At 66.9% G+C, this 56655-nt stretch carries 55 protein-coding genes (1 of these 55 only partly in view); 24 read left to right on the forward strand and 31 right to left on the reverse strand.

Annotated elements, in window-relative coordinates; translation table 11 throughout:
* Window positions 1-4 precede the first annotated feature (4 nt).
* The 4 genes from VGP60_RS40340 to VGP60_RS40355 all read right to left on the reverse strand — a co-directional run bounded on the left by VGP60_RS40340 (window position 5) and on the right by VGP60_RS40355 (window position 3613).
* Entirely contained in the window at window positions 5-820 is an 816-nt protein-coding gene (locus VGP60_RS40340; protein ID WP_327553508.1) for a very short patch repair endonuclease, read from the reverse strand.
* Window positions 821-823: 3 nt separating this feature from the next.
* Complete coding sequence (locus VGP60_RS40345) at window positions 824-2125, reverse strand: DNA cytosine methyltransferase (RefSeq protein WP_327553509.1); 1302 nt, start codon at window positions 2123-2125, stop codon at window positions 824-826.
* Between the two features lie 188 nt (window positions 2126-2313).
* Window positions 2314-2865, reverse strand: a complete 552-nt coding sequence (locus VGP60_RS40350; protein ID WP_327553645.1) for an SCP2 sterol-binding domain-containing protein — start codon at window positions 2863-2865, stop codon at window positions 2314-2316.
* A gap of 100 nt (window positions 2866-2965) precedes the next feature.
* A complete protein-coding gene (locus VGP60_RS40355; protein ID WP_327553510.1) occupies window positions 2966-3613 on the reverse strand; it encodes an SCP2 sterol-binding domain-containing protein in 648 nt (215 codons plus the stop codon).
* Between the two features lie 115 nt (window positions 3614-3728).
* On the opposite strand from VGP60_RS40355, the gene VGP60_RS40360 reads away from it, so the two are divergent.
* Window positions 3729-4403: a TetR/AcrR family transcriptional regulator gene (locus tag VGP60_RS40360; protein ID WP_327553511.1), complete on the forward strand. Its 675-nt coding sequence runs from the start codon at window positions 3729-3731 to the stop codon at window positions 4401-4403.
* Here the strand turns inward: VGP60_RS40360 and VGP60_RS40365 are convergent.
* Entirely contained in the window at window positions 4390-5241 is an 852-nt protein-coding gene (locus VGP60_RS40365; RefSeq protein WP_327553512.1) for a MaoC/PaaZ C-terminal domain-containing protein, read from the reverse strand. The two genes, VGP60_RS40360 and VGP60_RS40365, sit on opposite strands and share 14 nt — an antisense overlap.
* A gap of 5 nt (window positions 5242-5246) precedes the next feature.
* Entirely contained in the window at window positions 5247-6587 is a 1341-nt protein-coding gene (locus VGP60_RS40370; RefSeq protein WP_327553513.1) for a 3-oxoacyl-ACP reductase, read from the reverse strand.
* 120 nt (window positions 6588-6707) lie between these two features.
* On the opposite strand from VGP60_RS40370, the gene VGP60_RS40375 reads away from it, so the two are divergent.
* Genes VGP60_RS40375 through VGP60_RS40385 form a run of 3 tightly spaced genes read left to right on the forward strand, consistent with a single transcriptional unit; the run spans window position 6708 to window position 9817 of the window.
* Complete coding sequence (locus tag VGP60_RS40375; protein WP_327553514.1) at window positions 6708-7997, forward strand: acetyl-CoA C-acetyltransferase; 1290 nt, start codon at window positions 6708-6710, stop codon at window positions 7995-7997.
* Between the two features lie 57 nt (window positions 7998-8054).
* Complete coding sequence (locus VGP60_RS40380; RefSeq protein WP_327553515.1) at window positions 8055-9017, forward strand: ATP-binding cassette domain-containing protein; 963 nt, start codon at window positions 8055-8057, stop codon at window positions 9015-9017.
* On the forward strand, window positions 9014-9817 hold the full coding sequence (locus VGP60_RS40385) for an ABC transporter permease (RefSeq protein WP_327553516.1): 804 nt from the start codon (window positions 9014-9016) through the stop codon (window positions 9815-9817). Before VGP60_RS40380 ends, VGP60_RS40385 begins: the two co-directional genes overlap by 4 nt.
* 10 nt (window positions 9818-9827) lie before the next feature.
* Here VGP60_RS40385 and VGP60_RS40390 read toward each other — a convergent pair whose 3' ends face one another.
* Window positions 9828-10313, reverse strand: a complete 486-nt coding sequence (locus VGP60_RS40390) for a DoxX family protein (RefSeq protein WP_327553517.1) — start codon at window positions 10311-10313, stop codon at window positions 9828-9830.
* Between the two features lie 122 nt (window positions 10314-10435).
* Window positions 10436-11473, reverse strand: a complete 1038-nt coding sequence (locus VGP60_RS40395) for a glycerophosphodiester phosphodiesterase family protein (RefSeq protein ID WP_327553518.1) — start codon at window positions 11471-11473, stop codon at window positions 10436-10438.
* Between the two features lie 109 nt (window positions 11474-11582).
* Between VGP60_RS40395 and VGP60_RS40400 the strand changes: the two genes are divergently transcribed.
* The 4 genes from VGP60_RS40400 to VGP60_RS40415 all read left to right on the forward strand — a co-directional run bounded on the left by VGP60_RS40400 (window position 11583) and on the right by VGP60_RS40415 (window position 15188).
* Window positions 11583-12329: a MerR family transcriptional regulator gene (locus tag VGP60_RS40400; RefSeq protein WP_327553519.1), complete on the forward strand. Its 747-nt coding sequence runs from the start codon at window positions 11583-11585 to the stop codon at window positions 12327-12329.
* A 94-nt stretch (window positions 12330-12423) separates the two neighbouring features.
* The gene (locus VGP60_RS40405; protein ID WP_327553520.1) at window positions 12424-13620 is read left to right on the forward strand and encodes an ATP-binding protein; all 1197 of its coding nucleotides are present in this window, start codon (window positions 12424-12426) and stop codon (window positions 13618-13620) included.
* Between the two features lie 209 nt (window positions 13621-13829).
* Complete coding sequence (locus VGP60_RS40410) at window positions 13830-14024, forward strand: hypothetical protein (protein WP_327553654.1); 195 nt, start codon at window positions 13830-13832, stop codon at window positions 14022-14024.
* A 219-nt stretch (window positions 14025-14243) separates the two neighbouring features.
* Window positions 14244-15188, forward strand: coding sequence for a helix-turn-helix domain-containing GNAT family N-acetyltransferase (locus VGP60_RS40415; RefSeq protein ID WP_327553521.1), 945 nt, complete (start codon window positions 14244-14246; stop codon window positions 15186-15188).
* 3 nt (window positions 15189-15191) lie between these two features.
* Here the strand turns inward: VGP60_RS40415 and VGP60_RS40420 are convergent, their stop codons facing one another.
* From VGP60_RS40420 to VGP60_RS40430, 3 genes are all read right to left on the reverse strand, one after another.
* Entirely contained in the window at window positions 15192-15767 is a 576-nt protein-coding gene (locus VGP60_RS40420) for a peroxidase-related enzyme (protein WP_327553522.1), read from the reverse strand.
* 280 nt (window positions 15768-16047) lie between these two features.
* Window positions 16048-17694: a monocarboxylate uptake permease MctP gene (gene mctP, locus VGP60_RS40425; RefSeq protein ID WP_327553523.1), complete on the reverse strand. Its 1647-nt coding sequence runs from the start codon at window positions 17692-17694 to the stop codon at window positions 16048-16050.
* Window positions 17691-17972 carry a DUF3311 domain-containing protein gene (locus VGP60_RS40430; protein ID WP_327553524.1) on the reverse strand — a complete coding sequence of 94 codons (282 nt, stop codon included), beginning with the start codon at window positions 17970-17972 and terminating at the stop codon, window positions 17691-17693. The genes mctP and VGP60_RS40430 overlap by 4 nt, the downstream gene beginning before the upstream one ends.
* A 226-nt stretch (window positions 17973-18198) precedes the next feature.
* Between VGP60_RS40430 and VGP60_RS40435 the strand changes: the two genes are divergently transcribed.
* Both VGP60_RS40435 and VGP60_RS40440 read left to right on the forward strand, forming a co-directional pair.
* A complete protein-coding gene (locus VGP60_RS40435) occupies window positions 18199-19806 on the forward strand; it encodes an alpha/beta hydrolase (RefSeq protein ID WP_327553525.1) in 1608 nt (535 codons plus the stop codon).
* Between the two features lie 362 nt (window positions 19807-20168).
* Window positions 20169-20432, forward strand: coding sequence for a helix-turn-helix transcriptional regulator (locus tag VGP60_RS40440; RefSeq protein WP_327553526.1), 264 nt, complete (start codon window positions 20169-20171; stop codon window positions 20430-20432).
* On the opposite strand, the gene VGP60_RS40445 is transcribed toward VGP60_RS40440, so the two are convergent.
* Complete coding sequence (locus tag VGP60_RS40445; RefSeq protein WP_327553527.1) at window positions 20429-21004, reverse strand: EndoU domain-containing protein; 576 nt, start codon at window positions 21002-21004, stop codon at window positions 20429-20431. The two genes, VGP60_RS40440 and VGP60_RS40445, sit on opposite strands and share 4 nt — an antisense overlap.
* Before the next feature lie 91 nt (window positions 21005-21095).
* On the opposite strand from VGP60_RS40445, the gene VGP60_RS40450 reads away from it, so the two are divergent.
* Together VGP60_RS40450 and VGP60_RS40455 are read left to right on the forward strand one after the other, a co-directional pair.
* Window positions 21096-21788 carry an HAD family hydrolase gene (locus tag VGP60_RS40450; RefSeq protein ID WP_327553528.1) on the forward strand — a complete coding sequence of 231 codons (693 nt, stop codon included), beginning with the start codon at window positions 21096-21098 and terminating at the stop codon, window positions 21786-21788.
* 13 nt (window positions 21789-21801) lie between these two features.
* Window positions 21802-22320, forward strand: coding sequence for an NUDIX domain-containing protein (locus VGP60_RS40455; RefSeq protein WP_327553529.1), 519 nt, complete (start codon window positions 21802-21804; stop codon window positions 22318-22320).
* Here VGP60_RS40455 and VGP60_RS40460 read toward each other — a convergent pair.
* The 9 genes from VGP60_RS40460 to VGP60_RS40500 form a co-directional block, all read right to left on the reverse strand.
* The gene (locus tag VGP60_RS40460; protein WP_327553530.1) at window positions 22229-23569 is read right to left on the reverse strand and encodes a DUF6297 family protein; all 1341 of its coding nucleotides are present in this window, start codon (window positions 23567-23569) and stop codon (window positions 22229-22231) included. The genes VGP60_RS40455 and VGP60_RS40460 overlap by 92 nt on opposite strands.
* Window positions 23566-24174, reverse strand: a complete 609-nt coding sequence (locus VGP60_RS40465; RefSeq protein ID WP_327553531.1) for an ABC transporter ATP-binding protein — start codon at window positions 24172-24174, stop codon at window positions 23566-23568. The genes VGP60_RS40460 and VGP60_RS40465 overlap by 4 nt, the downstream gene beginning before the upstream one ends.
* Window positions 24171-25061, reverse strand: coding sequence for an LLM class F420-dependent oxidoreductase (locus VGP60_RS40470; protein WP_327553532.1), 891 nt, complete (start codon window positions 25059-25061; stop codon window positions 24171-24173). Before VGP60_RS40470 ends, VGP60_RS40465 begins: the two co-directional genes overlap by 4 nt.
* Before the next feature lie 113 nt (window positions 25062-25174).
* Window positions 25175-26998 (reverse strand): phosphoenolpyruvate carboxykinase (GTP), encoded by a 1824-nt coding sequence (locus tag VGP60_RS40475; protein ID WP_327553533.1) that lies wholly within the window; start codon window positions 26996-26998, stop codon window positions 25175-25177.
* A 416-nt stretch (window positions 26999-27414) separates the two neighbouring features.
* A complete protein-coding gene (locus tag VGP60_RS40480) occupies window positions 27415-28098 on the reverse strand; it encodes a DUF6802 family protein (RefSeq protein ID WP_327553534.1) in 684 nt (227 codons plus the stop codon).
* Window positions 28099-28184: 86 nt separating this feature from the next.
* Window positions 28185-28760 (reverse strand): hypothetical protein, encoded by a 576-nt coding sequence (locus tag VGP60_RS40485; RefSeq protein ID WP_327553535.1) that lies wholly within the window; start codon window positions 28758-28760, stop codon window positions 28185-28187.
* 4 nt (window positions 28761-28764) lie between these two features.
* The gene (locus VGP60_RS40490) at window positions 28765-30603 is read right to left on the reverse strand and encodes a dynamin family protein (RefSeq protein WP_327553536.1); all 1839 of its coding nucleotides are present in this window, start codon (window positions 30601-30603) and stop codon (window positions 28765-28767) included.
* Window positions 30600-31094 carry a nucleotide exchange factor GrpE gene (gene grpE / locus VGP60_RS40495; protein ID WP_327553537.1) on the reverse strand — a complete coding sequence of 165 codons (495 nt, stop codon included), beginning with the start codon at window positions 31092-31094 and terminating at the stop codon, window positions 30600-30602. The genes VGP60_RS40490 and grpE overlap by 4 nt, the downstream gene beginning before the upstream one ends.
* Before the next feature lie 140 nt (window positions 31095-31234).
* Window positions 31235-32791, reverse strand: a complete 1557-nt coding sequence (locus tag VGP60_RS40500) for a dynamin family protein (protein WP_327553538.1) — start codon at window positions 32789-32791, stop codon at window positions 31235-31237.
* 145 nt (window positions 32792-32936) lie between these two features.
* Here VGP60_RS40500 and VGP60_RS40505 point away from each other — a divergent pair, with 145 nt between their 5' ends.
* Window positions 32937-34199, forward strand: coding sequence for a sensor histidine kinase (locus VGP60_RS40505; protein WP_422653007.1), 1263 nt, complete (start codon window positions 32937-32939; stop codon window positions 34197-34199).
* Entirely contained in the window at window positions 34196-34852 is a 657-nt protein-coding gene (locus VGP60_RS40510) for a response regulator transcription factor (protein ID WP_327553539.1), read from the forward strand. The genes VGP60_RS40505 and VGP60_RS40510 overlap by 4 nt, the downstream gene beginning before the upstream one ends.
* Before the next feature lie 35 nt (window positions 34853-34887).
* Here the strand turns inward: VGP60_RS40510 and VGP60_RS40515 are convergent, their stop codons facing one another.
* From VGP60_RS40515 to VGP60_RS40525, 3 genes are all read right to left on the reverse strand, one after another.
* Window positions 34888-35790, reverse strand: coding sequence for a DUF559 domain-containing protein (locus VGP60_RS40515; RefSeq protein ID WP_327553540.1), 903 nt, complete (start codon window positions 35788-35790; stop codon window positions 34888-34890).
* A 165-nt stretch (window positions 35791-35955) separates the two neighbouring features.
* A complete protein-coding gene (locus VGP60_RS40520; protein ID WP_327553541.1) occupies window positions 35956-36834 on the reverse strand; it encodes an SDR family oxidoreductase in 879 nt (292 codons plus the stop codon).
* Between the two features lie 2 nt (window positions 36835-36836).
* Complete coding sequence (locus tag VGP60_RS40525; RefSeq protein ID WP_327553542.1) at window positions 36837-37421, reverse strand: TetR family transcriptional regulator; 585 nt, start codon at window positions 37419-37421, stop codon at window positions 36837-36839.
* Window positions 37422-37700: 279 nt separating this feature from the next.
* Between VGP60_RS40525 and VGP60_RS40530 the strand changes: the two genes are divergently transcribed.
* The 6 genes from VGP60_RS40530 to trmB all read left to right on the forward strand — a co-directional run bounded on the left by VGP60_RS40530 (window position 37701) and on the right by trmB (window position 42790).
* Complete coding sequence (locus VGP60_RS40530) at window positions 37701-38642, forward strand: ABC transporter ATP-binding protein (RefSeq protein WP_327553543.1); 942 nt, start codon at window positions 37701-37703, stop codon at window positions 38640-38642.
* A gap of 37 nt (window positions 38643-38679) precedes the next feature.
* Window positions 38680-39447: a hypothetical protein gene (locus VGP60_RS40535; protein ID WP_327553544.1), complete on the forward strand. Its 768-nt coding sequence runs from the start codon at window positions 38680-38682 to the stop codon at window positions 39445-39447.
* Between the two features lie 191 nt (window positions 39448-39638).
* Window positions 39639-40547: an ATP-binding cassette domain-containing protein gene (locus VGP60_RS40540; RefSeq protein WP_327553545.1), complete on the forward strand. Its 909-nt coding sequence runs from the start codon at window positions 39639-39641 to the stop codon at window positions 40545-40547.
* Window positions 40544-41290, forward strand: a complete 747-nt coding sequence (locus VGP60_RS40545) for a hypothetical protein (protein WP_327553546.1) — start codon at window positions 40544-40546, stop codon at window positions 41288-41290. Before VGP60_RS40540 ends, VGP60_RS40545 begins: the two co-directional genes overlap by 4 nt.
* A gap of 244 nt (window positions 41291-41534) precedes the next feature.
* Complete coding sequence (locus VGP60_RS40550) at window positions 41535-42029, forward strand: hypothetical protein (RefSeq protein WP_327553647.1); 495 nt, start codon at window positions 41535-41537, stop codon at window positions 42027-42029.
* 53 nt (window positions 42030-42082) lie between these two features.
* Window positions 42083-42790 carry a tRNA (guanosine(46)-N7)-methyltransferase TrmB gene (trmB, locus tag VGP60_RS40555; RefSeq protein ID WP_327553648.1) on the forward strand — a complete coding sequence of 236 codons (708 nt, stop codon included), beginning with the start codon at window positions 42083-42085 and terminating at the stop codon, window positions 42788-42790.
* Window positions 42791-42868: 78 nt separating this feature from the next.
* Here the strand turns inward: trmB and VGP60_RS40560 are convergent, their stop codons facing one another.
* Window positions 42869-45136, reverse strand: coding sequence for an ABC transporter permease (locus VGP60_RS40560; protein WP_327553547.1), 2268 nt, complete (start codon window positions 45134-45136; stop codon window positions 42869-42871).
* Entirely contained in the window at window positions 45133-45831 is a 699-nt protein-coding gene (locus VGP60_RS40565) for an ABC transporter ATP-binding protein (protein ID WP_327553548.1), read from the reverse strand. Before VGP60_RS40565 ends, VGP60_RS40560 begins: the two co-directional genes overlap by 4 nt.
* Window positions 45832-46032: 201 nt before the next feature.
* Here VGP60_RS40565 and VGP60_RS40570 point away from each other — a divergent pair, with 201 nt between their 5' ends.
* The 3 genes from VGP60_RS40570 to VGP60_RS40580 are packed head-to-tail and all read left to right on the forward strand — an operon-like array spanning window position 46033 to window position 49746.
* Window positions 46033-47772, forward strand: a complete 1740-nt coding sequence (locus VGP60_RS40570) for a sensor histidine kinase (RefSeq protein WP_327553549.1) — start codon at window positions 46033-46035, stop codon at window positions 47770-47772.
* Window positions 47769-48425: a response regulator transcription factor gene (locus tag VGP60_RS40575; protein WP_327553550.1), complete on the forward strand. Its 657-nt coding sequence runs from the start codon at window positions 47769-47771 to the stop codon at window positions 48423-48425. Before VGP60_RS40570 ends, VGP60_RS40575 begins: the two co-directional genes overlap by 4 nt.
* Window positions 48426-48435: 10 nt before the next feature.
* Window positions 48436-49746: an amidohydrolase gene (locus VGP60_RS40580; RefSeq protein WP_327553551.1), complete on the forward strand. Its 1311-nt coding sequence runs from the start codon at window positions 48436-48438 to the stop codon at window positions 49744-49746.
* Between the two features lie 109 nt (window positions 49747-49855).
* Here the strand turns inward: VGP60_RS40580 and VGP60_RS40585 are convergent, their stop codons facing one another.
* On the reverse strand, window positions 49856-50401 hold the full coding sequence (locus VGP60_RS40585; protein ID WP_327553552.1) for a hypothetical protein: 546 nt from the start codon (window positions 50399-50401) through the stop codon (window positions 49856-49858).
* A gap of 110 nt (window positions 50402-50511) precedes the next feature.
* Here VGP60_RS40585 and VGP60_RS40590 point away from each other — a divergent pair, with 110 nt between their 5' ends.
* Window positions 50512-51147, forward strand: a complete 636-nt coding sequence (locus VGP60_RS40590) for a TetR/AcrR family transcriptional regulator (protein ID WP_327553553.1) — start codon at window positions 50512-50514, stop codon at window positions 51145-51147.
* A 2-nt stretch (window positions 51148-51149) separates the two neighbouring features.
* On the opposite strand, the gene VGP60_RS40595 is transcribed toward VGP60_RS40590, so the two are convergent.
* From VGP60_RS40595 to VGP60_RS40610, 4 genes are all read right to left on the reverse strand, one after another.
* Window positions 51150-51824: an SDR family oxidoreductase gene (locus VGP60_RS40595; RefSeq protein ID WP_327553554.1), complete on the reverse strand. Its 675-nt coding sequence runs from the start codon at window positions 51822-51824 to the stop codon at window positions 51150-51152.
* 13 nt (window positions 51825-51837) lie between these two features.
* Window positions 51838-53550, reverse strand: coding sequence for a hypothetical protein (locus VGP60_RS40600; RefSeq protein ID WP_327553555.1), 1713 nt, complete (start codon window positions 53548-53550; stop codon window positions 51838-51840).
* 71 nt (window positions 53551-53621) lie between these two features.
* Window positions 53622-55295: an SdrD B-like domain-containing protein gene (locus VGP60_RS40605; RefSeq protein ID WP_327553556.1), complete on the reverse strand. Its 1674-nt coding sequence runs from the start codon at window positions 55293-55295 to the stop codon at window positions 53622-53624.
* A gap of 266 nt (window positions 55296-55561) precedes the next feature.
* A protein-coding gene (locus VGP60_RS40610) for a PhoX family phosphatase (RefSeq protein WP_327553557.1) crosses the window boundary here: on the reverse strand, window positions 55562-56655 show its 3' portion. Its footprint extends 1009 nt past the window's final position; only the last 1094 of its 2103 coding nucleotides appear in the window; the start codon falls outside the window, past its right edge; its stop codon occupies window positions 55562-55564.

Raw genomic sequence — 56655 nt, forward strand, 5'->3', positions numbered from 1 at the left:
AAAACTACTCTACGGCCATGCCCCCAGAAGACAACGATCTCGGGGCAAGCGTCCGACTACGGACTAAATCTACAATTCGACCTGCCGCCAAATCGAGATCTTCATGTTCCCATAGACGGATAACTGTCCAGCCAGCTTCAATAAGTAGGCTATTTGTTTCCATGTCGCGTCGCTGGTTGTTCTCAATTTTTTTCCGCCAAAAATCACTATTCTTCTTGGAGGGTCGATAGTGCTCTGGGCATCCATGCCAATAGCAACCGTCGATAAATATCGCAAGGCGTGCCCTCCGAAAGACGATATCCGCAGTCCTTCTTAAATTCGACAAAGGCTTGAATGAGACTCGATACCGCAACCCCTCCCTATGTAGAAGTGATCGCAAATACTTCTCTGGCTTGGTGTCTCGTCCCTTATTGCCCCGCATCGACGCTCGAACCGCGGGAGAAGAGGCCCAAGAGTGCTCAGGGAGGGCCACGTCGCACAGTAACCCCTTCTCCCATGCACACTTCCACCCTTCGGCTAAATTCGCGGCACGAGTGGCCTTATCAACCTCACCGAGGTAGCGAGCAGGAGAACGTCCACCATCCGACCACCGAAGATAGGCGCGAATTCGTCGCGTGTTCGGCAAGACCTTCAACTCGACTGACGCACACGCCAACCGTCCATCACCAAGATCGACTGAGCGCCGATAGCGGCCTCGGGCAGCGCGATCTTGTTCCGCGGTACGCGCTTCACGACTTAATCCTGCCCGCCCTTTCCACGCGCGATCCGCCGGCGAGTCACCCTTCCAGGTATTTTGTTTCGCTCGCACCAAATCAGCCATACGCTACTTTCCAGCCTTTTCCAGAAGCTCAGCAACAGCATTGGCGAAAACCTCACCGAGAACCACTGGAACAGCGTTGCCTAGTTGTCGCATCTTTTCGCCTCGCGGGCCCTCCAGCTTCCAATCATCGGGAAATGTCATCACACGCGCCGTTTCTCGAACAGTCATGTAGCGATGCAGATACCTCCAACCATCCGGATTCCCCGAGTCGCGCACCCTCTCATCGGTGAGCATCACGGACTCCCCGCCGGGGACGCCGTGCACACCGGCCTTAACCGTCTTCGCCGGGCGGTCGAGCTCGTTAGGGGTATGCCCATCGTATATCCGCGCGTCAGGCCATCCGATGTGATCCGTGAAACCACCAAGATAGTGCTCTTTGCGATCCAGCTTGTCCCACGGAACCGCCGGCAAAGAACCGACCTCTTCACCAATTCCCTTTATAGCGTCTCGCAGCGTTCTCCATGGCAATTTGGAGTCATCTGCCGGAATCTGCCTAGGAAGGCGGGCTAGCACTAATTTACGCACATGATCCGGAACATCGCTATGACGATCCCAATAATCACCATTAATCATAGACCGAATCAACGCTGTTTCCGAGTAACGAGGAGTAACGGACCTCTTAAACTCATCCAAGTCTATGCCAAGATCGGCCCTGAAGCCAACGATGATGATACGGTTTCTGATCTGCGGAACGCCGTAGTCCGCAGCATTGACCTTCGTGACAACAACATCATAGCGCTTTTCCGGTCGACCGGATTTTTTTTCCAGCTTTAATCGAATAATTTCATCGTGTTCCTGCCAAGTGGAATCGGGGTCACGCTCTTCGAACGGTAGGCGAAGTTCACGCTCAATATACTCGAAGTATGACTTAAACGAAGGCCTCAGCAACCCGCGTACGTTCTCACAGATTACCGCTTTCGGCTGAATCTGGCGCACAGCCCTGAACATCTGCGGAAACATATTACGCTTGTCTTCGTCGCCCTTGGCCACACCACCGAGAGAGAACGGTTGGCAGGGAGGGCCGCCAGCGAGGATGTCGACCTCACCATGCAGGTAACCCATGTCCAAGTCCTGGACGTCACCGGCGACGAGTGGCCACTGATCGCCCGGCTCGGGGATGCGCGGCTCCGCGTCCTGCGGCTTGGCGCCGTTGGCCTCCAAGGTGCGGCAGGCGTGCTTGGCGAACTCGTTGAACAGGAGTGGCCTGAAACCAGCGCGATGAACCGCCATGGCCAATCCGCCCGCCCCCGCGAACAGTTCCACGGCGGTGCGATCCATCTTTCGTGCTTCAGGCAGCTCAGGCATGCTGAAAGCATACCGCGGAGTTGTTGATCATGGACACTTGGCGGCACAGTTCCATGTGCGTGTTGCACACATCTGCCGCGTACCACCAATGCCGCAGCAACGACCCACCTGGAGTCGAAGCTCCTGGCGACACAGTTGGTCTTCGCAGGTTGGACGGCTCGCGATCCTGATCCCGGCACGCCGCGACCTCAGGTCTGGGTTGCTTTGGGGATGTCGAAGTAGCTGCTGAACCGGACCGCAGGGGCGTACTCGCCCTTCACCTTGACCTTGCCGGTCACGAACATCGCGGCGACGGCGGCGTTGCCGGTCGCCATGCGGATGAAGTCGTCGACGGACAGGGTGATGGTCGTGTCCGGGGAGCGGCCGAGGTCGGTGCTGGATACGCAGACGCCGTCTTCGATTACTGTCTGGAAACGGTCGAAACCATCGTCGCCGTCGCCTTCGGAAAAGCGCCACGAGACGACGAAATTGACGTGTCGTGCTTTGTCTTCCAGGAAATGGTCGGACATTCTCTGGAATATCTCGTCGAGGAACACCGAGCGTAACTCCGGATGGTCCGCGATGGCTTTGACCTGTTCCTTCGACGCGCGTTGCACGATGTCGACGAGTACCTCGGTGGACAGTGAGCTCAGTTCCACGCCGGCGCCGGCGCTTCCCAGCATGTGCAGGGTTTCCAGGAGCTGGATGAACTGGTCGACGCTGAGTTTGCGCAGGTCGATCTTGTCCGCGAACGCGTTGATGGCGTGGTCGCCACGGCTTGCCGACGACTCCTTGAGCGCGCGGGAAAAGCGGAATCGTCGACTTTTCGGTTCCGGGGACACGAGCTAGGAGTGTACTCAGTCAGCTCGGTTTCGGTAGGTCGAAGAAACCGATCAGACCGGCGGCAAATGCGAGATCGCCTTTTACCTTGATCTTTCCCGTGACGAATAGCACAGCCGGCGTGGACTGGTGGGTGATGAGTTTGAAGAAATCGGTCGGGCCGATGGTGATGGTGACTTTCGCCTTCTCGCGCATGTCCCGGTTGACCGCGCAGGAGCCGTGCGAGATGACGGTCTCGTATCGGTCGTAGCCACCGTCGCCGACGCCGCCGGAGAGGCGCCAGCGCACGACGGCGTGGAGGTTCTTCGCGCGGTCGGGGCGGATGTGGGAGCCCATGCGGCCGAAGATCTCGTCGAGGAGCCGTTCGCGCAGGGGGCGTTCGGCGACAACGTTGTCGAGTTGCGTTTTGGACGCCCGGGAGACGAGGTTCGCGAAGTGTGCGGGGGCGACTTTGCCGAGGTCGAGCGACGGGACGCGGGACAGGGCCGCGAGGAGGCGGCGGAAGTCGTCCTTGCCGATTTCCTTGGGATCGATGACGGCCACGACGTCGTTGACGTCGAGCGCGCCGGCGGCCAGTCCGGCCGGATCCAGGCGTTCCAGTGCCTCGATCAGCGCGGTGCCGCGCAGCCCGGTGATGCCATCGGTGCTGGTCACCTCGATGTTGTCCATTGGAACCCCTCCCCTTGTCCTTGCTCGAAAGTAAGGCTACTTGCCAGTAGGTACGTGGGCAAGCACGGCTAAACCTCAGGTCCAGGTAGCGTTTGCCCCGAATTAGGAGGTCTGCGTGTCCGAGGAAGTACAGCGTCCACCCGAGCGGGCGAGGCGGCTGCCGCGAGCGGTGCGTGAGCGGCAGATTCTCGACGCCGCCGTGCAGGTGTTCTCGCGCTACGGCTACCACTCGGCGTCGATGGACGAGATCTCCGAGGTCGCCGGGGTCTCCAAGCCGATGATCTACACCTATCTCGGCTCGAAGGAGGACCTGTTCGGCCAATGCATTCGCCGCGAGGCGACTCGGCTGCTCGAAGCGGTACAGGCGGGCGTGCAGCCTGACCTGCCACCGGACATGCAGCTGTGGCACGGCCTTCGCTCGTTCTACCGCTTCGTCGCCGAGTACCGCGAGTCGTGGGTGGTGCTGCATCGGCAGGCGCTGACGGTCGGGGGCGCGTTCGCCGCCGAGGTCACCGACATGCGCCTGCGCGCGATCGAGCTGGTCGCGGCGCTGGTCGTCTCCGCCGGAACCCGCAAGGGACTCGGCGAGCAGGCGGAGTTCTCCGGCGAAGGACTGTCCGCCGCGCTGGTCGGCGCGGCGGAGTCGCTCGCGGACTGGGCGCTCGAGCACCCCGAGGTTTCCGACGGGGTGCTCGCGTCCTGGCTGATGAACCTGGTGTGGCTGGGTTTCAACGACCTCATCGAAGGCCAGGTCTGGAAGCCGTCCGAGGGGACGACTACAACGCTGTGATGGTGCCGTCGAGATGCGGCTTGGGCTTGCGGGCGTTCCACAGCTCGAACGCCCAGCCGTCATCCGTCTTCCACGTGGTGAAAGCGGCTTTCGCCGGGAGCAGCACGGGCTGCTTGAACCGGACGTCGACGGTGTAGGCGTCCGGCAGCCTGCCTTCGAAAGCCGCAAGACTGTGCGCCTTGGTCCACATGCCGTGCGCGATCGCCGACGGGAAACCGAACAGCTTCGCGGTCAGCGGGTGCAGGTGGATCGGGTTGCGGTCGCCGGAAACCTCGGCGTACCGGCGGCCGATGTCGCCCGGCACGTGCCAGATCGCGTTCGGGGTCGGCGGGACGAGCTGGTCGCGTGGGCTGCTCGAACCCGTGCCGCCGCCGCGGTGCAGGTAGGTGCTCACGTCTGTCCACACTGGACTTTCGCCGGTGACGAGCTCGCTGACGACGTCGAACTGGGTGCCTTTTTCGTGCGGGCGAAGGTTTTCCGCGCGCACGCGCACAGTGAACGTCTCGCCCAGGAGGATCGGGCGGTGCTGGGTGATCCGGTTGCGGACGTGCACCATGCCGAGCAGCGGGAACGGGAAGTTCCCCTCGGTCATCAACGCCATCTGCAACGGGAACGCCAGCATGTGCGGGTAGGTCGCGGGCAGCGCGTCGGTGAGCCGGAAGCCGCAGACATGGTTGTACGCGGCCAAATGCGCGGGATCCACGGTGACGTCGGAACGCACAAATTCGGTGTCCGGCAGGTCTTTCCCGCCCTTGCCGCCGGGCAGCAGCCCGCCGAGCAGGGCTTTCGGGTACAGCGTCCCGAGACTCGGCGCGCTGTGCACTTCCTTCACGACCATGGCCGTCACGCTCCCAGCAGCGCTTGCCCGCACACGCGGACGACGTTGCCGTTGACCGCGGCCGACGCGGGGTTGGCGTACCAGGCGATCGTCTCGGCGACGTCGACCGGCAGCCCGCCCTGGCCGAGACTGGACAGGCGACGACCGCCCTCGCGGATGAACAGCGGCACCGCGGCGGTCATCTTGGTCTCGATGAACCCCGGCGCGACGGCGTTGATCGTGCCGCCGAGCTCGGCGAGCACCGGCGCGCCGACGTCGATCATGCCGATGACGCCTGCCTTGCTGGTGGCGTAGTTCGTCTGGCCGAGGTTGCCGGCGATCCCGGCGATCGACGAGACGCCGATGATCCGGCCGTTCTCGTTGAGCACCTTGTCGGCGATCAGCTTGTCGTTGACCGCGAGCTGCGACGCGAGGTTGACCGAGATGACCGAGTCCCAGCCACCTTCGGTCATGTTGCCGAGCGTCTTGTCGCGGGTGATGCCCGCGTTGTGCACGACGACGTCGACGCCGCCGTGGCGCGTGCTGAGGTACTCGGCGAGCTTCCGCGGCGCGTCCGCGGCGGTGATGTCGAGCTGCAATGCCGAGCCGCCGACCTTGTTCGCCAACTTGGACAGGTCCGCGCCCTGCGCGGGGATGTCCAGCGCGACGACGTGGGCGCCGTCGCGGGCGAGCACTTCGGCGATCGCGGCGCCGATGCCCCGGGACGCGCCGGTGACCAGCGCGATCTTGCCATCGAGCGGCTTCGCCCAGTTCGCGGGCGCTTCGGCCGTCTTCGTGTACGTGCCGACCCGGATGACCTGCGCGTCGACGAACGCGGACTTCGCCGACAGCAGGAACCGCAGCGTCGACTCCGTCGCGTCCTCGGCACCTTCCGCGACGTAAACCAACTGTGCCGTCGCGCCGCGCTTGAGCTCCTTGCCGACCGAGCGGACGAAGCCTTCGAGCGCGCGCTGGGCGATCCGCTCGCGGCCTTCGACCAGCTCAGGCGGGGTGCCGAGGACGACGACCCGTCCGCTGGGCCCGACCTTGCGGATCACCGGCTGGAAGAACGCGTACATCTCACGCAGCTCCTCTGGCCCGGTGATGCCGGTCGCGTCGAAGACCAGCGCGCCGTGCTTGCCCTCTTCGAGCGCGGTCGTGATGACCTCGATGCCGGCGTCGGCGAGTTGACTCGACAGGGTCTTCTCCAGCCGTCCGCCTGGCGCGGCCCCGAGAAGTGCGGGACCGTCTAAAGCGGGCTGACCAGGTTTGAAGCGCCGGAGGGTGGCCGGATTCGGCAGGCCCAGCTTGGGCACCACGAACTTCCCCACCGGGGTCTTGGTGAACTGCTGGTACCTGTCAGCCATCGGATGCCCTCCTGTGCCGGGTGCGTCACTTCCCAGTCTAACCTACTAGCGAGTAGGTTAGACTGTCGGTGGGGCGCTAGATCACCCGTTAGAAGAGGTCTCGAGTCGCTGGAGGAAGTAATGGCCACGCAGAAGGCACCGCAGGTCCGCAGGGTCGCCATCATCGGTGGCAACCGGATCCCGTTCGCGCGGTCCAACGGCCCGTACTCGAAGGCGTCCAACCAGGACATGTTCACCGCCGCGCTCGACGGTCTCGTCAGCCGCTACTCCCTGCAGGGTGAGGTCATCGGCGAGGTCGCGGCCGGCGCCGTGCTCAAGCACTCGCGGGACTTCAACCTCGCGCGCGAGAGCGTGCTCGGCAGCCAACTGTCCGCGGCGACCCCGGCTTACGACGTCCAGATGGCGTGCGGCACCGGCCTGCAGGCGATCATCAACGTCGGCAACAAGATCGCGCTCGGCCAGATCGACTCGGCCATCGCCGGCGGCGTCGACACCACGAGCGACGCGCCGCTGGCCGTCAACGACGACCTCCGCAAGATCCTCGTGCGGCTCAACTCGGCCAAGACGCTCGGCGACCGGCTCAAGCTGGTCGCGAAGATCCGCCCTGGGCACATCGTCCCGGACATGCCGCGCAACGCCGAGCCGCGCACCGGGCTGTCGATGGGCGAGCACGCCGCGCAGACCGCGAAGGTCTGGGACATCACCCGTGAAGCGCAGGACGAGCTCGCCGCCGCGAGTCACCGCAACCTCGCCGCCGCCTACGACCGCGGTTTCTTCGACGACCTGATCACGCCGTACCTCAAGCTCACGCGCGACCAGAACATGCGGCCCGATTCCAGCGTCGAGAAACTCGCCAAGCTCAAGCCGGTCTACGGCGGCCCGGACGGCACGATGACCGCGGGCAACTCGACTCCGCTCTCCGACGGCGCTTCGACGGTGCTGCTCGCGTCGGAGGAGTGGGCGGCCGCGCGCAAGCTGCCGGTGCTGGCGTACCTGACGTTCTCGCAGACCGCCGCCGTGGATTACGTGCATGGAGACGAAGGTCTGCTGATGGCGCCCGCGTACGCCGTGCCGCGGATGCTCGAACAAGCTGGGCTGACGCTGCAGGACTTCGACTTCTACGAGCTCCACGAAGCCTTCGCCTCGCAGGTGCTGGCGACGTTGAAGGCGTGGGAAGACCCGGCCTTCGCCAAGGAGAAGCTCGGCCTCGACACGCCGCTCGGCTCGATCGACCGCTCGAAGCTGAACGTCAACGGCTCTTCGCTGGCCGCCGCGCACCCGTTCGCCGCGACCGGTGGCCGGATCGTCGCCACACTGGCGAAGTTGCTCGATGAAAAGGGTTCCGGCCGTGGCCTGATCTCGATCTGCGCCGCGGGTGGTCTCGGCGTCACGGCGATCCTGGAGAAGTAGTTCGCTTCGGGATAAATCGGGCGCATTTTGTCGGTGGTCCGTTCTAGCCTGTCCCGCATGGCAAGTGAAGTCGCGGTAAGCGCGAAGGCGCTGGTTAAGACTTATGGGTCGACGCGCGCGCTCGACGGGGTCGATCTGGAGATCCCGTCGGGTCAGGTGCTCGGCCTGCTCGGGCCCAACGGCGCGGGCAAGACGACCACGGTCCGCATCCTGACCACCCTGCTCCAGCCGGATTCCGGCGAGGCGATGGTGGCCGGGCACAACGTGCTGGCCGATCCGGACGCCGTCCGTCGCTCGATCGGGTTGTCCGGGCAGTACGCGGCGGTCGACGAGAACCTGACCGGGTTCGAGAACCTGTACATGGTCGCCAGGCTGTACGGAAAGAAGAAACCCGCGGCGCGGGAACGCGCCCGCGAGTTGCTGTCCCGGTTCCGGCTGGAAGAAGCGGCCGACAGGCCCGCGAAGGGGTATTCGGGCGGGATGCGGCGGCGGCTCGACCTGGCGGGTGCGCTGGTCGCGGAGCCGATAGTCGTCATCCTGGACGAACCGACCACGGGCCTGGACCCCGGTGGCCGGATGGACGCCTGGCAGGTGATCCGCGAGCTGGTCGCGGACGGCACCACTGTCCTGCTGACCACGCAGTACCTGGAAGAAGCCGATCAGCTCGCCGACACGATCGTCGTCATCGACAAGGGCAAGGTCATCGCCCGCGGCACCGCCGACGAGCTGAAGGGCCAGATCGGCGGTGAGCGTCTCGAGCTCGTCGTGTCCTCGCCTGACGAGGTCGCCCCCACGGCCAAGGTCCTGTTGGAGATCGGCTCCGGTGAACCGACGGTCGACACGCACACGCGGAAGGTCGACGTCCTGGTCGAGGGCGGCACCAAAGCCCTGATCGAGGCGCTGCGCAGGCTCGACGCGCTGGGCGTCAACGTGCTCGACATCGGGTTGCACCGGCCGACACTCGACGACGTTTTCCTGTCGCTCACGGGTCACGCGACGGACGAGGGGGAGAAGAAGTGAGCACGATCCTGAAGGGGTTTTCCGACGGTGGCGTGATCACCTGGCGGAACCTGAAGAACGTCCAGCGCAACCCGGACTGGCTGATGGCGGCCACCATCCAGCCGATCATGTTCGTGCTGCTGTTCGCCTACGTCTTCGGTGACGCGATCGGCGGCGAGTCGGGCGGCCTGGCGTACCGGGAGTTCCTGATCGCCGGGATCTTCGCGCAGACGGTCGCGTTCAACTCGGCGTTCACCGTGATCGGGTTCGCGAACGACCTGCAGAAGGGCATCATCGACAGGTTCCGCTCGCTGCCGATCTCCCGGCTCGCGGTGATCCTCGGGCGCACGACGTCCGACCTGCTGATCAGCGTGGTCGCGCTCGTCGTCATGTCGCTGTGCGGGCTGATCGTCGGGTGGCGGATCCGCGGCAGTTTCCTCGACGCGGTGCTCGGCTACCTGGTGATGCTGATGTTCGCGTGGGCGCTGTCCTGGGTCGGCGCGCTGATCGGGCTGATGGCCCGCAGTGTCGAAGTGGCACAGAGCGCGGGGCTGATCTGGATGTTCCCGCTGAGCTTCATTTCGTCGGCGTTCGTGCCCGCGGACAAGCTGCCCGGGGTGCTGCGGGCGATCGCCGAATGGAACCCGTTCACCGCGGTCATCAACGCGTCGCGGGACCTGTTCGGCAACAGGTTCGGCGCTCCGCCGACCGGCTGGCCGGCGGAGAACGCCGCGCTGTACTCGATCCTGTGCTGCGTCGCGATCATCGCGATCTTCGCGCCACTGGCCGCGGCCCGCTACAAGCGAGTCGCGAGCAGGTAGTTCCCAGTCCCTAGTTTGGAAGAACGGCTTCGGCGCGCTTCGCCGCTTTCTTCGCACCGCGGCGGGCGCGCCAGCCGAGCGACGGCTTGCCACCGGTGTCGGCCGTCGCCAGCAGCAGGCCACCGGCAAGACTCGCGTTCTTGACGAACTGCGTGATCTGCTGCTGGCGCTCGGCAGGCTCTTTGATGTCCCAGAACCGGTGGGTGGCGAGCGTCGTCGGCACGAGCGAACCCAGCAGGAGGAAGGACGCGAGACGCGGCGCTTTCCCCGTGGCGAGCGCGAGCCCGGCACCGATCTTCACGCCGGCGTCGATCTTCACCAAGGTGACCGGGTCGCGGGGGACCCCTTCCGGCAACACGCCCTCGACCTTGTCGAACGTGTCGTTGAGGAACGGCTCCACTACCTTCGCGTGCCCCTGGGCGTCACGCAGTGCGCCGATGCCGCCGTAGATGAATATCGAAGCAAGCAGTGGACGGGCCACTCGACGGAGAATCACGGTCGTTGCCTTCCTGGCTAGCCGGAACGTGGTTACGAAGTTACGCCCAGGATGCCCCGTACCGCCTCCGGCGAACCGCGCTAGCGGCGTATAAGGAAGTATCACGTATTCCCTAGATTGCTCTAGTGGCCGCGATAAGCCTTCGGCAGTTTGAACCCGTGGTCGGCGGCGATCTTCCGCAGCTGGTCCGGGTAGTCCGTGATGATCCCGTCGACACCGTCGTCGATCAGCTTGTTCGTGGTCGCGACGTCGTCGATCGTCCACGGGATCACCTTGATCCCGGCCCGGTGCGCTTCGGTGACCAGCGCCTTGGTCGTGAACGGCTGGTACCCGGGATCGTCGACGTGGCCGCCCTGCGGGTTGCCGTGGACGGGGGAGAGCGCGCTCGCGCCGAACGACTTGATCGCGCGGATCGGGCTACCGCCGAAGTCGTCGATGTCCAGCCCGCCGAGCCACGGCGACTTGCCGGGCTGCCCGACCTGGAGGAACTCCGGCTGCGTCAACGCGACGGTCGGCAGCCAGGGCGCGACCTCGCGCATGAGCATCAGTGAGCCCCAGTCAAAGCTCTGGATCGTCACGTTCGGCGCGAAGCCGGACCAGGTGATCTGCTGCGCGGCCCGGCGGACGAACTGCTCACGCGGCGCGGTTTCCTGCGGCGCGGCGGCCTCGACCTTGGTCTCGATGTTGAACCGGATACCCCAGGCGCGGTGCTCGCGGGCCAGCTGGAACACCTCGGCGAGTGTCGGCATCTTGGCGCCGGGCGAGAGCGTCTGGTTCGGGAAGTCCGACTGGCGCAGCGAGCCACAGTCCAGCGTGCGCACCTGCGCGAACGTCAGGTCCTTGACGTACTTGCCGACATACGGGAACGCCGGGTCGCCAGGTGTCGCCGGTGCGGTGTCGAGGCATTTCGCCGCGGTCGTCTTGCGGTCGTGGGTGATCACCTCGCGACCGTCCTTGGTGATCTGGATATCCAGCTCCAGCGTCGTGACCCCGAGCTCCAGCGCCTTGCCGAAGGACGCGAGCGTGCTCTCCACGGTGAGCCCGATCCCGCCGCGGTGCGCCTGGATGTCGAAATCCCGGCGCGGATGCGCGTCGGCCACCCCGACTGTCGCACTGAGCAGGGCCGTTGTCGCAACAAGAACCGTCGCCAGAGGTTTCATACCCCGCACCGTCGCACGGCTGGGTGAATTGCAAGAGAAGTCGGCTTGACCTTGACGCAACGTCAAGCTCTACCGTTGAAATCACTGAAACGAGAGGAGGGCAACGGCGATGGAGTGGTCGATCCAGGACATCGCACGCTCGGCCGGGACCACGAGCCGCACGCTGCGCCACTACGGCCAGATCGGGCTGCTCGAACCCAGCCGCGTCGGCGGCAACGGCTATCGCTACTACGACGAGAAAGCCCTCGTGCGGTTGCAGCGCATCCTGCTCCTGCGAGAACTCGGCCTCGGCCTCCCGGCCATCGCCGAAGTACTCGACGGCCAGCAGGACAGCGCCGCGGCACTGCGCACCCACCTGAAGCTGCTGGAACAAGAACGTCAGCGAATCGGGCGGCAGATCGAATCGGTCAAGACGACCCTGCGGAAAACGGAAGGAGGTGAACAACTCATGGCAGACGAGGTATTCGACGGGTTCGACCACACGCAGTACGAGCAGGAGGTCACCGAGCGCTGGGGACGGGACGCGTACGTCAAGAGCGACCAGTGGTGGCGCTCGCTCACCGACGCCCAGAAGAAGGAGTTCCAGCAGCGTCAGGTCGACATCGCGAAGGACTACGCCCAGGCCAACATCGACGGCAAGCCCGCCGACGGACCCGAGGCGCAGGCCATCACGCAGCGGCACTTCGAATGGCTGTCGCTGACGTCGAGCCCGGGGAAGAGCCACTTCATCGGGCTGGGCCAGATGTACGTCGACGACCCGCGGTTCACGGCGAACTACGACGTCCACGGCACGGGGACCGCGGAGTACATCCGTGACGCGATGAAGGTCTATGGCGAGCGGAACCTGAGTGACTAGGGGATAAAACGTGCCGGGGCTGCAGACCCGACACGCCTAGACGTTTATCGCCGAATATCGGACTGACGCTAGAAACCCCGATAGCTTGTTAGCCGTGGATCCCATCCGCAACCCCTTCGCCCCGGGCGCCGGTCAACGGCCGCCCGAGCTGGCCGGTCGCGAGCGCGAACTCAAGGCGTTCGAAATCGTGCTCGAGCGGGTGGCCAGGGGCCGCCCTGAACGCAGCCTGATGTTGACGGGCCTTCGCGGCGTCGGGAAGACAGTCCTTCTTGGCGAGCTGCGCTCGATGGCCATCAAGCACGGCTGGGGCGCCGGGAAGATCGAAGCCCGCCCGGACATCGAACTGCGCCGCCCACTGTCGGCGGCGCTGCATCGCGCGATCCGGGACCTGGCCGTCCGGCATCGCGCGCCGGACCGGGTCGACGAGGTGCTCGGCGTGCTCAAGGCGTTCGCGCTCAAGGCCAACAAGCCGGACGCGAAACTGCGGGATCGCTGGCAGCCGGGCATCGACGTGCCCGCCGCCCAGGGCCGCGCGGATTCCGGTGACATCGAGATCGACCTCGTCGAGCTGTTCACCGAGGTCGCCGAACTGGCCGCCGACGTCGGCACCGGGGTCGCGCTGCTGATCGACGAGATCCAGGACCTGCTCCCGGAGGACGTCTCGGCGCTGTGCGCGGCCTGCCACGAGCTTTCCCAGTCCGGCGCGCCGCTGGTCGTCGTCGGTGCCGGGCTGCCGCATGTGCCGGCCGTCCTGTCGGCGTCGAAGTCGTACTCCGAGCGCCTCTTCCGCTACGCGCGCATCGACCGTCTCGAACGGGAGGACGCCGACATCGCCGTGATGGCGCCGATCAAGCGGGAGGACGCCGGGATCGAGCCGGAGGCGCTCGACGCGCTCTACGACGCCTCGGGCGGCTACCCGTACTTCATCCAGGCGTACAGCAAGGCCGCCTGGGACGCCGCGCCCGCGGACCCGATCACGGTCAAGGACGTCCAGGTTGCCGCGCCGGAAGCCGAGTCGGAGCTCGCCGTCGGCTTCTTCGGTTCGCGCTACGAGCGCGCGACGCCGGCCGAGCGCGAGTACCTGATCGGCATGGCTGAGCTGACCCAAGGCCGCGACGAAGCCGCCAGCACCGCGGATGTGGCCGTTTACCTGGGCCGCAAGCCGTCTTCGCTCTCGCCCGCGCGGGACAGCTTGATGAAGAAGGGCCTGGTGTACTCCGCCGAGCGCGGCCACATCGCCTTCACCGTGCCGCACTTCGGGCACTACCTGCTGTCCCGTATCGAGGACTAGGCACCGTTCGCCACCCGTCCGGTCTATCGGCTCGCCTACTTTTGTCTGGCGAAAACGGTAGATGCTCTTATAGAGCCGAAGAGGGTTACCTGGAGGTGATCGACGCCACGAGATTTCATCGGCATTAACGAAATCTAGCCGATGATTCGTAGGCAAGTGCCTCAGATCACCGGACGATCGTTGGCATCCTTGTGAAAAAAGGTGCATACTTGAGTCATCAAGCCACCGAAGAACCCAAGGGGATGCAGAAACCGATGAACAATCTCGCCGCCAAGCTCCGTGCCCACCGCGCTGAGGCTCGCACTCGCCGGGCCCTGAACCGGGCGATCGACACCGCGGCCACCGCGACCGTTCGTCAGGAACTCATCGCGATCGCCCAGGCCCGACAGGCCTTCACCCGCTGAGTGCGTTCGCGTACGAAGCCCTGTGTCAGATACACCCGAAAGGGTGACCTGCGACACATAATTCATGGGGTGTAACGCCGCTGTAGTCGGCGTCGATACCCCGTATGACCCCGTGATGCTGGCGGACCCCCGACCTGCCAGCATCACGGGGTTTCTTTTTGCCCAAACGACGACGGCACGTAATACTTGACCCAGGCAACGATTATGTTGAGGTGGTCAATGAACGACGCCCAGCCGTCCGACCGGGTCGCGACCGTCCGCGCCTTCAACCGTCTGTACACCGGGGTCATCGGCGTACTGGACGAAGGCCCCGCCGACGCCGAGTATTCCCTGAGTGAGGCCCGTGTCCTCTTCGAAGCCGCGCAGCGGGAGAGCACCAGCGTGCCCGATCTCCGCAAGCGCCTGGAGCTCGACGCCGGGTACGCGAGCAGGCTGCTCGGCAAGCTCGAAAGCCGCGGGCTCCTCGTCCGTGAGCGCAGCGAAACCGACGCCCGCCGTCAGGTAATCACCCTCACCGAAGCCGGCCGCGACGCGTTCGGCGTACTCAACAAGCGCAGCAGCGACAAGATCAACGCGCTCCTTCACCAGTTTGACGAAGATCAGCAGCGGCGCCTTCTCGGCGCGATGAACACCATCTCCGGCCTGGTCGAACCCCGACGCGAGAACCCGACTCTGGTGTTGCGCCCGCCACGGCCCGGCGATCTTGGCTGGGTCGTCCACCGGCACGGCGTGCTCTACGCGCGGGAGTACGGCTGGGACGAAACCTTCGAGGCGCTGGTCGCGAAGGTCGCCTCTGAGTTCTTGAATGGACAGAGTCCGGCCGGATTGGGCAACGCGCGTCAGGCGGGCTGGATCGCCGAGGTCGACGGCGAGCCCGTTGGCAGTGTGTTCTGCATGCCGGGGCCGGACGAGAAGATCGCCAAGCTCCGCCTGCTGCTGCTCGAACCGGGCGCGCGGGGACTGGGCGTCGGAAAGCGCTTGGTCGGCGAATGCGTCGAGTTCGCGCGGGCGAGCGGCTACGCGTCGATGGAGCTGTGGACGGTCAGCCTGCTCGCCGCCGCCCGCGGCATCTACGAGCGCGCCGGGTTCCGGCTGGCCGAGGAAGAGCCGGTGAAGGTATTCGGGGCCGACGTCGTCAGCCAGACCTGGCGACTGACGCTGTAGGCGCTACCGCGGGCTGCGGCCCATCAGGAAGAACTCCGCGTTCGGCCGCAACGCCGTCAGGTGCGCGAGCCGGTTCGACATCGCGAACAACGCGGTGATGGCGCCGACGTCCCAGATCTCGTCCTCGGTCAGCCCGGCTTCCCGCGCCGACTCCAGGTCGAAGTCGCCGAAGGTCGCCGAATCCTGGGCCAGCGCGAGCGCGAGGTCGACGATCGCGCGGCCCCGCTCGTCGAGCTCGACCTGCCACGGGTTGCTCGACACGCGGTCCGCGAGCTCAGGGTCCTTCGCCCGCACCCGCAGGATGGCGCCGTGCGCGACCACGCAGTACGTGCAGTGGTTGGCGCCGGAGGTCGCGACGACCACCAGTTCGCGCTCGGCCTTGGACAAGCCGTCGGAGCGTTCCATCAGCGCGTCGTGATAGTCGAGGAACGCCCGCAGTTCGGCCGGGCGGTGCCCGAGCGCGCGGAAGATGTTCGGCACGAAGCCGGACTTCTCCGCGATCACCCCGATCCGCTCACGAAGGTCCGTCGGCAAATCCTCCGGCTCGACCACGCCGAACCTGCTCACGTCGGTTTCCATGATGGCCACGTTAGGGCGTGTCAGGTGGATCTGACACGCCCTGATGCGTCAACTGACATACGGCGTTCGGCCTTGACGTGTGACCCTTGCCTTGGAGGAGAGGGGGAAGACGATGAAAACGTTCATTTCACCGGCTGTCCTGCTGAAGCCTTCTACCTTTTGCCTGGTCGCCGGGTTCCTGGTCGGGGTCTGTGTCGGCGCGCAGATCCTTTGACCCGCCATGAGAAAGCGCCCCCGGAAAGTGGCTTCCGGGGGCGCTTTCTCTTCTACTGACTCGGGACTAGTGGACGCCGATTTCGCGGAGGTCCTTGTCGTCCTCGTCGACGTGGTAGTCCGTGCCGTTGGTTTCGTCGAGGCCGTTGCTGACCTTCATCCGGCGGGCGACGAAGGTGACGATCACGGCCACCACCAGGTTCGCCACCAGCGACAGGATGCCGACGTAGATCAGCACCGTCGAACCGGCGAACGGGTGCCAGCCGAACAGGCTCAGCTTGTCCAGCGAGAGCGCGGAAGTACCGAAGTGCGCCTTGCCGGTGGCGGGGTTCGGGATGGTGTAGAGCAGGTACATGCCCCAGCCCATGCCGACGACCCAACCGGCGACAAGGCCCCAGATGTGCAGCCAGCGCGTGTAGAGCGCGATGGCCACCGCGGGCAGCGTCTGCAGGATCATGACGCCACCGATGAGCTGCAGGTCGATGGAGAACTGCGGGTCGATGAACAGGATGAACGCGACCGCACCGAACTTGACGACCAGCGAAGAAAGCTTCGCCTGCTTCGCCTGCTGGGCCGGGGTGGCGTCCTTCTTGATGTACTCCTTGTAGATGTTCCTGGTCCACAGGTTCGCCGCGGCGATCGACATGATCGCGGCCGGCACGAGCGCGCCGATCCCGATCGCGGCGAACGCGATACCGGTGAACACCGGGGAAAACTTGTCCTGGAACAACTGCGGGATGATGGTGTTCGTGTCCGGGCGGCCGGTCGCGTTGTTGGTCACGGCCTTGGTGCCCGCGGCGATGGCGATGTAGCCGAGCAGCGCGAGCAGCCCCAGGAGCAGCGAGTACGCCGGCAGCGCGGACATGTTGCGCTTGATCACCTTGCGGCCGCGCGATGCCAGCACACCGGTCACCGAGTGCGGGTAGAGGAACAGTGCGAGCGCCGAGCCGAACGCCAGCGTGGCGTACTGCAGCTGGTTGTTCGCGTTGAGCAGGATGCCGTCGGACGCGACCGGGGTCGCGTCGAACTTCTTGTCCGCCAGCGAGAAGATCTCGCTCCAGCCGCCACTGAACAGGCTCGGCAGGTAGATCACCGCGACGATGATGACGATGTAGATCAGGATGTCCTTGACGAACGCGATCAGCGCCGGGGCCCGCAGGCCGGACTTGTACGTGTAGACCGCCAGGATGATGAAGGCGATCAGCAGCGGCAGGTGGCCGAGGATGCCCGAGGCGTTGAAGCCGAGCGTTCGCAGCACCGACTCGAGTCCGACGAGCTGCAGCGCGATGTACGGCATCGTCGCGACGATCCCGGTGATCGCGATCAGGAACGCCAGGATCGGCGAGCCGTAGCGGCCGCGCACGAAGTCGGCGGGCGTGACGTAGCCGTGCGAGCGCGAGACCGACCACAGCCGGAGCAGCGGCAGGAAGACGATCGGGTAAGCGATGATCGTGTACGGAAGGGCGAAGAACCCTGTCGCGCCGGCGCTGAACAAAAGGGCGGGGACGGCGACGAAGGTGTACGCCGTATAAAGGTCGCCACCGATCAGGAACCAGGTGATCCAGGAGCCGAACTTCCGGCCGCCGAGACCCCACTCGTCGAGGTGGTCGAGCGTGTCACCGGCCTTCCACCTGGCCGCCATGAACCCCAGGACAGTGACCAGGCCGAAGAGGACCGCGAAGACGATCAGCTCTACCCAATGGATGTCGTTCACTTCGAGCTCCCGTCGTCAAACGGGTCGAGGTCCTGCGGGGGTGTTTCAGCGGGCACAGTGGGCTTGTCCTTGGTCATGAAATAGACGATCGACGTGCAGGCCACGCCGACGATGATCCCGGCGAACTGACACCAGTAGAAGAACGGCATGCCGAACAGAGCAGGCCCTTCCTGGTTGTACAGCGGGGTGATCAAAATCCACAACGGGATCAACAGCAGCAGGTTCCAGGGGCTGAACTGCAGCCCGGTCACCTTCCCGCTGGACTTGCCAGATGACATCAGACCCACCCAATCTTCGCGACACTGCGGCGATCATGCCGCGTTGACCTTAGGACTTCCGACCGTTGACGTCACGCTTGTCCCATATCGATTTGATGGACGCCGTTGACTTAGCCGTGCGTCACGCCACGCCTTCCGACGAAGGGCGGTTGCCCGAGACTCCTCAGCCGGATATCAATAGCCCATCGCGGAGCACGTCTCCGCAAGGGCGATTAAAGGGGCAAGGATGAGAAAACTCCGCTATGCGGTGGTGATTCCGGCGATCGCCGGCACCATGCTGGCCGGGTTCACGCCTGCGTTCGCAGGTGAAGCGGCGAAGGCGCCACTGAACTCCACGAACATTCCGGCGCGCTACACCAGCCAGACGCTCGGTTGGCACACCTGCACGACCAGCGAACTGCCGACGGCTCCTCCGGCGGGGGCCGAGGGCATCGAGTGCGCCACCTACCTGACGCCGCGCAACTGGAACCGGGCCGGCGAGAAGATCGACCTGACGATCGCGGTCAGCAGGCTCAAGGCGACCGGTGGCCCGGCGACGGCCAGCGTGGTGGTCAACCCCGGCGGTCCCGGCGCTCCCGGCCGCAACTTCCCGGCGCGGCTGCGCAAGCAGACCAAGCTGCGCGCCACGCAGGAGATCGTCGGCTTCGACCCGCGCGGCACCGGCAAGTCGACCAACATCACCTGCGGCGGCGCGATCGGCACGGGCTCCTCGTTGGACCCGCGTGACCGCGACAAGGCCAACCTGAACCTGATCCTGGACGCCACCAAGTACGCGGCGAACTCGTGCCAGGTGAAGTCCGGCGAGCTCGGTCCGCTGATCAACACCGACCAGACCGTGCACGACATCGACCTGCTGCGCGTGCTGCTCGGCCGCGACAAGATCAACTGGGTCGGCTACTCGGCGGGCACCTGGATGGGGGCGCACTACGCGCAGCAGTTCCCCAACCGGACCGGCCGGTTCATCCTCGACTCGGCGACCGAGTTCACCACGACCTGGCAGAACTCGTTCGACTGGCAGCCGCTCGGCTTCGAGCGCCGCTGGCGGCAGGACTTCCTGCCGTGGATGGCGAAGTACAACAACGTGTTCGGCTTCGGCACCACCGGTGAAGCGGCTCGCCAGACCTACGAGAAGGTCCGCTACGCGCTGACCCAGAACCCGGTCGAGATCGACGGCGCGCCGCTGTCGGCGAACGGGCTCGACTCGACCATCGCGGGTCAGATCTACAGCAAGTCCGCGTTCCCCGGCCTGGCCGACTACCTGGTCAGCGTCAAGACGCTGACCGAGGCCGGCAGCTCGCAGGAGCAGAAGGTCGCCGCGACCAAGCAGGTCAAGACGGTCAACACGCTGTCCGACGCGCTCGGCCCGCAGCCGCTGATGGTCCCGACCGACGGTGACGCCTATGACGCCAGTTTCTGGTCCATCCCCTGCAACGAGGGCCCGTGGACCGGTAACCGCAACACCGCCATCAAGCAGTCGCAGAAGCTGATCAACCAGGATCTCCCGCTGCTCGGCGCGGGCTGGCTGATCCAGCCGTGCATCTTCTGGAAGACACCGCCCGCTCCGCTGCCGGTGCTCGACGGCCGCGGCGTCCCGCCGGTGCTGATCGTCCAGTCGGTGCACGACCCGGCGACCCCGATCGAAGGCGCCACCCGTGCGCACAAGGCGTTCGCGAACTCACGGATGCTGACCGTCACCGGAGAGGGTGACCACGGCATGTACGCCAATGGCAACGCGGCTGTGGACAAGGTCGTGGAGGACTTCCTCGTCGACGGCAAGGTGCCGAACGACCAGAGCGTCGCCGGAATCCCGCTTCCGGTGCCTCCGGGCGCCTGATACCCCAAGGGATTGTGGCCCCGTCGAGCTTCGGCTCGACGGGGCCTTTTTCTTGGTCCTTCAAAAAGCTGTGCACAACCTTGCCCACAGGCTGTGGACAACTTGTGTGGACGGGTGAATGTGACCGGTGAGGCTCGTGGGGCTCGCCGTCGGGTGGTATGAACCCACACGGATGGGCCCGCGTGGGCCGCTCCGTCCTAAGCAAATCTCTGCGCACGAACCCGCTTAGGCCGAAGGCACGCTATCTCGGCGGCAGGGCGCCGATTAGCAGAACGTGAGCTGATTCAGCAAAGAGCGCCCTGGCGACGCGATCGCGTCGCGGGTTCATCAGACGTGGACTCGGTGGTATTACAATTGGCGGCATGGTGAGAGTGCCGTTGACCCCGGAAGAGCGTGAACGCGGCGAGCGGCTGGGCGCGGCGCTCCGAGCGGCACGCGCCGAGCGCAGCATGGTGGAGGTCGCGGCCGAGGCCGGGATTTCGGTGGAAACGCTCCGCAAGATCGAAACGGGACGCATCCCGACACCGGCGTTCTTCACCGTCGCGGCCATCGCGGACGCGGTGAGCCTGCCGTTGGAAGCCCTGCGCAGTGCGGTGGAAAGTGGACGCCTCGCGAAGGCGAGTTAGGGCCGCATCCGTTCCAGGACGTGATCGCGGTCGTTGAGGAAGTCGTAGCCGATGACCGGCAGGTCATAAGTATTGAGCAAGCGCTCGAGGTCTGCGTATTCGTCGACGGTCAGCCGGACGTTCTCGGCGCCGATATGCGCGACGAGGACGTCGACGAGTTCTTCCCATTCGCCCGACCAGAGCAGGCTGCGATAGTGCGCGAAGTCGGTCTGCGCGAGCCGGCTCTTGAGCTGGTTGAGCAGGACCTCGGCGAAGTAGCTGATCCGGCCCTCGGCGACATCGGCGACCGTGGGGTTGGCCGGGTCCTTCGCGGTGTCGGGGTTGCGGACGACGCCGGGACCTTCGAGCGGGTACGCGGTGTGGACCTGGCCGTTCTCCTCGACAAGGACGACGACCTTCACGCCGTAGCGTTCGCCCGCCGCGCGCCAGCGTCCGTTGTACTGCCGCCGCCGCGGCTCGCCCGGGTCGTTGGCGACGTCCTTGACCACCGCGATGATCTGTTCGTCGGTCCACTCGGCCGGGAACTCGCTGGTCGCCCTGCGTCCCGTACCCGGTGCATGTCCGCCGCCCACACGAGCTCCTTTCGATCACGGTGAGCCTAGTGTCTATGGGAGTCCGATAAAGAATCGAAGCGGACCCGGCCCGCCAAGTACTCTTCACCGAGTGAAAGCCACGGGTCAGATACTGATCTTCGACGCCGACGACACGCTCTGGGAGAACAACGTCCGCTTCGAGCGGGTGATCGACGACTTCCTGCACTGGGTCGCGCATCCCACGCTGGACAAGACCGAAATCCGCGCGATCCTCGACGACATCGAACGCGCGAACGCCGTCACCCTCGGCTATGGCAGCGCGATGTTCCTCCACAGCCTCGGCCAGTGCTTCGAGCGGCTGCGCGAGCGCCCGGTGTCCGAAGTGGAGCGCCGGGAGATCGACGCGCTGGCGGCAGACCTCATCGATCACCGCGTCGACCTGGTGCCCGGTGTGACGGAGACGCTGGAGGAGCTCGGCGCGCGGCACGACCTGCTGTTGCTCACCAAGGGCAACGTCGACGAGCAGCAGGGGAAGCTCGACGCGTCCGCTCTCGCGCGGCATTTCTCGGGTGTCCACATCGTCGCGGAGAAGGGCGTCGAGACTTATCGGCAGCTCGCCGCCGAGTACTCCTGGCCACCGGAGCGGACGTGGATGATCGGCAACTCGCCGAAGTCCGACATTCTTCCGGCGCGCCGGGCCGGGCTCAACGCCGTCTTCATCCCGAACGCGCACACCTGGGTGCTCGAACACGACGAGCTCGACCCGGCCGACGACCGAGTGCTGCAGCTCGGCAAGTTTCCTGACCTGCTCGACCATTTCTGAGGAGTTCGACAGCGTGACCCAGAACGGCCGTGACCTGGCACTGAGTGTGCCGGTCGTTTCGTGTGTGTTCATCTGCCATGACGACCAGGGCCGGATCCTGCTCGCGCGGCGCGGCCCGGGGGCGCGGGACGAGCCGGGCAGCTGGGACACCGGCGCCGGCGCGCTGGAGCACGGCGAATCGTTCGAGTCGGCCGTCGCGCGTGAGGTCCGCGAGGAGTACCTGGCCGACGCGCTCGACATGGAGATGGTCGGGGTCCGCAACGTCCTGCGCGGTGATCCGGTGTCGCACTGGGTCGCGCTCGTCTTCGCGGTCAAGGTCGATCCGGTCGAGGTCGCGATCGGCGAACCGCACAAGTTCGACGGGCTCGGCTGGTTCGCGCCGGACGAACTGCCCAGCCCGCTGCACTCGCAGGTCGTCGAAACGCTGGCGCTGTTCGGCGCTAACGCAGCAGGCACCACCCCAGCAGCACCAGCAGCACGACGAGCGGGACCGGGCCGAGTGGCACCGCGGCCAGCACGACGGCGCCGATGAAACCGAGGTCCGGGCCGCGGAACAGCTGCGTCAGCAACCGCGTCGGCATCGGTCCCATCGGTGAGTCGGTGGCGCCCAGGTTGTCGTAGGTCATCGACGGCCGGGTCGCGGTGCGCAGCACACTGCCGACGACCAGCGGCAACGCGAGCCACGCCGAACCTGCCACCTCGACCCCGAGCACGACGTCGACCAGCGCCACGACCAGTCCCCAGGCCGCGGTGAGGCAGGCGAGCACCAGTGTGTTGACCAGGCGGAGTTCGTAGTCCCCGGTGTCGAGCCAGCGCCGCAGGCCGGTGTTGCGCCACAGTTCGCCGATCCCGCCGCCGAACGGCATCAGCGCCGCGTACCCGCCGAGCGCGAGCAGCACCACGGCCGGAAGCCCTGGCAACGCGGCGTGCGCGACCCCGACCGCGATCGCGAGCAACGCGGCGGTGCCGAAATAGCGGGATCGGCCGAGGATTCCGACGTAGGCCAGCCGGAGCGTGGTCGGCCGCCGCAGCGAATGACCGCGCACCGGATTCGCGGACGGCAGCAGCAGCATCGGGTCGAGGAAGGTCAGCGACACCGTCCGCACCAGGCGTTCGTTCCAGCCGTCGACCAGGTCTGTGCGGCCGGCACGGGTCGCGATACCGCTTGAGCTGAGCCAAAGCACGCATCCGGTGACGAACAGCGCGCCGCCCAAGACGTCAAGCCAGATCGGCGCGAGTCCGGCGACGGCGATGACCACGCCGAGGCACGCGAGTCCGATCGGTGCGACAGCCTCGATTTTCGCGCCGCCCGGCGCGCGGCGGACGGTGGCGAGCGAAAGCACCGCGCTGCCGACGAGCAGGGCGGCGGCCGAGATCCACACCGGCGTCGCGAGTCCGGTCGCGGCCGCGACCAGCGCACCGGCGTAGGCGACCGCGAGCACGCCGATTAGCCAGGACGACAGCAGCCGCCTGCCGAGCACCCGTCTCCTGTCGACATCGGTGAAGTCCAGCCAGGTCAGTGCCGCGGGTTCGGCCCACACGAAACCGCGTCGCAGCATCGCGCGCCAGGCCAGCGCACAGCCGATGACGAGCAGCCCCAATGCGGCATTAGCGTCTACTGTGGACTGTCCAATAAGGAAACCTTGCCACCACTCGAGCCGGTTGAAAGCGTTGACCAGGATGCCGATCGCGAACAACGCGAGCAGCGTCGGCGTGTCACCGGTGAAGATCCCGCCATAACGGCGACGCCCCGGGATGCGCGTCGCGACACCGCTCGTCAAAACAGCTCCAGCACGCTGTCGGCTATTTCGAGCAGCGGCGGATGGTGCGTGGCCAGCACGACCGCGGCCCCCGCGTCGGTCGAGCGGGTGACCAACGACGCCAGCCATTCCTTGCCCGCGGTGTCGAGGGCGCGCTCGGGCTCGTCGAGCAGGAGCACTTCGTGCGGACGGGCCGTCGCGCCGAGCAGCAACAGCCGTCGGCGTTGTCCGGCGGAGAAGTGCCCGGCCGTGAGATGCGCGCGCTCGCTGAGCCCGGCGTCGGCGAGCAACGCGTCGAAGTCGCCGAGGTCTTCGCCGAACGACCCGGCCAGCAGTTCGAGATGCTGGATCGGGTTCAGCTCCGAGAAGAAGTCGGAGTCGTCGAGCAGCACGGAAACCTTGCGGCGAAAGGAATTGTCCCGTTCGTCGGGCTTTGCCCCGCCCACCTCGACCCGGCCGCGCGTCGGTGTCTGCATGCCGTACAGACAACGCAGCAACGTCGACTTCCCGGTGCCGTTCGGGCCGATGACGGCCGCGCACTCGCCGGGCTCGACCGTCATGTCGAGGCCGTGGAACAGCCATTCTTCTTCGGCCAGCCGGACGGCCAGCCCGCGGACCTCGATCACCGCAACAGGTCGATCACCGGGGCGAAGTCGTCCAGGCGATCTTCCATCACGATGAAGTAGCTGAAGCCGAACCGCTTGCGATGCGCCACGAGCTGGTCGGCGATCTCCTGATGCGTGCCGACGAGCGCGACGGGCAGCTCGCCCACCTGCTCGACGGTCAGGTACGGCATCTTGGCCTGGATCTCCGCGAGCGCGGCTTGCCTGTCGTCGGTGACCACGAGCTGGTGGACCAGGATGTTCAGCTCCACTTCGGACACCCGGGCGCCGAGCAAGCCGCGGACGAACTCGACCCGCTCCAGGATGCCTTCGGCGTCGGCCATGGTGGCCTGCTGGCCATCCTTGCCCGGTGCCGCACCGGTGAAACCGATGATGTCGGCGTGCTCGGCGGCCAGCGTGAGCAGCCTGTCGCCACGGCCGGCGAGCATGAGCGGCGGGCCCGGCTTCTGCGCGGGCCGCGGCTGATGCTCCGGGTCGGCGAAGAGGCGCTTGAGCTCACGGACGGTGTTCTCCAGGTGATCGACGCGGCTTTTCGCGCCTTCCCAAGGGATTCCAGCCGTTTCGAACTCGGCCTTCACGTACCCGGCGCCGAGGCCGAGCTCGAGCCTGCCGTCGGTGAACTGGTCGGTCCCGGCGGCCTCACGCGCCAGGAGGACCGGGTTGTAGAAAGCCGTGTTGAGCACGAAAGTGGTGAGCCGGACGCGTTCCGTGGCTTCGGCGGCGAGCACCAGCGCCGGGAAGGTGGGCGGCATACCGAGGTGATCCGCCACGCCGATGACGTCGAACCCGGCCGTCTCAGCCCTACGGCATTTCTCGACCCAGTCCACGCGGGACACGGGCACATACATGTTGACGCCGAATCGGAACGGCTTCTCCCCAGCTGCACTCATGGCCCTACGCTACCGAGTCGCCATCTCGGGCACCTCGGGTTTAGCTCCGACGCTATGAACGGACCGTTCCTCTCGAAAACTGAGAGGAACGGTCCGTTCATAGCGCTTGAGACCTAGCCGAGGCGCTGCTCCAGCTGGGCGAGCTCGTCGCGCAGGCTCGACGGCACGCGGTCGCCGATCTTGTCGAACCACTCCTGGATCATCGGGATCTCCTGGCGCCACTCGGCCGGGTCGACGTCGAGCGCCGCCTGGATGTCGGCCAGCGGCTCGCTGAGGCCCTCGGTGTCGAGGTCCTCGGCGGTCGGGACGAACCCGATCGGCGTCTCGACCGCGTTCCCACGGCCCTCGACGCGCTCGATGACCCACTTGAGCACGCGCGAGTTCTCGCCGAATCCAGGCCACAGGAAGCGCTTGTCGTCGCCACGGCGGAACCAGTTGACGTAGAAGATCTTCGGCAGCTTGGCGGCGTCGGCGCTCTTGCCGAGGTCCAGCCAGTGCTTGAAGTAGTCACCGGCGTGGTAGCCGAGGAACGGCAGCATCGCCATCGGGTCGCGGCGCACGTTGCCGACCGCGCCGGCCGCGGCCGCGGTGGTCTCGGACGACATCGTGGCGCCCATGAACACGCCGTGCTGCCAGTCGCGGGCCTCGTTGACCAGCGGAACCGTGGTCTTGCGACGGCCACCGAAGAGGATCGCCGAGATCGGCACGCCCTTCGGGTCGTCCCACTCCGGCGCGAGGATCGGGCACTGCGACATCGGCGTGCAGTAGCGCGAGTTCGGGTGCGCGGCGGGCTCTTCCGACTCCGGCGTCCAGTCCTTCTTCTTCCAGGACGTGGCGTGCTCGGGCTTGCCCTCCATGCCCTCCCACCAGATGTCACCATCGTCGGTCAGCGCGACGTTGGTGAACACGGTGTTGCCCTGCTCGATGGTGCGCATGGCGTTGGGGTTGGTGTGCCAGTCGGTGCCCGGCGCGACACCGAAGAAGCCGAACTCCGGGTTGACGGCGTAGAGACGGCCGTCCTCACCGAAGCGCATCCACGCGATGTCGTCGCCGAGGGTCTCGGCGCGCCAGCCCGGGATGGTCGGCTGGAGCATCGCCAGGTTCGTCTTGCCACACGCGCTCGGGAACGCGGCCGCGACGTAGTGGACCTTGTTCTCCGGCGAGATCAGCTTGAGGATCAGCATGTGCTCGGCGAGCCAGCCCTCGTCACGGGCGATGACCGAGCCGATGCGCAGCGAGTAGCACTTCTTGCCCAGCAAGGAGTTGCCGCCGTACCCGGAGCCGTAGCTCCAAATGAGACGTTCCTCGGGGAAGTGGCTGATGTACTTGGTGGTGTTGCAGGGCCAGGGAACGTCCTCCTGGCCCTCTTCGAGCGGGGCGCCCACGGAGTGCAGCGCGGGCACGAACTCGCGCTCGCTGCCGTCCGGCGCGATGAACTTCTCCAGCGCCGCGGTGCCGGCCCTGGTCATCACGCGCATCGACGCGACGACGTAGGCGAAGTCGGTGATTTCGATGCCCAGCTTGGGGTTCTCGTCACCCAGCGGGCCCATGCAGAACGGGATGACATACATCGTGCGACCACGCATCGAGCCACGGAAGAGCTCGGACATCGTCGCTTTCATCTCGTCGGGGTGCATCCAGTTGTTCGTGGGACCGGCGTCCTCCGGCTCCTGCGAACAGATGAAGGTGCGCTCCTCGACGCGGGCGACGTCGTTGGGATCGGAGGCGGCCCAGAACGAGTTGGGCTTCGACTTCAGCTGCACGAACGTGCCGGATTCGACGAGCTCGGCGTTGATGCGCGCGGCTTCTTCGTCGGAGCCGTCCACCCACACCACTCGGTCCGGGTTGGTCAGCTCAGCGACCTCCCGCACCCACGACAACACGCGACTGTGCGTCGTCGGCGCGGTGTCCAGTCCTGGGATGGCTACTGCAGTCATCTCTTTCTCCTGACTCCGACGACAAAATGCCCGCACCTGAACGACGCTGTTCTGGTGCGGGCGTCATTGCCGGCGACCGAATGGCTTCGCACACCGGCGGGAAACCGGTGTACTGAAAATTGGGATTCCCCGAGAGTAGCCCGATGAACCACAGGTAACCGAGAGCTGACCTGTCGGTTCTCTCACAAGAACGATAAGGGAATCGATTCAGATGTCACCGGAATGGGCCATCGGCCGTAAATCTTCCGGTGAGTGAGCACACACCGATCCGCCGAATCGGTCGTAATGAATTTCGACGGCGCGACAACAAATTGGGTGACCCAAAACACAAAAGCCCGGGGCCATAGTGGCCGCCGGGCTTTTGCGTAGTTCGGGAAGAGTGCGTGGTTCGGGAAGCTTGCGTAGTTGGGGAAGAGTTAGTTGGGGCTGATCCACTGGCCGGTGACCGAGTCGATCTTCGCGACGCCCTCGAGCGTCTGCGTGCCGCCGCCACCCCAGGCCGCGTCGCTGTCCGGCGCGACCTCGCCGACGAGCCCGCTCGGCTGCTCGGTCCACTCACCCTTGCCGGTGTGCTCGTACGTCGTCGCGTTGCCGCTCGCGTCGATCTCCACCGCGACGTCGGCCTGGCCGTCGCCGTCGGAGTCGGTGAACGCGATCGTGCCGCCGTCCTTCGTCTGCACCACCGCGGTGTCGTTCTTGCCGTCGTGGTCGGTGTCGATCGTGGCCGGGCCGACCTCGACGTCACCCTTCGGCATGTCCGCGTGGATGGTGCCGGTGGAGTCGGTCTGCTGGTCGCCGCCGCCCTGGTCACCGCCGCCTGCCTCGACCCACTGGCCGCTGGCCTGGTCGTAGGTCGCCATCTCGACCACCTTGCCGTTTTCGTCCAGCACGGCGTAGTGATCCGCGACGCCGTCGTTGTTCGTGTCGCCGAACGCCTGGGCGGTGCCGTCCTCGTGCTCGATGATCGCCGTGTCGTTGACGCCGTCGTGGTCGATGTCGTAGTTGACCTCGGCCGCGTAGTCCTCCCCGTCGACGTGGACCGTCATACCGTCGGTGTTACCGGTGCCGGTGCCGGTTCCGCCTGTCTCGTCGACCCACACGGGAAACTCCCCCTCTTGCTGGAGTGGCGCTGACTACGTTCTGACTCACCGTAGGCCCGTTCGGTTCCCGTCCACAACCGCGCGTCTCAACTGGGCAGGCCCGTGGCACCCATGCTCACGCACCAGCGCGAACCGTCGGTGCGGACGGGCAGCATGTACCGCTGCTCGGCCGGTTCGCCTTCCGACGGCGTGCCGCGCTTCGCGTCGACCCAGTAGTAGGCCTGCCGATCGTCCGGGGTGCCGGAGGGACCGGCCAGCTTCAGCTGCAGGCCGAACTTCCCGAACTCCGACGCGGCGAACTTGCTGTCCGACTCGCTCATCGGCGTGCAGGCAAGCGCGCGGACCGCGGCGCCGTCGCGGGCGTTCACGGCATCGACGTACTGCTGGGCGGTGGCGGCCGGATCGCCACTGGGGCCGCTGGAGCCGCTGTCGCTCAGGAACAGGATGAGCGCGGTGGCGCCGCCGCCGAGCACCACGACCGCGCCGATGACGATCCCGATAATGAGGCCGGTTTTGCTCTTCTTCGGCGGCTGGGGGTAGCCCGGTGGCGGGCCGTAGCCGTACGGCTGCTGCGGGTACGGCTGTTGCTGGCCGTACGGCGGTTGCTGGCCATAGGGCTGTTGCGGCTGCTGACCGTAGGGCTGCCGGGGCGGGTAGGTCATGCGCTCACGCCTTGTCTCGTAGTGAACGGATCCTGGACAGGAACAGCTCCGCGCGCTCGCGCCCCTCGGTGACCTCTCTGAGCTGCTTGGACACCACCGAGATCTTCTTGGCGCGCTCCTGCGCCCCCATCTTTATCGTCTTGTCGACTTCCTTCATCTCCGCCTCGATGGCGTCGATCCGCCGGCTGAGCGCCTCGTCCAGCGCCATCGACAGCTGCTGCTCGGCCTCGATCAGCTGCTCGGCGACCAGCTGGTCGAGCGTGGACCGAGCGTCGGCGATCGCCTCGACGAGCCACTGCTTCATGTGCTGCTTGTCCGCGGCGTGCTTGCGGGTCCGCGCCATCCACCAGCCGGCGCCGAGCCCGATGATGATCGTCGCGGGCAGCACCACCGGGTTGAGGATCGCGACCCCGGCCAGCGGCAGCGCGGCGATCTTGCCCGCGCCGACCCCGCCGGAGATGCCCATGAACACGAGCAGCTTGTCCTCGGCCGTCGGCGGGCGCTTCTCCGGCGGCCGCAGGATCACCGGCGGGCCGCCCGCGCGCGCGAACTGGGCACGGATGACGTCGAGCTCCTCGGCGGAGAAGAGCTCTGAAAGCGACACGTTGGTGACGCGGTTGAGCCGCTCCGAAAGCGCCATGGAAACCCGCTGCGACATGGTCTGCAGCGCGATGTCGACCTGCTGCGGCAGACCCGTGAGCTGCTCGCGTTTCGCGGAGTCGATCACCTGCCGGAAATGCGCCTGCGCGTCACGCATCTGACGGCTGCTCTCATGCCCGATCTCGACGCGCGTCCGCTGCACCTCGCCCCGCAGTTTCAGCTGCCAGCCCCGCGTCGACGTCCGGCGCTCGGCCGTTAGCTGGTCGCGGCGTTCCCGCAGCAGCTCCGCCTCGGCCTCACCCGCCGACAGCGCGCGGCTCTCGGCCTGCAGTTTCGCCTTCTGCGCGCCCAAGGCACTCGACAGCGCGCGCAGGGTGTTGGCCTCGGACAGCATCGCCGAACGCCCGATCAGCATCTGCTGCATCGCGCCCTGGAGCACCGCGATTCCGGACCGTTCGCGCAGCATGACGGCCATCTGCTCGTTGGGAGCCTTGCCCGCGCTCTCGAACATGCGCGCCGACACCGGATGGAACACGGCGTCGGCGAAGCGCGGCGCGTGCTGGGCCAGTAGCTGACGATCGGCCTCCAGGACCTCACGCCAGCCGCGGAAGCTGTCGACCTTGGAGAGCGCGAAGAGCACTGTCTCGACCCGGTCGCCCATGTTGCGCAGGAACTGCAGCTCGGTCGAGGTGAACGGCGAAGACGCGTCGACGACGAACAGCAGCGCGGTGGCGTTGGCGGCGGCTTCCAGTGCCAGCTCGCCGTGCATCGAATCCAGCCCGCCGACCCCAGGAGTGTCCACAATGGAGACTCGCTCCAGCAGCGGCACCGGGCCGGAAACCTCCACGTAGCGCGGAGGAAGCTGCCCCTCGGGGAGATCGTGCGCCGCGGAAACCCAGCGGATCAGTTCGTCGAGCCGGATCGGGACGGGCGCCAGCTGGCCCGGATAACAGGCCTGCGCGCTCCACTGCTCGGCGTGCTCGAAGACGAGATAGGTGGCCGTCGCGACATCGGCGTCCACGGGGGACAGGCCGGGCGTGGCCAGCAGCGCGTTGACGAGCGAGCTCTTGCCGCGGTTGGTTTCCCCGACGACGACCACCGACGGCTTCTTCGGCCGGGTGCGGCGGATGTCCTCGACCCACCTGGCGGCCTGCGGATCGGCGTCACGCAACAACGTGAGCAGCTGCTCGCGCGCGTTTTTCACCTGATCGGGCAGACTTGCCCCGAGCGAAGGCGCCGTCACGAGGTGCGTTTCGTATAGACGGTGACGATCGGTGCCCGCAGCAACCGCTCACGATCGGCGAAACCGGCGACCTCGGTCTCCGCGACCTTGCCGTCCAGCTCGGCGTTGTCGGTCGGCATCGCGCTGCCGGCCTCGTGCACCGCCGGGTCGAACCTTTCGCCGTCGGGCCGCAGCGCGCGGACACCGATCGCGGCCAAACCCTGCTCGAGGCGTTCGACGACCCCGCTGCTCTTGGCGCGGTCCATGGCGTAGAGGCAGAGCTGGATCAGTGCCTGACGTTCGGCGAGCACCTGCTCGAGGTCTGTTCCGGCGGCGATGACAGAGGCGGGGTACACATCGGGTTCGGACGCGGCCTTGACCGGCTCGGTTCCCGTGCTCTCCTCGGGCCCCTTGCCGTCGACGTCTTCGATGATCTGCGTGAGGCTGACCGCCGCTATCTGGCCCGTCGGCACGTCATCCGGATTCTCACCCTTGCGAAACCAAGCAGGCATCGCCCATCACCCCGTCCCACGAAACCTGTTGCCAGATTGGACCAGTCTCGCCGAGCAGCCCGGCATCTGGGGGCGAAACCGGCAGACCCGATCGGACCTTTCACTGGTTCATCGAACAGATCGAACCGATACAACCCCAATCAAGCTTCGCGGATCTGCTGCCAGATCAGGAAATAGGCGCGATGCACGACGTGGGCGACACGGCTCTGAGCCGGAGTCGCACCGAAGGAAGCGAACGAACGCCACCAGCCCGCCCGTTCCAGCGCGAACGGCGCGAGTTCGGCGCGGGAACCACCGGGCATGCCGAGCTGGGCGCCGATGTCGGCGTTGCTGCCGACCCGCAGGACCTCTTCGGTGAGGTCTTCCGGCATGTCGACGGCACCGGAGGCGACCAGCGTCAACGCTTCGAGCAGGCGCAGCTGGTGGGCTTCGGGCTTGGCCAGGAGGACTTCGATGGCGTCGTGGACCCGTTGCCGCTCACCGGGATCACCGGAGGCGTGGGCGAGCGCGGTGACCGACGCGAGCGCGGCGGCGGCTTTGATGCCGTCGGCCCGGGCGGCGAAGACGAGGTTGAGCCGCGCGCGGACAGCGGCGAGGCCCGAGGCTTCGAGCAGGGTGCGGCGCAACGCCCCCGCGGTGATCTCCGGGTCCGCGCGGATCGCCGCGACGGCCTGGCTGACGCCGTAGAGGTCGAGCTTTTCCAGCAACCGCAAGCGGGTCCCGGACGGGACGTCGCATTCCCAGGTGATGAAGATATCCGCCGAGATCAGCATGGTCCCGAGAATGTCTTCGTCCATTGTGGACAGAAGTTTGAGCGCGTCGGCGTCGGCCGAGGTGAAGCCACCGGACTCCGCGGACTCGGCGATCAGGCCGATCACGGGCAGCACGTCGGCGACGCGGGGCTTGAGCGTCGCGGCCTGTTTCGCGGCCAGCATGCTGGCCGCCTTCCAGACGTCACCGTCGGAACCGGCGACCGACTCGGGCGCGATGGTGTCCGCCTTGTTGAGCACGGCGATCGCGTTGACCGGGCCCGCCTCGCGGCTGGCCGTCGCCGCGGTGAACGCGGCCAGCGCCTGCTGGTCGTCGGCGCGGACGCCCTGGGTGACGACGTAGAGCACGGCCTCGGCACCGGCGACGGCGTTGCGGGAGGTGTCGTCGAGGTCGTCGGAACCCTCTTCGTCGGCTTCCTTGCGGTGCTTCGCCGCGCCCAGCAGCTCCTCGGTACGCGACACCGACGCGGCGTCCAGCGAGCCGAGGCCTGGGGTGTCGATCACCGTCATGCCCTGGAGCACGGCGTTGGTGAGGTAGGCCTCGATATGCGAGACCTCCTCGATGTTCACGCCCAGCTCGGCCGGGATCATCCCATCGGGGGCGAACGGCAGCACCTGCTTGCGGCCGTCGGTGAACACCACCTCGACACGGTCGACCGTGCCGTACTGGAAGCGGGTGACCAGCCTGGTGCACTCGCCGACGTCGGTGGGCGCGACCCGGCGCCCGATCAGCGCGTTGACCAGCGTCGACTTACCCGACTTGATCCGGCCGGCGACCGCGACCTGCAGCGGGCCGCCCAGCCTGCGGAGCACCTCGGCGAACCCGGCCGCGGTGCGGGCGCAGACCTGCGGCTGCAGCCGGTGGCAGAGGTTCGCCACCGACATCGACAACGGGCCGGCCAGCCGTCCCTCGGTCGGTGCCGTCACGCCCCAGTCCCCTCCCGGTCTTCTCGTCCGCACGAATCGTGCCATGCCGGTCATCCTCGGGTCGCACCGAAGGTGCTACCGGCGGGCGACGCGCCGGAGGCCGGGCGCGACTTACTGTTGCCAAGTGCGACGGTTGAGTCTTTGGATGCAGGCCAGGCCCATGGTGGGCGACAGCCTCCTCGCCGCGCTGCTCGGATTCGTGGACCTGCTGATCTACGTCTCCTCGCTGCCCCCCGAGGTGGCCGCCTCGGACGAGCCTTCGCCGGCCGTTGGACTGCCGGGAACGCTCCCGTGGTTCCTCGTGTTCACGGTCGACGTCGCGATGGTCGCGCCGCTCGCCTTCCGGCGGAAGTACCCGCTGACGGTCGCGTACACGGTGCTCGTCGTCAGCATCCCGCACAGTGCGCTGCAACTCGGCTTCTCGAGCGCGCTCGCCGGGATGATCGCCCTGTACTCGGCGGTGGTCTATGCCGGACGTCGGCAGGGTGCGCTGTACGTCCTCATCCTGGTGATCGTCTCCGGGCTCCAGTTGGTGCTCCAACGTGAGCCGGACATCGTGGTCGTCTCGCTGTTCCTGGCGTTCGCGCTCGCGCTGTGCTGGGTGCTGGGCGAATTCGTTGGTGCCCGGCGCGCTTACCAATCCGAAGTGGAGGCCAGGTTGCATCTCCTCGAAACCGAACGCGACCAGGCGGCCCGTATCGCCGTCGGCGAGGAACGCAGCCGTATCGCCCGCGAGCTGCACGATGTGGTGGCGCACGCGGTGAGCGTGATGGTGGTGCAGGCCGACGGCGCGTCCTACGCGATCACGTCCAACCCGGCGATGGCCGCGCGGGCGCTGAACACCATTTCGGAGACCGGGCGCGGTGCGCTGGCGGAACTCCGGCGGCTGCTCGACGTCCTCCGCAACGAAGACGGCGACGGCGAGCCGCGCGTGCCGCAGCCGAACGCCGAAGCGCTGGTGGAGCTCGCGGAGCGCTGCCGGTCGTCCGGGCTCGCGGTGGACCTGGACATCAACGAAGACCTCGGCGACCTGCCCGCGGGTGTGTCGCTCGGGGTGTACCGGATCGTGCAGGAATCCCTGACCAACGCGCTCAAGCACGCCGGGCGCGGCGCCAAGGCCTCGGTGCGCGTGCACCGGAACGGGGACGTGATGGAGATCGAAGTGACAGACGACGGCGCCGGACGGGCGAATTCTCTGGTGAAGGCGTCCGCCGCGGCGGACGTGCCCGGCGGGAACGGGCTCATCGGCATGCGGGAACGCGCCCACGTCTTCGGCGGCAGCCTCGACGTCGGCCCCGCGGCGGGTGGCGGCTGGAGAGTCAGCGCGAAGCTACCGATTAAGCCCACCCATCTCCCACCACCACCCTCACCGGAGCCGCTGCGCGGCGCTGGTAGGAAGGCACAGTGATACGCGTAGTAGTCGTCGACGATCAGGAACTCATGCGAGTCGGGTTCCGGATGGTGCTGGGCGCCCAGGAAGACATCGACGTCGTCGGAGAAGGCGCGAACGGCGCCGAGGCGATCAAGCTCGCCGAGGAACTGCGCCCGGACGTCGTGCTCATGGACGTGCGGATGCCGGTGCTGGACGGCGTCGAGGCGACCAAGCGGATCGTCGAAGCGGGGACGGCCCGGGTGCTGGTGATGACGACTTTCGACCTCGACGAGTACGTGTATTCGGCGTTGCAGGGCGGGGCGAGTGGGTTCCTGCTGAAGGACACCCAGCCCAGTCACCTGGTTTCGGCGTTGCGCGCGGTGTCCGCCGGGGACGCGGTGGTTTCGCCGAGCGTGACACGGCGGCTGCTGGACCGGTTCGTCGGCGCGGGCGGCACGCCCCTGCGGGACGTCGCGACGCTCGACGTGCTGACCGATCGTGAGCGCGAGGTGTTCGTGCTGATCGCGAAGGGGATGTCGAACCTGGAGATCGCGGAGACGCTGTTCCTCTCCGAAGCCACCGTGAAGACCCACGTCGGCCGGATCCTGGCGAAACTCGAGCTACGCGACCGGGTCCAGGCCGTTGTCCTCGCCTACGAAACCGGCCTCGCCCGCCCCGGCCTCGCCTGACCCCCGCTTCCGAATATGTCGACATGTTCCGAAGTTCAGGCCGCCAGAACTTGTGGACATATTCGGGAGCGGACGGCGGCAATGATGGCACCGGGATCTCCGTAGAGCTGCTCCTTCGTGACGATGATGAACTGCCATCCGGCCGCGCGGAAAGCTGCGCGCCGACGCGCGTCCCGCTCTGGTTGGGGACCGTCCTTGTGCCATTCACCGTCGTACTCGACAGCCAACTTGAACTCGGCAAAAGCCAGATCGAGCCGACCAAGAAACACGCCGTTCTGGTAGACCACCAACTGAGGCTCAGGATCGAAGCCCGCCTGCACCAGCAACACCCGCAGTTCGGATTCAGGAATCGACTCCGCACGAGGATCGGCCAGCGCCACTGCTTCTCGTGCTCGCCGGATGCCATGATCGTGCCGGTTCCGGACGAGCAGTTCCAGCGCTGTGTGATCGACCATTTTCACCCGCAGAAGGGCGTCCAAGAGACCCACGACCCTCGGGAACGATCTTCGAAGCTTGTTGTGGGTCAGGATGTCCATTGTCATGCGCAATGGGGAGGCCAGGAGCAGGTCAGACCAAGGTTCAGCTTCGATTCCGGGGATCTTGGTACGACGGATGTCCAAGCCACGCCTGGTGAGAAATTTCGCCGACTCGGGCACGATGAACTCAACCGGGTCACGCGCGATGGTGAAGTCGAGTCCGCGCACAGCCGCAGCTGAACAACCTGACAAGACAGCACCTGGTGGCGCGATCAGGGCCGCGCCTCTGCAACGCAACTCGTGCGTTACCGGTATGAAGGCCGGCACGTGCACGTTGTGAAACAGCTGCCTGAACAGTGGGGAATAGAGCTCCTCCTTGGTCAGCATTCCCTCGCTGACCGCCAGCCCTCCGAGGAAGGGTCCGTTGATGTCTCCGTAGTCAAAATCTGGTTCGTAATCCACGCCCGTCAGGATGAGGACCAACCGCGACAAAAAACTTCGACCAAGATCAACAACTCGCTAGTTATCCACACGCACCCTCCCCTGTGGATAACTTCCGAATATGTCGACATGTTCTGAAGTTCGGGCGTCCATAAGTTGTCGACATATTCGGAAGTTTGGGAGGGGTTAGGGGGTGGGGGTGGGGGTCAGGGTGGTGCCGAAGTCGGGGCGGGTGTGGTCGACGTCGGTGAAGTTGTATTCGTGCATGAGGGTCCACGAGGCCAGGGTTTGGCCGGCGAAGCGGGCGACGTCCGGGTCGACGGCGAGGGCGGCGACGCCGCGGCCGAGGTAGGTCGGGGTTTCCGAGAACGCGAACTCCGCGGGCGCGGTGGTGGAGACAGCGTCGCGCCAGTTCTCCTCGGTGACGCCGAAGTGGTCCAGCATCGCCTCCGACCGCAGGAACCCGGGCGTGACGGTCATTCCGACGCAGCCCACCTTCGCCAGTTCGACGCCGAGCCCGCGGCCGATCGCGCGCACGCTGCACTTCGCGAGGTAGTACGGGATCCCCGCGCCGACGTAGTTGTCGTTGTCGCCGTCGGTCACCTCGATGACCAGGCCGCCCGGACGCCGCACCACCAGTGGCAACAGGCGGTGCAGGGCGATCAGATGCGTGTCGACGGCGTTGCGCACCAGCGTCAGGGCGTCGTCCAGGTCGGATTCCCAGTACGGCCGTTCGAAATCGGCGAACGGGTCGCCACCCCAGACGTCGTCGACCAGGATGTCGATCCTTCCGTCCACTTCGGACTCGATGCGCGCCCGTAGTGCGTCCACATCGGACACCGAGGTGAAGTCACAGCGCACCGCGATCCCGCGGCCGCCCGCCGCGTCGACGAGATCGGCGGTGTCCTCGATGGTTTCCGCGCGTTTCATCGGTGACGCCGAGTCGCGCGTGGTGCGTCCGGTGACGAACACCGTCGCGCCCAGGCGTCCCAGTTCGACCGCGATCGCGCGGCCGCAGCCCCTGGTCGCCCCGGTCACCACGGCCACCTTGTCCGAAAGTCTCATACCTACTCCTCCTTTCGACGCCAACCCACCAGTACGGCGTCGATGTCCTGTTCCAGTCGATCCACCAGTCGCCCTTTCGGGCGAATTGACCAATCGAGCGAGGCCCCATTCAGCACCGACAACAAAGCCCTCGCGGCGCGTGTCGGCGCGGGCGCGCTCGGTAGTTCACCGGCGGCCGCGCGCACCAGCCGCCGCAACTCGTTTTCGACGGCCGCGTAGTGCTCTCCCAGCAAGGAGCGCAATTCCGGGTCGCCGATGTCGACTCCCAGCTGCCCCAGGTTGTTCGCCGCCCGGTCCGCGTCTCCCAGTCCCACGTAGACGTTCACCGCCGCCGAACGCAAACCGTCCATCGGACTGCGCTTTCGGGCGGCAACCGTGCGCATCGACTCCACGGTGCGCACTGTCGTGATCCGGCTCAATGCCTGCAACAGCCCGCTTTTCGAGCCGAACCGCTGCGCGACCGTGCCGACGGCGACCTGAGCTTCCGCCGCCACCTGCGCCAGCGTGAAACCCGGCCCGACCTGCCCGATGACCTCTTCCGTGGCGGTCAGCAGCCGCTCGTCGCTGATACTCCGGGGTCTCGCCACCTCATTATTGAATCACTGTTCATTAACCTCGGCAAGGGGATTACCCCGATCACACTTCAGGGTCGACTCAGGGTCATCACGGATCGCGGCGGTCCGAAATAACCGCCAAGCTACGTCTCAAGGTCGAGGACAGGTTCGGTCTTCAGGATGACGCGCCGGACTGGCCCGAGGGGTCAGGATGGTTCGGCACAGGGGGGCTGGGGCAAACGACAAGCCCCACGAGCACGGACACGGACCGCCAGGCGTCAAAGCGGCAAACCCGCATTTAAGGAGCAGACAATGATCGAGGCAGTGGGCCTCACCAAGAGGTACGGCAAGACGCTGGCGGTGAACAATCTGTCGTTCAGTGTCGAGGCCGGCCAGGTGACCGGATTCCTGGGTCCCAACGGAGCCGGCAAGTCGACGACGATGCGGATGATCCTGGGGCTGGACAATCCGACGTCGGGCCAGGTCACCATCGGGGGGAAGAAGTACCACGAGCTGAAGCAGCCGCTGCGCACCGTCGGAGCGCTGCTGGACGCGAAGTGGGTGCACCCGAACCGTTCGGCGCGGGCACACCTCGCGTGGATGGCGAAGTCGAACAAGCTTCCGGCGCGCCGCGTCGACGAGGTGCTCGAGATCGTGGGACTGACCGGGGTGGCGGGGAAACGCGCCGGTGGGTTCTCACTGGGCATGTCGCAGCGCCTGGGGATTGCTGCGGCACTCTTGGGCGACCCGGAGGTCCTGCTGTTCGACGAGCCGGTCAACGGGCTCGACCCGGAGGGCATCCTCTGGATCCGGAAGTTCATGCACCGGCTGGCCGAAGAGGGACGGACGGTTTTCGTCTCGTCGCACCTGCTTTCGGAAATGGCGCTGACCGCGACGAACCTGATCGTGATCGGCCGCGGTGAGCTGATTTCGCAGTCGACGACGACGGACTTCGTCGCGAGGGCCGCGGAGAACACGGTGAAGGTGCGGTCGCCGCAGCTGGGGCTGCTGCGCGACGTGCTGGTGGGGGCCAGCGCGACGGTGGTCGAGGAAGGTCCGGCGCTCGTGGTGTCGGGGATGGACAGCGACAAGATCGGTGAGCTCGCGGCGGCCAACCAGGTCGTGCTGCACGAGCTGAGCCCGCACGTCGGCTCGCTGGAGCAGGCGTTCATGCAGATCACCGGCGATTCGGTCGAGTACCACACCGAAATCGACGGCACGCCCGCCCAGCCACTCGCACCCACCGGCCGCTGACCGCACAGGTCGCCACTCAAAGGATTGAAGAGAGACCATGACTCTGCTCGCAGTTGAACGCATCAAGCTGTTCACTACCCGGTCGCCGTGGTGGTGCGCGGCGCTCACCCTGATCATCACCATCGGGTTCTCGGCGCTGATCACCGCCAGCACCAGTGACACCTCGTTCATCACCGTCTCCAGCGCCGAATTCGGTTACCAGTTCGGGCTGGCGGTGATCATGGTGCTCGCCGCGCTGGCGGTCACCACCGAATACCGCTTCGGCACCATCCGCACGACGTTCCAGGCGATCCCGCACCGCGGCGCCGCACTGGGCGCGAAGACCACCGTCGTCGCGCTGCTCGCGCTGGTCATCGGCCTGCTCGCGGGCTTCGGCTCCTGGGCGATGGCCTACCTGATCAAGCCCGGCGGTGACCTCGCGCTGAACAGCACGGACGACTGGGTCAACGTCGCCGGCATCGGCGTGGTCTACGCCTTCGCCGCGGTGATCGCGGTGGCCGTCGGCATCCTGCTCCGGCACAGCGCCGGCGCGATCTCCCTGCTGCTGATCTACAACTTGGCGGTGGAGAGCCTGATCCAGCTGATCCCGAACATCGGCGCGAAGATCCACGACTGGATGCCGTTCAACGTGGCCCACAAGTTCCTCACCGGGACGGGTGGTTCCAACGGCGGACGCGGCGGCGACGCCGGCCCACCGCTGTCGACGTCGACGCTGAGCCCGGCCTGGTCACTGGCCTACTTCGCGGCCTTCTCGCTGGTACTGCTCGGCATCGCGATCTACGTGGCCAAGAAGCGGGACGCGTAGGCACCAAGTCTCACCACAGGGGATCCGCGCAGGTGGCCGAGGAATCGGGGCCACGCCCGCCGGCGCGGATGTGGGGATGAAAATGGGGGAATAGGGGAACAGGGCCCGGGTCGCTTTGTCGGGGGGCGACCCGGGCTCTGTCATTTCTCCTATTGCTCGCCACATCGTGGCGGGACTGGCAGGATGAAAAAATGATCGAAGCAACCGGATTGACCAAGCGTTACGGCGCCACGGTGGCTGTGGACAACCTGTCCTTCAAGGTCAACTCCGGCCGGGTGACCGGTTTCCTCGGCCCGAACGGCGCCGGCAAGTCGACGACCATGCGGATGATCCTCGCGCTCGACACCCCGAACGCCGGGACGGTGTCGATAGACGGCAAGCACTACCGCGAAATCCACCATCCACTGAGGACGGTCGGCGCGCTGCTGGACGCGACCTGGCGACACCCGGGGCGCTCCGCGCGAGACCACCTCCGCTGGATGGCCGTGTCGAACAAGATCCCGGTCAAGCGGGTGGACGAAGTACTGCACATCGTCGGGCTCACTTCGGTCGCCAAGAAGAAGGCCGGTGGTTTTTCGCTCGGCATGCTGCAACGGCTCGGTATCGCCACCGCCCTTTTGGGTGATCCTCAGGTCCTGCTGTTCGACGAGCCGGTGAACGGGCTCGACCCGGAGGGCATTCTCTGGATCCGGCAGCTGATGCACGCGCTGGCCGCCGAAGGCCGCACGGTTTTCGTCTCCAGTCACCTGCTGTCGGAAATGGCGCAGACCGCGCAGGATCTGGTGGTCATCGGCCGCGGCAAGCTGATGTACCAGGGCACCGTCGACGAATTCGTCACCCGCGCCACGAACGAATCGGTGAAGGTGCGCAGCCCGCACCTCCCCATGCTCCGAATGGCGCTCGCCGAGCGTGACGTGCCTTTCGAAGATCTCGGCGACTCGCTTCTGGTGTCCGAAATGGACAGTGACGGCGTCGGCGAGCTCGCGTTCGCCGCCGGGGTCACCCTGCACGAACTGAGCCCGACCCGCGGTTCGCTCGAAGAGGCGTTCCTGCAGCTGACCGGTGAAGCAGTGGAGTACCACGCGGAAAGCGGGAAATGAGCCTGCTGACAGCGGAGCGCATCAAGCTGTTCAGCACGCGCGCGCCCTGGTGGTGCACCGCGTTGGCGATAGTCGCGTCGCTCGGTTTCGCGGTCGTGTTCGTCATCTTCGGCGGCGACGAGATCCCGGTTACGGTCAGCAACACGCAGACGGCGAGTTCCTTCGGGCTCACCGTGATCCTGGTGCTGGCGGTGCTGGCCGCGGCCACGGAATACAACTGGGGCACCATCCGGACCACCTACCAAGCGGTGCCCAAGCGTGCGCCCGCGCTGCTCGCGAAGGCCGTCGTGGTGAGCCTGTGGTGCGGGCTCGTGGGGCTGGTGATCGGCTTCGGCTCGTGGGGTCTGGGTGTCCTGCTCAAGCCCGACGCCGACCTGGCGCTCAACAGCGCGGCCGACTGGCGTGCGGTCGCCGGGCAGGGATTGGTCTTCCTGTTCACCGGCGTGCTCGGGGTCGCCGTCGGGATGCTCCTGCGCAGTACCGCGCTCGCACTGGCCGTGACGTTGGTATGGACCCAACTGGTCGAAGGGCTCGTTTTCCTCATTCCCGGCATCGGGCGGGACATTTACGAGTGGCTGCCGTTCTTTTCCGCGGGCCAGTTCATCGGCGGCGGCCTCACCGCGTCGGCGTTGAACCTCGGAGAGCTGCCACTGGGGCCGCTCGGCTACGGCGCCTACTACGCGTCCATCTGCGTAATACTCTTCGTCATCGGCGTTGTGATGAACCAGGTACGTGACGCGTAACACGCACTAGCGTATTGCCGCGGGTTAAGACCACGTTAAGACCGTGTGGTATCCCTCACAGTGAGCTGACTTGTTGCCCTGACCTGGCACTATTTAATACAACAGCTTTACAAAGGCTGTTGGACAACTCAATCGGAGTCACGGAGCTCTACGGAGGTGACCCTTGACGGTGGATGCCAGTCGAGGAGTCGAAAATCCCATTCCCGCCGCTCGTCGCGCTTTCAACCAGCCGCGACTCGAGCCGATGCTCGGCCTCGAATGGTCGCAGGCCATCGAACTTCCCCGCGTCGCGGATTCCGCCACGCGTCCCGCCGAAATCCGGCGGGCCTGGGTGCACCGCGCCCCTGAAGACCATGTCATCGCCCTGTTCCTGGCATCGAGCCAAACAAATGACTCCCTCCCCGCACCCTGGTGGCTCCGCGCGGTCGCGACCGGCCGGCTGAATTCGCGCGCCGACGGTTTCCGGATCGAAGACCGCATTTCTCAGCTGCTCGAGCCCCGGCCCGGTTGGGAATACGTGCCGTGGGCCGCCGACGGTGAATCCGGTTATTGGGAATTCATGCCTTCCGAGCGCGGGCCGTCCGGCCATCGCATTCCGACGACTGTGCTGAACACCGATCGCCACGACGGCTGGATCGACCTTCTTCCCGCCCACAGCGGGACCACGCCGACACCCATCGCCGTCGCGGGTCTGGCCGGTCTGCGGTCACGGCTGGGAGAGTTCGAAGCTATCCGCTGAAGTAATATTCAACTTTCCGCTGTAAGTAGTCGTTACTGGGAAGTTGAAAAGTGTTGAAGAACGAGGAGCAGCCGCGCCTGCGCAGTGTGGTCAGCTATGTCCAGCGCGGTGGCCGGATGACTGTCGGCCAGCAGCGGGCGTGGGAGAAGCACTGGCCGCGGCTGGGCCGCACGGTAGGTGAACTGGCACCGGGGCCGGTCGATTTCGACGAGTGGTTCGGACGCAGTGCGCCGGTGATGCTCGAGATCGGCTCCGGGATGGGCGAGACCACCTCCCAGCTCGCCGCGGCCGCGCCGGAGACCAACTACGTGGCCGCCGAGGTGTACGAAGCCGGGCTCGGCCAGTTGATGCTGCGGGCGGAGAACCTCGGCGTGACCAACCTGCGCATGATGCACGGCGACGCGGTCATCCTGCTCACCGAGCACATCGCGCCCGGCTCGCTGGCCGGGGTGCGGCTCTTTTTCCCGGACCCGTGGCCGAAGAAGAAGCACCACAAGCGCCGGATCGTGCAGCCCGAGTTCACCAAGCTGGTCGCGTCGCGCCTGGCCCCCGGCGGCACCTTCCACCTGGCGACCGATTGGGAGCACTACGCCGACCAGATGCTCGAGGTCGTTTCCGCGGAACCCGCGCTGCGGAACCGCCACGCCGACGAGCCGGGCGGCTGGGCTCCGCGTCCCGCGTGGCGGCCCGTCACGAAGTTCGAGAACCGCGCCCACGACGAGGGCCGCGTCTGTCACGACCTGATCTTCGAAAAGCCTTAAACATACGAAGGCACGTCGTACGCCCTCCCCCCGACGAAGAGGGCGTACGACGTGCCTTCTGTTATTCGTGCACCGCGGTTATTCGTCCGCCAGCGGTTCCGCGCGCACCCGGTTCAGTGCCGGAGTGCACACCGAAGCCGCCAGCAGGGCGACCCCCACCCCCAGCGCGACCGGCGCCAGGATCCACGGGCTCAGCACGATCCCGTCCTTTTCGACGAGACTGAACAACCCGATCCCGACCCCCACACCGACCACGCCCGCCCCGATCGTGGCCACCATCGCGGGCAGCGCGGCTTCCATTCGCAACGCCCTGGCCAGCACCTTCACCGGCGTTCCCGCCGCGATTAGCGCACCGAACGTCCGGCGCCGGTCCATCACGGAACCCGCTGTCGCGACCGCCGCACTGCAACCGGCGAGCACCCCTGCCGCGATCAGCCCGATCACGGTGACGCGCCGCAGGTCCGACAGCTCGGTCTGCTGGTTCTCCAGGCGCAGTTCCCGGCTGTACACCTGCGAGCCGCCGGCGGCCCCGCCCAGCGCGGTCCTGATCACTTCACGGTTCGCGTCGGTCGACGGCACCGCGACGGTCACCCGCTCGTTCGGCGACTCCACGAGCCCGGCGGGGAGCACTGCCGGGTCGATGAGCAGCGAATACATCATGTCCTTGTCGGACGCGGACAGCAGGTGCACCGGCACCCCGGCGGCGAGCGGGGTGCCTTTTTCGTCGCCACTGCCGTAATACGAGATGACCGACGCGCCCCGCGTGTCGAGCTGGTACGAGCTGTAGATGCCCGGCGCCGCGTCGCAGGAACCGACGTTGAACCTGGTCATCCGCTTCGCCGTCGGGCAGTCCATGACCAACGCGCTGTAGCTGCCCCGCTGGCTGTCTTCGTTGACCTTGATCGACACCTGCCGGACCACTTCGCTGCGGGCCTGCTCGCCGTACTTCGCCAGCGAAGCGTCGGCCCGCTGGGCGATCTGGGTGGCGTTGGCCGGGTCGGTTTCGACGTAGAGCACCGAATCCTGGAACGCGCGGCCCCCACCGGCCTGCGCCTCGAAACTCGGCATCAGCGTCAACGCCATCGACCCGGCGAACACGGCGAGCACCACCCCTGCGGATGCTCGATATGCCCCCTTCGGGTCGTCACGCAGACGCCGCCCGGCCAGCAGGCCCGCCGGTTTCCGCCACACCTTGACGAAGGTTCCCCCCACCGCCGAGGTAATCCACGGGCCGACCACGGACGCCGACGCAACGAGCACCGCGAGTCCGAACAAGACCAGCGGACCGCTCTCGTCACCAGCGCTTTCCGAAGACGCGTACAGGATCGCCAGCAGGAAGAACAGCCCGGCGGCCGGCACCGCGAGCAGCCGCCACCAGTGCAGCGGCTTGCGGGAATGCCCGGCCGCGGCGCCCAGCGGCGTCGAGAACACGCGGCGCAACCCGAGCACGGCCGCGAGCCCGACCAGCAACGGGATCGCCAGCACGAGCACGATCGTCAGGCCGACCGGCAGGTTGAAGTCGGTCGCCTGCCAGGTACCGCCGGCCCACGGCACCAGCGTCGCCAGCGCGTGCAGCCCGGGACTCAACGCGAGCCCGACCAGCGCACCACCGAACGCGGAGATCATCGTCTCGGCGGTGACCATGCCGGTCACCTGGCCCGGGGTCGCCCCGGCCAGCCGGATCGCGGCCAGCCGACGCTCCCGGCGCGCCGCGGTCAACCGCGCGGCGGACGCGACCAGCACCAGGCTGGGCACCAGCAGCACGACGACACCGACCCCGGAAAGCAGCTGCAGCAAGCCGTCCGGCTTGGGATCGCCATGGGTGAACGCCGTGGACGGGACCGCGTCAGAGGGCATGTCCTCGGGTGTGTGCCCGACGATGGCGGCCAGCTGCTTCGGGAACCGCAAGGCGTCGTTCCCGAGCGAACCGGCGATGTTCGGCGTGAAGCGGTCCGCCAGCTGCGACGACGGAAGCTCGCGCATCAGTTTGGCGAGCTCGGGCGACGCCAAGGTCTCGCCCGGAGCGGGCAGCTTCGGCATCCCGGCGGGGAGCTTCACGTCGGCGGGATTGCCCATGACGGCGACGTCGACGCGGGTCATCTTCTGGCCGTTGACGAAGTCTTCGCTGTACGACAGCAGCAGCGGCGCGGGCTGTTCGGAGTTGCTCGAGTAGCTCTGTTCCTGCCATTGCGCGCGCTCGGCCCGGACCTGCGTGGCGAACGGCAAGCTGACCAGCAGCAGCACCAGCCCGGTCGCCACCGCGACGCCGGCCGCGGTCAGGATCGCCGACGTCCGGGTCCGGCGGTCGACCCGGAGCACGCGCAGGGCGATTTGCAGCGCGTTCATGCCGCCAACCTCGCGGCGATCAGGCCGTCCCGGATGGAGACGGTCCGCGGCATCGACTCGGCGAGCTCGCGGTCGTGCGTCACCACGATCACCGCGGCACCGGACTCGGCGGCGGCGTGCAGCAGCGCGTCCATGGTGTCGCGGCCGGTACGGGTGTCGAGCGCGCCGGTCGGCTCGTCGGCGAAGATGACCTTCGGCCGGTGCGTGAGCGCACGGGCGATCGCGACGCGCTGCGCCTCACCGCCGGAAAGCTCACCGGGGCGCCGGCCTTCCTTGCCCGCCAAGCCGAGCCGCGTCAGCCATTCCCGCCCGGCTGTAGTGGCTTCCTTGCGGCCGGCGCCGCCGAGCAGCAGCGGCAGTGCCACGTTCTCCTCGGCCGTCAGCTCGGCCACGAGCATGCCCGACTGGAACACGAAACCGAATTCGGTGCGGCGCAGTTCGCTGCGCTTCTTCTCGTTCAGCTGGTCGACCCGTTGTCCCGCAAGAAAGATCTCCCCGGCGTCGGCACGCAGGATGCCGGCGAGCACATGCAGGAGCGAGGTCTTGCCCGACCCGGACGGGCCGACGATGGCGACCGCGTCGCCCGCCTCGATGTCGATGTCGATACCGGCCAGCGCGTGCTGGGTGCCGTAGCGCTTCACCAGTCCCCGGCCGGAAAGCACCGCTGTCCGATTAGGACTTTGTGGGTAGGGCATCCGCGGATCCACCACGTTCTCCTCAGGGGTTGTCGTTAGGGATTGCCGGTCTTCGGTGATGGGCACAGCTTCACCGACCGAGGGTGTGGTCCACTTCGGGCAGACGGCCATCGCCCGGCCCGCCGGTATCGGCCGATCGGCCGACCCGCGACGGCCGACCGGCCAAGGTGCGGACCACCCCAAATCCTCTAACGTCTTGTTGTGCACACCTCTGGAACGCTGTCGGACCGAGTCGCCGCGCTGGCGAGGAAGCTCGGGCTGGCCGGAGCCGTGCTCTTGGCGGCACTGGTCTGCGACGTGGTGATCATCATCGACGCCTCCTTCGACGTCTACGGCCCGATCGGCCGCGATCTCCTGATGCTGCCGGGGATCTTCGCGATTTCGGCGTGCGCGCTGTGGGCGCAGAAACGGCCCGCCGTCGCGGCGTATGTCGGCGCGGTGGTGCTCGGGGCGTCGAGCCTTCTGCTGTGGACGTTCCAGGTGCAGCCGTACGGACCGGTGCTGGCGAACGTCTCGCTGGCGGAAACGGTCACCGGTTTCCAGCTCGTCTACTTCTGCGTGCGGCACGTCCGCGCCGGGATCGCGTTCATCGGGGTCAGCTCGCTGATCGTGGCCTGCCTGATCGCGGTGACCGGCCGCTCGGAGGACGCACAGTTCGACAACCGCAACTTCCCGCTCTCACTGGTCTTCGGGCTGTTCATCTTGGGCACCGCGGTGTTGCTCGGCCTGCGGTCCCGGCACAGTCATCCCAAACGCACCAATCCCGTGGTCGCGAAGATCATCCGCGACCAGTGGCCGATCATCGGCGGCCTGACCCTGTTGCTGTTCTTCGAGGTCGTGGGGGCCGCGGGGGTCGGGGTGCGCGCTGTCCCGGTGCTCGCCTGCTCGGTCGCCGCGGCGGCGCTCGCCGTGTTCGCGGTGAAGTCCCCGATCCCGATCGCGCTGGGCATGTCCGCGCTGTTCCTGTTCTCCGGCATGATCGCCGGGCAAGTCAACCTGCGCGCCGGGTATCCGCAGATCGGCGGGCTGACGCTCACCCAGATCGTCAGCGGGATGATCATGGTGGTCGTCCTGATCCGGGTCGTCCCGCGGGAAAAGGCCTGGCCGACCGTCGGGCTGCTGTCCGGGGTCGTGGCCGTCGTCTCGATCGTCGACACCGTGGAAAACAGGAACAGCGCGGCGCTGAGCCAGTTGGTCGTCGCCGCGGTGCTGCTGCTGGGTATTTCGGTGGCCATCGGGCTGTACCTGAAGTCGCGGGATTCCGAGCGGGCGCAGGTGGTGCACTCCGCGGTCACCGAAGCGCAGACCTCGGAGCGGATGGCGCTGGCGCGTGAGCTGCACGACGTCGTCGCGCATCACGTGACCGGGATCGTCGTGCTGGCCCAGGCCGCGAAGATGTCGGCCGAGAAGAACCCGAAGGTCGCCGCCGAAGCGCTCGGCCGCATCGACGTCGCCGGGACCGAAGCGTTGGCCGCGATGCGGCGGCTGGTGCGCAGCATGCGTGATGAGGCGGCCGCGGGCAGCAGTGACTTCAGCGAGCAGGCGACCACCGACCTGGCCGCTGACCTGCGCAAGCTCGTCGACGGCGCGAACCACGGCGTGACCACGACCGTCGAGCTCGACCTGCCGGCGCATTTGCCGCAGGAGGTCGGCCGGTCGGCGTTGCGGCTGGTGCAGGAGTCGCTGACGAACGTCGGCAAGCACGCCGCTGGAGCCAGCGCGGCGACCGTGCTAGCCGAAGTGACCGACGGCGAACTACACCTCCGGGTGAGCGACGACGGCAAGGAACAGGACCGGCATCCCGCCGGGGGCTCGGGCGGCTACGGTCTCATCGGCATGCGCGAGCGAGTGGAGCTGCTGCACGGCAGGCTGTTCGCCGGACGCGGGCCCGAAGGCGGCTGGCGCGTCGAAGCCTGGTTACCGCTTGAGGGGGATTCTTGACCATCCGCGTACTGATCGCCGACGACCAGGACATGGTGCGCATCGGGTTCCGCATGATCCTCGAAGCGCAGGAGGACATCGAGGTCATCGCCGATGTCGCGGACGGCGTTTCCGCCGTGCGCAAGGCCCGCGAACTGCGTCCGGACGTCTGCCTGCTCGACATCCGCATGCCGGGCCTCGACGGGCTCGAAGTGACCAGGCAGCTGGCCGGGCCGGAGGTCACCGACCCGATGAAGGTCGTCGTGGTGACCACCTTCGACCTCGACGAGTACGTGCACACGGCGTTGCGCAACGGCGCCAGCGGCTTCCTGCTGAAGGACGCCGGACCCGCGCTGCTGATCGAAGCCGTCCGCGCGGCCGACCGCGGCGACGCGCTGGTTTCGCCGCAGGTGACCGTGCGGCTGCTGAAGCATTTCAACGGCGGCCCGGTGAGACGGGACGTCGCCCCGCCGAACGAGCCGCTGACCGCGCGCGAGCTCGACGTCGCGAAGGCCGCCGCGCGGGGGCTGACGAACACCGAAATCGGCGGTGAATTGTTCATGTCGCTGTCGACGGTGAAAACGCACCTCGCCGCAGTTCAGGGGAAGATCAACGCCCGCAACCGGGTCGAGATCGCGGCCTGGGCGTGGCAGAGCGGAATCATGGATCAGTAAGCTCACCCAGATGTCCCGTCGTTTCCGCGCCCCCGTTGTCCTGCCCGCCGACCCCGCTTGTTCGATCCTCCGCGACGCCGTCGTGGACGTCGACGACAGCGGGCGGATCACCTTCTGCGGACCGGCTTCGGGCGCCCCGGATCTGGGCGGCGCCTTCGTCACCGACCTGTCGGGCATCCTGCTGCCCGGTCTGGTGAACACCCACGCCCACAGCCCGATGACACTGCTGCGCGGCATGGGCGGCGACCTGCCGCTCCTGCGCTGGCTGCACGAGATCATCTGGCCGGTCGAGGCGAAGCTGCAGCCGTCGGACGTCCAGACGGGCATGCTGCTCGGCTCGGTCGAGATGCTGCGCCACGGCGTCACCATGAGCGCGGAGATGTACTTCGAAGGCGAGCAGATCGTCGACGCCGTGCTCGCCACCGGCGCCAGGGTCGTGATCGGGCCGCCGATCATGGATCTGCCGGGGATGAACTGGCGCACCATGCTCGCCGACATCGACAAATGGATCGACGCCGATGGCCTTCGCTTCGGCCCCGGCGACCGCATCGAGCTGGGCTACGGCCCGCACGCCGCGTACACCCTGCCCGTCGAAGCACTGCGGATGACGGCCGAATCGGCCGCCGAGCGTGGCGCGCTCGTGCAGATCCACGTCGCCGAGGCGGCGCTGGAAGACGAGAAGCAGCGCGCCGAGCACGGTTCCGTGCCGAAGCTGCTCGACGAGGTCGGCATGCTTTCCGGCCGGACGCTCGCCGCGCACGCGGTGCACCTGTCCGACGAGGACATCGCGCTGTTCGCGGCACGCGGCACCGGTGTCGCGCACTGCCCTGGCTCCAACTCGAAGCTCGCCTCCGGCATCGCCCGGCTCGCCGAGCTGCGCGCGGCGTCGGTCAAGGTCGGCCTCGGTACCGACGGCCCGGCCAGCAACGACGACCTCGACCTGTGGGAAGAGATCCAGCTCTCCACCATGCTCACCCGCCTCGCCACGAACGACTCCACGGCGATGACCGGCGCGCAGGCGTTCCTGCTCGCCACCCGCGGCGGCGCGGAAGCACTCGGCCGCGACGACATCGGCGCGCTCGAAGCCGGCCGCTGGGCCGACATGGTGCACGTCGACCTCGACGACCCGGCGTTCGCGGCCGGGCTCGACGTCCCCGACGAGCAGCTCATGGCGAACCTCGTCTGGGCCGCCGGTTCACGCCGGGTGCGGGACGTGTGGGTCGCCGGTGAGCAGGTCGTCGGCGAGGGCGAGTCGCTGCGCGTCGACCGGGCGAAGGTCCAGGCCAACGTCGCCGAGGTGTCGGCCCGCCTGCGCGGCTAGTTCGTGTCTCAAAGTCAGCTTCCCTAATGCATGACCGGGCCCGCACCGATCGCGACGACGTCACAAGTCGCGGTATCGGTGCGGGCCCGGTGGTCATTCTCGAGCGGCCTCAAGCAGTTCGGCCGATCCGCCCGAGGCGGATCGCCGAGATCAGGAAGAACACCCCGCCGAGTACGGCGTATCCGGCGAGAGTCGTCAGCGACGGATCGTCCTGGGCCGCCCCCGCGATGAAGGACGCGCCGGCCACCGTGGAGATCCCCCCGCTGAGGATCATCGCCCACTGTCCCCCGAGCCGGCGCCGCCGCAGGGCGACGACCAGCTGAACGACCCCGGCCAGAATGGCCCAGGCACCCCACACCCGCAGCGCGGCGGGAATGCCGGAGGTCGCGGCGAAAGCCAGCCCGAGCGCCGCCAGCGAGCTGACCACGATGTTCAACACCAGCTCCCGGGCCCGCGACGACCGGGCGTCGACGACGGCCGCGGCCACGTCGAACAGTGGATAGAGCACGAGCAGCACACCGGCGGCGACACCCAAGTCGGATGCGGTCAGTGCCAGCAGGCCGGCCCAGACGACGGCGAAGCCGAAGCGTACGAAATAGAGGCGGCGCAGCGCGGGCGCGGCGGTGGACGTCCGGGTTTCGGCGGTGGCGGTCATCGGGTGCCCTTCAGCTCAAGGAGAAAGAACGATCGGTCTTGTAGAACGAAGAGTGGCACGAGCCGAAGGAGACTGTCAAGACCGATCGTTCTTTCTGCTACCGTGAGTGAGTGACCTCCACGGAACCGTCCGGGCGCCCCTCCGAGGCCAGGGAACGCCTGCTCAACACGGCCACCGCGCTTTTCTACGCGGCAGGTATCCACTCCGTCGGCGTGGAACGCATCATCGCCGAGGCGAAGGTGACCCGTGCGACCTTCTACCGGCATTTCCCCGGCAAGGAAGATCTGATCACCGCCTACCTCGAGCGCATCCACCAGCACATTCGCGGCCAGTACGAGCAGGCTGTGGCCAGCGGCAAACCGGCTGCCGACATCTTGCGGGAGATCGGCAGGCAGATCGTCGAGGACATCCGGACGCCGGGCTTCCGCGGCTGCGCCTTCCTCAACGCGGCGGCCGAATATCCGGATGCCGACCACCCAGTGCATCAGACCGTGCTGGCCCACCGGGCGTGGTTCCTGACCACGATCACCGACCTCTTCGCTCAGACCTACGACAGTCCACCGGAGGGCTTGAGCCGGCACTTCGTGATGCTGCGCGACGGAGTGATGGCGGCCGGCTGCCTGGGCGATCCGATCGCGGCTGGCGAGACCTTCCTGAACGGCGTCGAGGGCCTACTCCGAGTGCGGACTGTCGATGGCGTACTCCGGGTGCATGCCTCCGACGCGCCGGAGACGACCCGCTCCTGACCTCACCAAGGCCTCGGGCGCAGGATGATCTCGGTGAGGTGGGCGTCGGGGCTCGCCGTGACGGCGGCGAGCACGGCGGCCGCGACGGAGTCCGTGCGCAGGTAGCGCTTCGGGTCGTAGCTGGCGCCCTCGATCGACTGTTGCATGTCGGTGTCGGTGCGGCCGGGGAAGATCGACGTCACGCGGATGCCATGTGGCTCTTCCTCGGCGCGCAGGACGTCGGCGAACGCGCGGATGGCGAACTTGCTCGCCGCGTACGGGCCCCAGCCGGGCCGCGCGTTGAGCCCGACGCCGGAGTTGATGATCACGACGTGCCCTTTCGCGGCGCGGAGCGCGGGCAGCAGCAGGCGGGTCAGCTCGACGACGGCGACCACGTTGACCTCGAAATTCTTCCGCCACGCCTCAGCGGCGGCCTCCTCGACCGTGCCCAACTCGGCGACACCGGCGGAATGCACCAGGACGTCGAGCTCGGTGATTTCGGCGGCGGCCGCGGCGAGCGCGTCGGCGTCGGTCAGGTCGACCACCCACGGCCGGGCACCGGGCAGCTGACCGGCGACGGAGGCCAGCGCGTCGGCGTCGCGGCCGCCGAGCAGCAGCTGGTGCGTCGGTTCGAGAGCGCGGGCGACGGCCGCGCCGATCCCGCGTGAGGCACCGGTGACGAGGGCGAGGTGAGTCATGCGATCAAGCTACTTATTCGCAGCGGCTCGATACAGCGGGGTCACGCGAGAAGCGGACACCGGACCGGTGCACGGCGCCGGTGAGGTTGTCCCAGAAGCGGCCGAAGGTGAGCGGCGCGCGCACCGACGTCAGGATGTCCGCGATCTCCGGGCACCGCAGGGCCGCTCGTGCCTGGTCGATCTGGTTCGGGCCGGCGACACTCGCCTGACCTCGGGTGTCCCAGTTGCCGACGCCCGAATCGGCGATCTCCCACAGCGCCGGGAACCGCTTTTCGTGGCCGCTGCGCCCGGAAACGGACAGCGTGTGCGAACCGAGCGGCGTCGCCAGGCCGTAGGTGTCGTGGATCCACAGGTCCAGCGGGGTGAGCAGGCCGAGCGCGCCCATGCTGTCGGTCGCGACCACGCTGTGCGGCCGTGCGGACGGATACACCTGCCAGCTGGAGACGCCTTTCGCGAGCACGGACGGCTCGGTGACCTCCCGCAGCTCCGCCAGCTGCCGTGGCATGCCCGGGTACTTCGCGTAGTCCTCCGCCAGTATCGGGTTCTTGACGCCGGTCGCCCACACCCAATAACCACGCTCGTCGGTGACCCCCGCGGCGCCGGGCAGCGCGGCGTACGGCGCGCGCAGCCAGCCACCGGCGACGACGGCCCAAACCGCGACGGCGACCAGCACCGCCACCGTCCACCTGGTGACCGGCACGACCATCACCGGCAGCAGCAGGCAGAACAGCGCGGGCAGCAGCATCCGGCCGTGCATGAAGTCGCCGCCGACCCGCGTCACGTACAGCGCCAGCGCCACGGCCGCGAGCACCGGGCCGATCGCGAGGACGGCGTAAGCCCGGCCGAACCGGCCCGAATTCACCAGCAGCCCGACGGCCACCGCGAGCAGGAGCACCGGGATCAGCAGCGCGTACGGCGTGATCAGGTCCAGGAAGTACGCCCAGCCGCGAGCCCAGTTCGCGGCCGACGCCTCCTTCGCCAACGCCGTGTTCGGTGTCGGCAGGCCGTAGTAGCCCATCCGGAAGATCTGGTACGCCACCGGCAACGCGCCCGCGGCGGCCAGCCAGCGCCACGCGAGCCCCCAGTTCGGCCCGCGCAGCACGATCAACGCACCGAACGCGACCGCGCTGAACAGCGCGAGATCGGGCCTGACCAGCGGCCCCAGCCCGATGACGACGACGATCGCCCAGACGCGGCCGTCCGGGCGATCGAAGGTGTTCCGGACGAGGAGCCACCACGTCCCGCCGAGCCAGCACGAGATCAGCCCGGTCTCCAGTCCCGAGGTGGCGAAATCGTGAAACGGCGGCAGTGCGCAGACGACGAGCGCGCCCGCGGGTGCCACCGAGGTGAAACCCGATGGACGGTACAGCCGCCGGGCGCCCTCCATCCCGAGGAAAAGTCCCGCGACAGCAAGGAAAAGGCCGATGAGCAGCGAAAGCCACTCGAGCGGCACACCGGGGATCACCGCGGCCACAGTGAGAATCGCCGTCCACAAGGGACTCGTGTTCGCCTCGACGCGCTCACCGGCGTTGAACACCGGGCCGTTGCCTTCGAGGAGCTGGCGAACCGTCCGCAACACGATCAGGCCGTCGTCGCTCATCCACCGCTGACGCCACGCCAGCAAGATGAAGACCACGAGCACCGCCGCGACCATGACGGCGTTCCAAAAATTGGCACGGCGAAGCCACCCACCCGGCCGGACGACGACGGACTCGACCGCGTCCATCGCTTGAGGCCACCCAGCATCCGGCCATTCGGCCGTGCGTGTTCCCGACATGATTTCTCAGCGTAGGGAACTCACTCGACAGTGGGTAACACCCCTCCCGGCTCGGGGCTCGGCGGGAGGAAGCCCACGTCCAGGGTGTGGTCCTCGGGCCTGGTAGCGCTCAACGTCGTCGTCTGGGTGCACCCGGACGTGGGATCGGCGTCGGAATCCCTGGTGTCGTCGCCCGCGTCCGGTTTGGTGATCACCCGCGGCGCCTCGATTGCGATACAGACCTGGTAGCCGCCGTCGCCGAGGTTGTCGAACAGGTAGGTGCCGTCTTCGCCGGTCACCGCCGTCGCGGCAACGCCGTCGCCACCGAGGACCAGCGACGCCTTGACGCCGGGGGCGGCCGTCTCGCCCGGATCCTGCAGGCCGTTCTCGTCGGCATCGACCCAGGCGAAGCCGCCCAGCCGTTTCACCGGCGCGACCAGGCCGAAGTCCAGCGTGAGGTCCTCGTGCTTGCCCGCGCCCAACGTCGTCATGGCCGTACAAGCGCTGCTCACGCGGTAGCCCGCGACGGACGTCGGCAGCGCTTCGGTGTCCAGGCAGACCTGGAACGTGCCGCCGGCGAGCTTGTCGAAGAGGTACTTGCCGTCGCCCCCGGTGGTGGCCGTGGCGACCTCCGAGCCCTTGTCGTCCTTGAGCGTCAGCTTCGCGCCTTGGACCCCGGGCTCGCCCTCGTCCGCCACGCCGTTGCCGTTGGTGTCCGACCAGACGAAGTCGCCGATCTTGTCCTGCGGTTTGACCTTGATGGTCGCCGCCGCCGTCTTGTCGGCGAGCTTGCCGCCCGGGAAGGTCACGCCGGTGACGGTGGCCTCACTGGCTTTCGTGTCCTCGGAGACCGAAGCGTTCGGGTGGTCACAGGTCACCTGCTCGCTCGCGCCGGCGCCGAGCGAAAACGGTGTCCCCTCGGGCTGCGTCGCGCACCACGGATCGGTGACACTGATGTTCGAAAGCTGCTGGGTGCCCACATTCGACACGGTGATCCGGTACTTCGCGGTGTCACCCGCCGGAATGGTGGCGAGCCCGCCCCAATTCCCGGACACCGGGTCCTGAACTTCTTTTTTCACCGTATAGGCGGCGAGTTGCAGGAAAACGCAATCCCATTCGACCCGGCTGTAATTGGTGCTCGCGAAGAACTTCACCGAAGCCGTTCCCGCGGGCGCCACCGAAGGAGCGAAATCCTGGCGCGCGACCTTGCGATCGGTTTCGACGTCGTGCGTGACCGGGAGTTTGTTCTCGAGAATCTGTTTGCCGTCGGCGTTGTAGAACCGGAGACCGGTGTACTGGGCACTGCCCTGAACGGCGAGCGCCGCGTTGTGCGTGCCCGTCCAGTCCGTGAGCGTGTACGCGGCGCCGGGAATCACGTTGGTGGCCGGGACGTCCGCATAGGCGGTGCTGACCCGGCCGTCCATGGTCTGGATCAGCGCGTAGAAGCTGCCGTCGAAGCTGTACGTGCTGTCCGTGGTCAGCCGCGGCACCTTGTTCGGCGGTGTGGTCGGGGGAATCGGCACAGCCGGGGCGAACGTGTACCCGACCGGCTGGCCGTTCCCCGCCCGCTGCTCGACACTCGGATTGGGCGCGATGCCACCCGTGCAACCGGCGGCCACCTCGGGTGGAGCGGCCATGGCTGCGGTGCTCACGGGGACGAGCGTCCCGGCCGTGATCGCGGCCAAGATGACCACGACCGAGCGTGCTCTTGTCACCAGAAGACTCCCTTGACGGGCACAAAAACGAAGGGGCGTCGCCATTGGGAATACTCCCACCGGCGACGCCCGTCGTCGAATTAATTCACTCTAAGTGGTTGCGATTGGAAGTTCGTTGGGGGTATTCGGCGGATCCAGGTTTCTGCTGGGTGTGCGGCCGGGAGATCCTCGTACCGGTTGTTGTACTCGGGTCTTCCGGCCGTGCGGTCAGCGGGAAGCTGGGCCGTCGAGACCCCCGACGAAATTCCAATCGTGACCACTACGGACTAACGAATACCGATTCGGCCGACCAATCCCCACGGGCCCTTTTTCCACACCGACACGATGGCCGGACGCGGCTGCGAAGTACCGCCGTCGGGCCAATGCGAAGTCGGGTTGCCCGAATTCACCGCGTTCTCGCCCGGGTGCTGAACAGCGACCAGCACCAGGTGATCGGTCACCACCGGACCACAGGTTTCCGCGCCGACCGGCACCGAAAGGAACTGCTTGACCTTGCCGCGTTCCGGGCCTTCGACCGGCACCGAGAACAGGCCGTCGTTGGCGCCGAGCGCGTTCCCGTCGGTGGAGATCCACAGGTTGCCGCGCGAATCGAAGGCGACGTTGTCGGGGCAGGAGATCGGGCTGACCTGCTCCTTGGGGAAGCCACCGAAGTAGGTGTCCGCCGCCTTCGGGTCACCACAGACCAGCAGGAGACGCCAGGAGAACTTCGTCGACGCCGAGTCGCCGCGGTCCTCCTCCCACTCCAGGATGTGGCCGTTCTTGTTGGCGTTGCGCGGGTTCGCCTCGTCGGCCGCGCCCTTGCCCGCCGCACCACGGTCGGTGTTGTTGGTCAGCGCGGCGTAGATGCGGCCGTTGACCGGGTTGGGCTCGATGTCCTCGGGGCGGTCCATCTTGGTCGCGGCGGTCTTGTCCGCGGCCTGCCGGGTGAAGACGTAGACCTCTTCGGCGGTGAATCCGTCCACAAAGGACTTGTTGCCGCTGGCGAGCGGGATCCATTCGCCGACGCCGTCGAACTCACCGTCGGCGGGGAGCTTGCCGGTGCCGTCGATCTCCCCGGCCGGGCTGTCGCCGGTGAACTTGGCGACGTACAGCGTGCCGTCGTCGAGCAGCGCCGAGTTGTGCCGCCGGGCCAGCGCGCTCTGGCCGGGCTTGTACTTGCCCTTGGAGACGTACTTGTAGATGTAGTCGAAGCGCTCGTCGTCGCCCATGTAGACCGCGACGCTGCCGTCCTTGGCGATCTTGATGTTCGCGGCTTCGTGCTTGAAGCGGCCGAGCGCGGTGTGCTTGATCGGCTTCGAGTCCGGGTCGTTCGGGTCGATCTCGACGACCCAGCCGAACCGGTTCGGCTCGTTGGGCTCCT

It is taken from the genome of Amycolatopsis sp. (assembly GCF_036008905.1).
Lineage (GTDB): Bacteria > Actinomycetota > Actinomycetes > Mycobacteriales > Pseudonocardiaceae > Amycolatopsis.

What these genes read in the sequence shown, in the direction of transcription:
- VGP60_RS40530 (WP_327553543.1), top strand. Translation starts at nt 37,701, where the DNA reads ATGATCGAGGCAGTGGGCCTCACCAAGAGGTACGGCAAGACGCTGGCG.
- grpE (WP_327553537.1), bottom strand. Translation starts at nt 31,094, where the DNA reads ATGCCTGCTTGGTTTCGCAAGGGTGAGAATCCGGATGACGTGCCGACG.
- VGP60_RS40400 (WP_327553519.1), top strand. Translation starts at nt 11,583, where the DNA reads ATGGAGTGGTCGATCCAGGACATCGCACGCTCGGCCGGGACCACGAGC.
- VGP60_RS40585 (WP_327553552.1), bottom strand. Translation starts at nt 50,401, where the DNA reads ATGACCGCCACCGCCGAAACCCGGACGTCCACCGCCGCGCCCGCGCTG.
- VGP60_RS40375 (WP_327553514.1), top strand. Translation starts at nt 6,708, where the DNA reads ATGGCCACGCAGAAGGCACCGCAGGTCCGCAGGGTCGCCATCATCGGT.
- VGP60_RS40565 (WP_327553548.1), bottom strand. Translation starts at nt 45,831, where the DNA reads ATGCCCTACCCACAAAGTCCTAATCGGACAGCGGTGCTTTCCGGCCGG.
- VGP60_RS40430 (WP_327553524.1), bottom strand. Translation starts at nt 17,972, where the DNA reads ATGTCATCTGGCAAGTCCAGCGGGAAGGTGACCGGGCTGCAGTTCAGC.
- VGP60_RS40600 (WP_327553555.1), bottom strand. Translation starts at nt 53,550, where the DNA reads ATGGACGCGGTCGAGTCCGTCGTCGTCCGGCCGGGTGGGTGGCTTCGC.
- VGP60_RS40560 (WP_327553547.1), bottom strand. Translation starts at nt 45,136, where the DNA reads ATGAACGCGCTGCAAATCGCCCTGCGCGTGCTCCGGGTCGACCGCCGG.
- VGP60_RS40435 (WP_327553525.1), top strand. Translation starts at nt 18,199, where the DNA reads ATGAGAAAACTCCGCTATGCGGTGGTGATTCCGGCGATCGCCGGCACC.
- VGP60_RS40415 (WP_327553521.1), top strand. Translation starts at nt 14,244, where the DNA reads ATGAACGACGCCCAGCCGTCCGACCGGGTCGCGACCGTCCGCGCCTTC.
- VGP60_RS40520 (WP_327553541.1), bottom strand. Translation starts at nt 36,834, where the DNA reads ATGAGACTTTCGGACAAGGTGGCCGTGGTGACCGGGGCGACCAGGGGC.
- VGP60_RS40595 (WP_327553554.1), bottom strand. Translation starts at nt 51,824, where the DNA reads ATGACTCACCTCGCCCTCGTCACCGGTGCCTCACGCGGGATCGGCGCG.
- VGP60_RS40395 (WP_327553518.1), bottom strand. Translation starts at nt 11,473, where the DNA reads ATGAAACCTCTGGCGACGGTTCTTGTTGCGACAACGGCCCTGCTCAGT.
- VGP60_RS40340 (WP_327553508.1), bottom strand. Translation starts at nt 820, where the DNA reads ATGGCTGATTTGGTGCGAGCGAAACAAAATACCTGGAAGGGTGACTCG.
- VGP60_RS40365 (WP_327553512.1), bottom strand. Translation starts at nt 5,241, where the DNA reads ATGGTCGTGAAGGAAGTGCACAGCGCGCCGAGTCTCGGGACGCTGTAC.
- VGP60_RS40580 (WP_327553551.1), top strand. Translation starts at nt 48,436, where the DNA reads ATGTCCCGTCGTTTCCGCGCCCCCGTTGTCCTGCCCGCCGACCCCGCT.
- VGP60_RS40485 (WP_327553535.1), bottom strand. Translation starts at nt 28,760, where the DNA reads ATGACCTACCCGCCCCGGCAGCCCTACGGTCAGCAGCCGCAACAGCCC.
- VGP60_RS40545 (WP_327553546.1), top strand. Translation starts at nt 40,544, where the DNA reads ATGAGCCTGCTGACAGCGGAGCGCATCAAGCTGTTCAGCACGCGCGCG.
- VGP60_RS40420 (WP_327553522.1), bottom strand. Translation starts at nt 15,767, where the DNA reads ATGGAAACCGACGTGAGCAGGTTCGGCGTGGTCGAGCCGGAGGATTTG.
- VGP60_RS40550 (WP_327553647.1), top strand. Translation starts at nt 41,535, where the DNA reads ATGCTCGGCCTCGAATGGTCGCAGGCCATCGAACTTCCCCGCGTCGCG.
- VGP60_RS40380 (WP_327553515.1), top strand. Translation starts at nt 8,055, where the DNA reads ATGGCAAGTGAAGTCGCGGTAAGCGCGAAGGCGCTGGTTAAGACTTAT.
- VGP60_RS40470 (WP_327553532.1), bottom strand. Translation starts at nt 25,061, where the DNA reads ATGAGTGCAGCTGGGGAGAAGCCGTTCCGATTCGGCGTCAACATGTAT.
- VGP60_RS40440 (WP_327553526.1), top strand. Translation starts at nt 20,169, where the DNA reads ATGGTGAGAGTGCCGTTGACCCCGGAAGAGCGTGAACGCGGCGAGCGG.
- VGP60_RS40355 (WP_327553510.1), bottom strand. Translation starts at nt 3,613, where the DNA reads ATGGACAACATCGAGGTGACCAGCACCGATGGCATCACCGGGCTGCGC.
- VGP60_RS40345 (WP_327553509.1), bottom strand. Translation starts at nt 2,125, where the DNA reads ATGCCTGAGCTGCCTGAAGCACGAAAGATGGATCGCACCGCCGTGGAA.
- VGP60_RS40505 (WP_422653007.1), top strand. Translation starts at nt 32,937, where the DNA reads ATGCAGGCCAGGCCCATGGTGGGCGACAGCCTCCTCGCCGCGCTGCTC.
- VGP60_RS40540 (WP_327553545.1), top strand. Translation starts at nt 39,639, where the DNA reads ATGATCGAAGCAACCGGATTGACCAAGCGTTACGGCGCCACGGTGGCT.
- VGP60_RS40475 (WP_327553533.1), bottom strand. Translation starts at nt 26,998, where the DNA reads ATGACTGCAGTAGCCATCCCAGGACTGGACACCGCGCCGACGACGCAC.
- VGP60_RS40535 (WP_327553544.1), top strand. Translation starts at nt 38,680, where the DNA reads ATGACTCTGCTCGCAGTTGAACGCATCAAGCTGTTCACTACCCGGTCG.
- VGP60_RS40370 (WP_327553513.1), bottom strand. Translation starts at nt 6,587, where the DNA reads ATGGCTGACAGGTACCAGCAGTTCACCAAGACCCCGGTGGGGAAGTTC.